Source organism: Streptomyces sp. NPDC059010, from assembly GCF_042740355.1.
Classification (GTDB): Bacteria; Actinomycetota; Actinomycetes; order Streptomycetales; family Streptomycetaceae; genus Streptomyces.
The window spans coordinates 60,943-115,621 of record NZ_JBHYJA010000029.1 but is presented as its reverse complement, the minus strand read 5'-3'; the positions used below and the strand labels follow the sequence as shown (position 1 = coordinate 115,621).

The following is a 54,679-nucleotide window of genomic DNA, read 5'->3' as shown; positions in this document are numbered from 1 at the left end:
AGCATGGCCTCGGGAGTGATCCCGAGATAGCCGTTGAACTCGACCATCAGCGACCAGTCGCCGACGGTCGTGACACCGATGAACATGCGGTCGCCCTCGTAGTACTCCCACGCGTCGAAGCACGGCTCGTTCAAGGCGTCCACGCCGGTGAGGCCGGGCTCCGGCTCGGCCTTCAACTCCTTCAGGAGTGACTCCGGAGTGAGGCCGCGCACCAGCGTGACGCAGTAAGCCTCCAGCAGGTGCTCGTAGTTCTCGTCGAGCCACCCATAGTCCGCCGCAGTCGTCGTCCCAGTCATGCCCGCAGCATCGCATCCGCCACTGACAACGGCCTCCCACCGGCGAAAACCGCTCGACGCCCACCCCGCCGCCCTGCGAATCTCGCCGCATGACCGACACCCCGCCCCTCGCCGAGGGCTACCAGATCTCCGCCGACCCCGACCGCATCGACGCCGAGCGGGTGCACCGGTGGCTGTCCACCGACGCGTACTGGGCGATCGGACGGGCGCGGGAGAAGCAGGACCGGGCGATCGAGGGCTCGCTGAACTTCGGGGTGTACGAGACGGTTTCGGGGGAGCAGGTGGCGTATGCCCGGGTCATCACGGACCGGGCGACCTTCGCGTGGCTGTGTGACGTGTATGTCGACCCGTCGGTGCGCGGCAAGGGGATCGGTACGGCGCTCGTCGGGGGAGTGCGCGAGCACCTGCGGCCGTACGGGATCAAGCGCATGCTGCTGGCCACGCACGATGCGCACACGGTCTACGAGAAGGTCGGGTTCGTGCCGCTGGAGAAGCCGGACCAATGGATGGCGCTCTACTTCTAGCGAGCACCGACTGACCTCCGGTGGGCACTCCTTGAACTTCCAACAGGTCCGTTTCCAGTGACATGTCCGCCTGATCCTTACCCCGCAGTGAGGCTTCGTCCACCCTCGGTGACCCCTCCACAATGCCTCTTGACCTGCGCACTTCGGCGACACACCATCGCCGCATGCCACTTCGGGTCACGTTCGTCGCCGCCGCGCGCAGCTCTCCGCTGCTCGCGGAGCGCTTCGAGGACGCCCGGCCGCTGGACCAGGCCGGCTGGGAAGAAGTGCAGCGCGTCGCGCGCGACCTGCTGCCGCTGGCGGCCGCCGATCTGCGCTACTGCTCGCCGACCCCGCGCAGCCGCGCCACCGGCGATGCCCTCGGCTATGCCCCGCTGGTGCAACTGGCCCTGCGCGACTGCGACATGGGCCGCTGGCGCGGGCTGACCCTCGGCGAGGCGATGGCCCGGGAGCCGGCGGCGGTGGACGCCTGGCTGGCGAACCCGCGCGGCACGCCGCACGGCGGTGAGTCGCTGCTGGCCTTCATCGCCCGGGTCGGCGGCTGGCTGGACACCCGGCCCGTGGAGGACGGCGGCCGTATCGTCGCCGTGGCCGAACCGTCCGTGATCCGGGCCGCCCTGGTCTACGCGCTGAAGGCGCCGCCCTCCACCTACTGGAACATCGACGTACGCCCCCTGTCGACGACCACCGTCACCGGCCGCGCCGGTCGCTGGAACCTCCGCTTCGACGGAGCGCAGGCTCAGCCCTCACGCGCGTAGTCGGTGGAGAGGACGAGGTCCTTGGCCGGGCCGCGCACCCGCCACCCCGTCCGCCAGTGGTCCTCGCCGAGGACGGTGAACTCGCCCCGGTAGAGGTCGGCCGAGCACGGATGGTCGGCCGTGTACCGCCCCGAGGTCAGGTCCAGATCGTGGAAGGGCCGCCCGTCCGCGAACAGTACGTCCGCCGTGCCGCACGCCTCGCCCGGCAGGAAGCGCAGCGTCCGCTCGGCGGGCCGCGGTACGCCCTGCCAGACGAACGTGCCGGACTCCTCGTGCAGAAGACCTCCGTCGTCGAGTGGGCCGAAAACCGTCGTACCGGAGAACTTCCCTTCCGCGCCGCTCGCGAGATCACGCACGGTCCGCTCGACCCGCCAGCTCCCGGCCAGATATGTCAGTACATCCGGAACCGGCCAGAACCCGCCCATCCGTTCCGCACCTCCCGACGCTTCCGACACTTTCGATACCGCGCGACCCGTTGACGCTCCCGAACCACCCTCCCTATCTTGCCGTTCGAAGTGCTGATCATTGTCTGATATTTCGAACAACGAGCCGCGGAGTATCCATGTCACGCACCAGCCGCACCCGCTGGAGACTAGGTCTGACGACCACCGCCCTCCTGACGGCGACGGCCCTCCTCCCGGCGCCGGCGCACGCCGAGGGCGTCACCGACTACGCGATCACCGTCGATCCCGCGGCCCAGGGCGCGAAGATCGACGACACGATGTACGGCGTGTTCTTCGAGGACATCAACCGGGCCGCGGACGGCGGTCTGTACGCCGAGCTCGTGCAGAACCGGTCCTTCGAGTACTCGACGGACGACAACCGGTCGTACACGCCCCTCACCTCCTGGGCGGTCGACGGCACCGCACAGGTCGTGAACGACGCAGGGCGGCTGAACGAGCGCAACCGCAACTACCTCTCGCTGGGCGCCGGTTCGGCCGTCACGAACGCCGGTTACAACACCGGGATCCGTATCGAGCAGGGCAAGCGGTACGACTTCTCGGTGTGGGCCCGGGCCGAGAGCGGCACCACGCTGAGCGTCGCGCTCAAGGACGCCGCCGGCGACCTGGCGACCGCCCGCCAGGTGGCCGTCAAGGGCGGCTGGGCCAAGTACCGGACCACCTTCACCGCGACCCGCACCAGCAACCGCGGCCGGCTCGCCGTCGCCGCCACCGACGCGGCGGCCCTCGACATGGTGTCGCTGTTCCCGCGCGACACCTACAAGAACCAGCCGAACGGCCTGCGCAAGGACCTCGCCGAGAAGATCGCCGCCCTGCACCCCGGCTTCGTCCGCTTCCCCGGCGGCTGCCTGGTCAACACCGGCTCCATGGACGACTACAGCGAGGCCTCCGGCTGGCAGCGCAAGCGCTCCTACCAGTGGAAGGACACCATAGGCCCGGTCGAGCAGCGCGCCACCAACGCCAACTTCTGGGGCTACAACCAGAGCTACGGCCTCGGCTACTACGAGTACTTCCGCTTCTCCGAGGACATCGGCGCCATGCCGCTCCCCGTCGTCCCGGCCCTGGTGACCGGCTGCGGCCAGAACAAGGCCGTGACCGACGAGGCGCTGCTCAAGCGGCACATCCAGGACACCCTCGACCTCATCGAGTTCGCCAACGGCCCGGCGACCTCCAAGTGGGGCAAGGCCCGCGCCGAGATGGGCCACCCGAGGCCCTTCCACCTCACGCACCTGGAGGTCGGTAACGAGGAGAACCTGCCCGACGAGTTCTTCGCCCGCTTCCAGCAGTTCCGCACCGCGATCGAGGCCAAGTACCCCGACATCACGGTCATCTCCAACTCCGGCCCGGACGACTCCGGCACGACCTTCGACACCGCCTGGAAGCTCAACCGCGAGGCGAAGGTCGACATGGTCGACGAGCACTACTACAACACCCCGAACTGGTTCCTGCAGAACAACGACCGCTACGACTCCTACGACCGCGGCGGCCCGAAGGTCTTCCTCGGCGAGTACGCCTCCCAGGGCAACGCCTGGAAGAACGGCCTCTCCGAAGCCGCGTTCATGACCGGCCTGGAGCGCAACGCGGACGTCGTCAAGCTGGCCTCGTACGCCCCGCTGCTCGCCAACGAGGACTACGTCCAGTGGCGGCCCGACCTGGTCTGGTTCAACAACCGCGCCTCCTGGAACTCGGCCAACTACGAGGTCCAGAAGCTGTTCATGAACAACGTCGGCGACCGGGTCGTCCCGTCGAAGGCGACCACGACCCCGAACGTCAGCGGTCCGATCACCGGTGGCGTCGGCCTGTCGACCTGGGCGACCAGCGCCGCGTACGACGATGTGAAGGTCACCGCGGCCGACGGCTCGACGCTGCTCAGCGACGACTTCTCCGGTGACGCCTCCCAGTGGAAGCACGTCGGCGGCGGCAGTTGGAGCGTCCAGGACGGCCAGTACGTCCAGACGGACGCCGCCGCCGAGAACACCATGGTCCAGGCCGGCGACCCGTCCTGGCACGACTACGACCTGCATGTGAAGGCCACCAAGAAGTCCGGCAAGGAGGGCTTCCTCGTCGCCTTCGGCGTCAAGGACACCGGCAACTACTACTGGTGGAACCTGGGCGGCTGGAACAACACCCAGTCCGCCGTCGAGCAGGCCGTGGACGGCGGCAAGGGCACCCTGATGACCAAGGCAGGGTCCATCGAGACGGGCCGCGCCTACGACATCGACGTCAAGGTGCGCGGCCGTCAGGTCACCCTGTATCTGGACGGCAAGGAGTGGGGCGGCTTCACCGACGACAAGCCGGCCGAGCCGTTCCGCCAGGTCGTCACCAAGGACGCCCGGACCGGTGATCTGATCGTCAAGGTCGTCAACGCCCAGTCCGCCCGGGCCCGTACGGCGATCGACCTCGGCAGCGCCAAGGTCGCCGCCACGGCCCGGGTGACCACGCTCGCCGCCGGCCAGGACGCGGTGAACACCGAGACAGACGCGCCGGTCGCCCCGGCCACGTCGACCTTCTCGGGGGTCGCCGCGAAGTTCACGTACACCTTCCCAGCGAACTCGGTCACCTTCCTGCGGATCAAGCAGAGGTAGGTCGCGCGGGGTCCCGCGAAGTGGTTCCAGCGGTGGGTCGTCGCCCGGACGGGCAGCGGCCCACCGTCGCACCTGGGCCAAGTGGTACCGCGGTACCAGTCGCCTCCCGAAGATTCCCCTCCGGTCCCAGTGCCCCGACCTGCGCCGCTCCTAGCGTCGAAGACAGACACCGCGCCCCGCCCGGGGCCCGGGTTCGAGGCAGGAGAGGGCACTTCCATGATCGAGGCGCGTGAGCTGACCAAGCGGTACGGCGACAAGACGGTCGTCGACCATCTGAGCTTCACCGTGCGGCCCGGTGAGGTCACCGGCTTTCTCGGCCCCAACGGCGCGGGCAAGTCCACGACCATGCGCATGATCGTCGGCCTGGACGCTCCCACCGAGGGATCGGTCGTCGTCGGCGGCAAGTCCTATGCCAGGCACGCCGCACCGTTGCAGGAGATCGGCACGCTGCTGGAGGCCAAGTCCGTCCACCCCGGACGCAGCGCGTTCAACCATCTGATGGCGCTGGCGTACACCCACGGCATTCCGCGCCGCCGGGTGGACGAGGTGATCGAGCTGGCCGGACTGACCAGCGTGGCCGGCAAGCGGGTCGGTGCCTTCTCACTCGGCATGGGGCAGCGGCTCGGCATCGCCTCGGCGCTGCTCGGCGACCCGGCGATCGTCATGCTCGACGAACCGGTCAACGGCCTCGACCCGGAGGGCGTGCTCTGGGTACGCAACCTGCTGCGCTCGCTGGCCGACGAGGGCCGGGCCGTGATGCTCTCCTCGCATCTGATGAGCGAGACCGCGCTGATCGCCGACCACCTGGTGATCATCGGACGCGGACGGCTGCTCGCCGACACCACCGTCGCCGACTTCACCCGGGAGGCGAGCGGCTCGGGCGTGAAGGTGGCCACCGCCGAGGCCGTGCGGCTGCGTTCGCTGCTGGCCGGCCCCGACGTCACGATCAGCTCCTCCTCCGCGGAGGAACTGCTGGTCACCGGCCGTGACGCCCGGGAGATCGGGGCGATCGCCGCCCAGCACGGCGTACCGCTGTACGAACTCACCCCGCAGGCCGTCTCCCTGGAGGCGGCGTTCATGGAGCTCACCCGCGATGCCGTCGAGTACCAGAGTGCTCCGGCCGACAGCGGGGCCGACACCGCGTCCGACACCGAGCGAAGGGCCGCCTGATGTCCGTCACCAGCATCACCCCCGCCCCTGCCCGCACGACGAAGTACAAGGTGACCGGCCTCGGAGTGCTGCGCTCGGAGTGGGCCAAGTTCTGGTCGCTGCGCTCCAGTTGGATCACCCTCGGCGTCGCCGTGTTCCTCCTGGTCCTGTTCGGCGCGATCGCCAGCTACACCTACAGTCCCGACGCCGTCGCGGCCGGCGGGCCACCCGGACCGGGAGCCTCCGACGGCGACAGCACCGCGGTCAGTCTGGCCCTGACCGGCGTGACCTTCGCGTCCCTGGCCATCGGCGTGCTCGGCGTACTGCTCTCCGCGGGCGAGTACAGCACCGGCATGATCCGGTCCACGCTCGCCGCGGTGCCGCGCCGGCTGCCGGTGCTGTGGTCCAAGGCGCTGGTGATCGGGCCCATCGCCCTGGTCCTCGCCACCCTCGGCGCGCTGGCCGCCTTCCAGTTGGGCACCCCGGGCCTGGACGGCGAGCGGATCGCGCTCTCGCTCGGCGACGACGGTGTCCTGCGCAGCCTGGCCGGCGCCGGGGTCTACCTCGCGCTGGTGGCCGTGTTCGGCGTGGCCCTGGGCATGCTGATCCGTTCCTCCGCCGGGGCCATCGCGGCCCTGGTCGGCGTTCTGCTGATCCTGCCCGGGCTGGCCTCGCTGCTGCCGGACTCCTGGTACGACACGCTGAGCCCCTACTTCCCCAGCAACGCGGGGTCGGCCGTCTACGCCCTGCACGAGTCCTCGGACGCCCTCTCGCCCGGGGCCGGACTCGCCGTCTTCGCCGGCTGGGTGGCGCTGACCCTCGCCGGGGCCGCCCTCCGGCTCGTCAAGACCGACGTCTGACCTGGGCACGAGGACAATGGTCGCCATGAACCCGGAGCGCCAGGCAGCCGCCGCGGACCCCTCTCGGGGGACGGTGCCCGCACCGTCCCCCGGGTTCGACGCCGCGTGGGCGCACCCGGTGCTGGGCCGGCTGCTGCGCGACCAGAGCCGCCGCCGTCGGCTGGACCGCAGGCACCCCTGGCTGCTCGACACGGCCGTGGTGCTGCTGATCGTCGCCATCAGCGTGCCCGACCTGGTCTGGGGGCACGGCAGCTCCCCCTTCGGGGACGCCGACGACCGTGACGAGCTGCCGTCGTTCGTCCCGTACGTCTTCGTCGTCGCGTTCGCCGTCCCGCTCTGGTGGCGGCGCAAGGCCCCCGTCGTCACCTTCTTCGTGATCGCTGCGGTGTCCCTCGCCCACTGGTCCCTGGGCCTCTGGCTGCCGGCGGGCCTCGCCGTGCTCGTCGCCCTGTACACCCTGGCCCGCACCGGTTCGCTGCGGGTGCTGGGCTGGGCCGCCGCGCTCACCGCGGTCCAACTGGTGCTGGCGGCCTTCGTCCTGATGCCGGTCGACCATCCGCTGCTCGCCGTCTTCTTCCTGCTGGGCACGGTGACGGCGGCCATCGCCATCGGCCTGACCCTCCGTATCCGCCGGATGTATCTGGAGGCCCTGGAGGACCGCGCCAGACGTCTGGAGGTCGAGCAGGACCAGCGCCTGAGACTCACCGCCGCCGCCGAGCGGTCCCGGGTCGCCCGCGAGATGCACGACATCGTCGGCCACAACCTCTCCGTGATGGTCAGCGTGGCCGACGGCGCCGCGACCCTCGCCACGGGCCGGGGCGAGCAGTCCGCCGATGCCCTGCGCATCCTCGGCGACACCGGCCGCCAGGCCATGAGTGAACTCCGCCGGGTCCTGGGCGTCCTGCGCGAGGACCAGGACGGCGAGCGGATGCTCAGCCCGCAGCCCGGCATCCCGGACCTGGACCCCCTGCTGGCGCGGGTGCGCGCGGCGGGACTGCCGGTGACGTTCCGGACCGTGGGCGAGTCCAACAGACTGGGCGACGGCGTTCAGCTCACCGTCTACCGCATCGTCCAGGAGTCCCTCACCAACACGCTCAAGCACGCGGGCCCCGGCGCCTCCGCCGAGGTCACCGTCGTGGTGGAGGCGGGGGAGGTGCGGATCCGGGTCACCGACACCGGTGCACCGCCGGGGGCGCCCGCACGCCCGAAGCAGGCCACCCAGGACGACGACGGCCCGGGGCATGGCCTCGTCGGCATCCGCCAGCGGGCCGCCATGTTCGGCGGCACCGTCATCACCGGACCGCGCGACACCGGCCACGGCTGGCTCGTGGACGTCGTGCTCGACGTACCGCGAGGAGAACACCTGCCATGACCACCGTGCTGATCGCCGACGACCAGCCCCTTCAGCGCATTGGTGTGCGCATGCTCCTCGAAGGCACCCCCGGCCTGGAACCGGTCGGCGAGGCCGAGCACGGCGCCGAGGCCGTCCGCATGGCCGCCGAGCTCCGCCCCGACGTCGTCCTCATGGACATCCGTATGCCCGGTATGGACGGCTTGGAGGCCACCCGCCGCATCGTCGCGTCCGGCGGCCGCACCCGCGTCCTCATCGTCACCACCTTCGACCTCGACGAGTACGCCTACGACGGGCTGCGCGCCGGAGCCAGCGGCTTCCTGCTCAAGGACGCCCGCCCCGAGGAACTCGTGGCCGGCATCCACGCGGTCGCCACCGGCGACGCCGTCGTCGCCCCCAGCCTCACCCGCCGGCTGCTGGACGCCTACGCCCACCAGGTCCTCGCCCCGACCGACGCCCCCGTCCCCGAGGACCCCCGGCTGCGGACCCTCAGCGACCGCGAACGGGAGGTGCTGGTCGCCATCGGCCAGGGCTGGACCAACACCGAGATCGCCGAACGGTTCGTCCTCACCGAGTCCACCGTGAAGAAGCACGTCGGACGGGTCCTCGCCAAGATCGGCGCCCGCGACCGCATCCAGGCCGTGATCATGGCCTACGACGCCGGTCTCGTCAGGGCGAAGTCCTAGCCGTTCGCCTACTCCGGCTTTACGGAAGCCGCGCTAATCTGATGTACGAAACCGTTTCGTTCAGCGAAGCTGGACCTCGGCAGGGAGAAGACAGGCATGGTCTCCGTACTCGTCGTCAACGACCAATCCCTCCAGCGCCTCGCCCTGCGCATGCTCCTGGCCGCCGAGCCCGACCTGGACTGCGTCGGTGAGGCGGTGGACGGGGAGGCGGCGGTGCGCGCGGTCGGCGAGCTCCGTCCCGACGTCGTCCTCATGGACGCCCATCTGTCCAGGCCGGACAGCATCGGCACCATCCGGCGCCTCGCCCGGCCCGCACGTGTCGCCGACGCTCCGCGGGCCGCCCCCGTTCCGGCCCGCCCGCCGCGCGTACTGGTGCTGACCCCGGCCGGTCAGGAGGGGTATGCCTACGCCGCGCTGCGTGCCGGGGCCCGCGGCTTCCTGCTCAATGACGCCGCCCCGGAGGAGCTGACCGCGGCCGTCCGTGTCGTCGCCGCCGGAGAGGCCGTCATCACCCCGGCGCTGACCCGCGCTCTCATCGACGCCGTCCGTCTGCAGCGCACGTCCCGCCCCCTTCGGCCGGCCGCCGGGCTCGACGTTCTCACCGGGCGTGAACGCGACGTTCTCGTCGCCGTCGCCTCGGGCTGGTCCAATGCGGAGATCGCCGAGCGGCTGTCCATCGCCCCGACCACCGTCAAGACCCACGTCAGCAACCTCCTCACCAAGATCGGCGCCCGCGCCCGCGTCCAGGCGGTGACCTTCGCCTACGAGTCCGGCCTCGTCCGGCCCGCGGCCTGACCCGGACCAGGGGTGCGGTCGGCCCGGCCCGCCTCTTCAGAGATTGCATAAACGTGCATCGAAACGTATAGTCATGCCGTCTAGGAGGAGGATTCCATGGCGGTACGTGCGGCAGTGGCCGGAGCGAGCGGATACGCGGGCGGGGAACTGCTGCGTCTGCTCCTGGCGCACCCCGAGGTCGAGATCGGAGCCCTGACCGGCAACTCGAACGCGGGACAGAGGCTCGGAGCGCTGCAGCCGCATCTGCTGCCCCTCGCCGACCGCGTGCTCCTGGAGACCACGCCCGAGGCGCTGAGCGGCCATGACGTCGTCTTCCTCGCCCTGCCGCACGGCCAGTCCGCCGCCGTCGCCGAGCAGCTCGGCCCGGATGTGCTGGTCGTCGACATGGGCGCCGACTTCCGGCTGAAGAACGCGGGTGACTGGGAGAGGTTCTACGGCTCCCCGCACGCCGGCACCTGGCCGTACGGCCTTCCCGAACTGCCGGGTGGCCGCGCTGCGCTGGAGGGGTCCAAGCGCATCGCGGTGCCCGGTTGCTACCCGACCGCCGTCTCCCTCGCCCTGTTCCCGGCCTACGCCGCCGGCCTCGCCGAGCCCGAGGCCGTGATCGTCGCCGCCTCCGGCACGTCCGGCGCGGGCAAGGCGCCCAAGCCCCATCTGCTGGGCAGCGAGGTCATGGGCTCCATGACGCCGTACGGCGTCGGCGGCGGCCACCGGCACACGCCCGAGATGATCCAGAACCTCAGCGCGGCCGCGGGGGAGACGGTGAGTGTCTCCTTCACGCCGACCCTCGCGCCCATGCCCCGCGGCATCCTCGCCACGTGCACGGCCTCCGCGAAAGACGGTGTCACCGGCGAGTCCGTCCGCACCGCCTACGAGAAGGCCTTCGCCGACGAACCCTTCGTCCATCTCCTCCCCGAGGGGCAGTGGCCCGCCACGGCGTCCGTCTACGGTTCGAACGCCGTTCAGGTGCAGGTCGCGTTCGACGCCGCCGCGAACCGCATCATCGCGATCAGCGCCATCGACAACCTCACCAAGGGCACGGCCGGCGGCGCGGTCCAGAGCATGAACATCGCCCTCGGGTTTCACGAGAACACCGGGCTTTCCACGATCGGAGTCGCACCGTGAGTGTCACGGCAGCAAGAGGGTTCCGGGCGGCGGGTATCGCCGCCGGGATCAAGGAGAACGGCAACCCGGACCTGGCCCTCGTGGTCAACGACGGGCCCCGCCGCGCCGCCGCGGGCGTCTTCACCTCCAACCGCGTCAAGGCCGCCCCGGTCCTGTGGTCCGAGCAGGTCCTGAAGAGCGGTGAGGTCTCCGCCGTGGCCCTCAACTCCGGTGGCGCCAACGCCTGTACGGGGCCGAAGGGCTTCCAGGACACCCACGCCACCGCCGAGAAGGCCGCCGAGGTGCTCGGCCGGGGCGCCATCGAGGTCGCCGTCTGCTCCACCGGCCTGATCGGCGTGCTGCTGCCCATGGACAAGCTGCTCCCGGGTGTCGAGACCGCCGCGGAACAGCTCTCCGAGCACGGCGGCGAGAAGGCCGCCATCGCCATCAAGACCACCGACACCGTCCACAAGACGTCCGTCGTGACGAAGGACGGCTGGACCGTCGGCGGGATGGCGAAGGGCGCCGGCATGCTCGCGCCCGGCCTCGCCACCATGCTCGTCGTGATCACCACCGACGCGGCCCTCGACAACGACGTACTCGACAAGGCCCTGCGCGCCGCCACCAAGGTCACCTTCGACCGGGTCGACTCCGACGGCTGCATGTCCACCAACGACACCGTGCTGCTGCTCGCCTCCGGCAGCGCCGAAGTCTCCCCGGAGTACGCGGAGTTCGCCGAGGCCGTACGGCAGGTCTGCGACGACCTCGGCCAGCAGCTGATCCGGGACGCCGAGGGCGCCAGCAAGGACATCAAGGTCGAGGTGATCAACGCCGCCACCGAGGACGACGCCGTCGAGGTGGGCCGCTCCATCGCCCGCAACAACCTCCTCAAGTGCGCCATCCACGGCGAGGACCCCAACTGGGGCCGTGTCCTCTCCGCGATCGGCACGACGCAGGCCGCCTTCGAGCCGGACCGGCTCAACGTCGCCATCAACGGCGTCTGGGTGTGCAAGAACGGCGGCGTCGGCGAGGACCGCGAGAAGGTCGACATGCGCTACCGCGAGGTGCACATCGTCGCCGACCTCGCCGCCGGCACCGAGACCGCCACCATCTGGACCAACGACCTGACCGCCGACTACGTCCACGAGAACAGCGCCTACTCCTCATGAGCAATCAGACGCGCAAGCACACCGCGCTCCCCAAGGCCCAGATCCTCATCGAGGCGCTGCCCTGGCTGGTCCGGCACAACGGCAAGACCGTCGTCATCAAGTTCGGCGGCAACGCCATGATCGACGAGGACCTCAAGGCCGCCTTCGCCCAGGACGTCGTCTTCCTGCACCACGCCGGCCTCAAGCCGGTCGTCGTGCACGGCGGCGGCCCGCAGATCAGCGCCGCCCTCGACAAGCACGGCATCGTCAGCGAGTTCAAGGCCGGCCTGCGGGTCACCACCGAGGACGCCATGGACGTCGTACGGATGGTGCTGGCCGGGCAGGTCCAGCGCGAGCTGGTCGGCCTGCTCAACCAGCACGGACCGCTCGCCGTCGGCCTGACCGGCGAGGACGCGCACACCATCACCGCCACCCGGCACCAGCCCGAGATCGACGGCGAGCTCGTCGACATCGGCCGGGTCGGCGAGATCACCGACATCGACACGGGCGCGATCGAGGCGCTGCTGGCCGACGGCCGGATCCCCGTCGTCTCGTCGATCGCCCGTAGCCAGGACGACCACCATGTCTACAACGTCAATGCTGATACGGCGGCTGCGGCACTCGCTGCTGCGCTGGGCGCCGAAACCCTCATGGTCCTCACGGACGTCGAGGGCCTTTACGAGGACTGGCCGCACAGCGATGAGGTGATCAGCCGCCTCACCGCTTCCCAACTGGAGAAGCTGCTGCCGGAGTTGAGCTCCGGCATGGTGCCGAAGATGGAGGGCTGCCTGCACGCCGTGCGGGGCGGCGTGACCACCGCCCGGGTCATCGACGGCCGAGTCCAGCACTCGATCCTGCTGGAGATCTTCACCGACGAAGGAATCGGCACGATGGTCGTGCCGGACGCGCCTGAGGGGGACGCCGAATGACCGGGACCGCGGCAAACGCAGAGTACGCCGAGCGGTGGCAGGGCTCGCTCATGAACAACTACGGCACCCCGCGGCTCCCTCTCGTACGCGGTGAAGGCCTGAAGGTCTGGGACGCCGACGGCAAGCAGTACTCCGACTGGGTCGGCGGCATCGCGACCAACGCGCTGGGCCACGCCCACCCGGCGATCGTCGAGGCGGTCGGCAAGCAGATCGCGTCCCTCGGCCACATCTCCAACTTCTTCATGGCCGAGCCGACCCTCGCCCTCGCCGAACGGCTCCTCCAGCTGTTCGGCCGGGACGGCAAGGTCTTCTTCTGCAACTCCGGGGCCGAGGCCAACGAGGCCGCGTTCAAGATCGGCCGGCTGACCGGGCGGACCCATGTCGTCGCCACCGAGGGCGCCTTCCACGGCCGTACCATGGGCGCCCTCGCGATGACCGGCCAGCCCGGCAAGCGGGAGCCGTTCCTGCCGCTGCCCGGTGAGGTCACGCATGTGCCCTTCGGCGACGCGCAGGCGCTGGCCGCCGCGGTGACGGAGGAGACGGCTCTGGTGATCATCGAGCCGATCCAGGGAGAGCTGGGCGTCGTGGTGCCGCCCGCCGGATATCTGAAGGCGGCGCGGGCGATCACGGCCGCGACGGGAGCGCTCCTCGTCCTCGACGAGGTGCAGACCGGCATCGGCCGCACCGGGCACTGGTTCGAGTACCAGGCCCACGAGGGCGTCCTGCCGGATGTCGTCACCCTCGCCAAGCAGCTCGGCGGCGGGCTGCCGCTGGGCGCGACGGTCGCGTTCGGGCGGGCGGCGGAGCTGCTGCAGCCCGGCCACCACGGGACGACCTTCGGCGGAAACCCGGTCGCGTGCGCCGCGGGGCTGGCCGTGCTGGACACGATCGCGAACGAGGGGTTGCTGGAGAACGTCAAGCGGCAGAGCGAGAAGTTGCGCGACGGTGTGGAGGCTCTCGGCCACCGGTTGATCGCCCATGTCCGGGGTGGCGGCCTCCTCCTGGGTATCGTGCTCACCGAGCCACTCGCCGCCAAGGTGCAGCAGGCGGCTCAGGACGCCGGATTCCTGGTGAACGCGCCCGCCCCCGATGTCGTACGGCTGATGCCGCCACTGAACCTCGGTGACGATGAAGTGGAGGCGCTTCTTCAGGCCCTTCCCGGCATCCTGGACGAGGCCGACGGGGACGGATGAACCTGGGAATGAGACGACGATGAGTCAGGCGCAGGACCACGGGCAGAACGACGTGAACGGGGCTGCCGGGCCTCATGTGCCGCAGACCCGGACCGCACGCCACCGCCGGATCGTGGACATTCTCAACCGGCAGCCGGTGCGGTCGCAGAGCCAGTTGGCGAAGCTGCTCGCGGACGACGGGCTGAGCGTCACGCAGGCGACGCTCTCCCGGGATCTGGACGAGCTGAACGCGGTGAAGATCCGTAACAACGACGGCGACCTGATCTACGCGGTGCCGAGCGAGGGCGGGTTTCGTACGCCGCGGGCGCCGCTGGGGGAGTCGGCGAAGGAGGAGCGGATGCGGCGGTTGTCGCAGGAGCTGCTCATCTCCGCGGAGGCTTCGGCGAATCTCGTGGTCCTGCGTACCCCTCCGGGGGCCGCGCAGTTCTTGGCCTCGGCCATCGATCAGGCCGAGCTGCATGACATTCTGGGGACCATCGCCGGGGATGACACGCTGATGTTGATCAGCCGGAATCCCACGGGTGGGCAGGCTTTGGCCGAGCACTTGTTGAGGTTGGCTCAGAACGGCCACTGAGGGGGGTGGTGGCCGTTGTATGCCGAGTGCGGGTGGGGTGTGGCTGGTCGCGCAGTTCCCCGCGCCCCTGGGGGTTGCAGCTCAGCCGAGTCGGGCCGCGAGGCCTCCTGTGCAGCGCACCTCATCCCCCGCCGTGATCAGCAGGGCCTCCACGTCCGGTAGTGACTCCAGCCACCGCAACCCCTGCCGCGAACCCATCGCGAAAGCCGCCGTCGCCCAGCAGTCCGCCCAGGTCAGTCGAGGGGCGACCACCGTCACCGCCACCAGGTCCGTCACCGCTGAGTGTCCTGTGCCGGGGTCGACTATGTGGGCGCCGCGTTCTGCCGTGCCGGAGGTGGCCACCGCCAGTTCGGTGAGGCCGGCGGCGGAGATGACCGCGGCCAGGCCGCCGGGGCGCAGGGGGTCGGAGACACCGACCCGCCAGGGGCGCTGCGGGCCGGGCACGCCCAGCAACTGCACGTCGCCGCCGCCGTTCACGCTCACGCCGGCCACGCCCGGGAGGTCCGCCAGGCCGCGGGCCGCGCGCTCCACCGACCAGCCCTTGACGATGCCGGTCGGGTCGAGGCGGCCCTCGTACGTCGTGCTGAACCAGCCGTCGCTGAGCCGTTCCGCCTCGGCGGCCAGGCCGAGGACCTCGGCGACCTCGGGGTCGCACTCTTCGACGGTCAGGTCACCGCGTGCCAGCCGGGAGACCTGGCTGTCGTCGCGGTAGGTGCTGAACACCTCGTCCACCCGGTGCAGCCCGGCGACCGCCGTTTGCAGCGCTGACTGCACGGCACCGGGATCCCCGCCGCGGACGTCGAAGGAGAAGACCGTCCCCATGACCTCCTCCGCATGACGTACCGCGGCGGGAGCTTGTGTCGGTTCCGCCACCGTGTCAGCCACCGGCCTGGTCCACGGCGGACTGCAGGGATTCCTTGTAGCCGGCGCTGGTGTAGGTGGCCCCGGAGACCGCGTCGATGTCGGCGCTGCCTGCCGCCACGGCCGCCTGGTTGAGCTTCGGTACGGCGTTGCCGGTGATGTCGGTGCTCCGGCCGCCGCTGGGCGCCTGGACCGTCTCGGCCTTGGTGATCTTTCCGCCGGCGACGGTGATCCGGACCTGGACCGGCCCGTACTGGGTCTGGGCGACGCTGCCGGTGACGGTACGGGCCTGAGCGGCGCCCGAACCCTGGCCCGACCCCTGCGAACCGGATCCCTGCGAACCCGAACCCTGCGACGAGCCCGCGCTCGCCTTCGCCTTGTCGATCGCCGACTGGAGGGATTCCTTGTAGCCCTTGCTCGTGTACGTCGCCCCGGAGACCGCGTCGATGTCGGCGCTGCCTGCCGCGACGGCCGCCTGGTTGAGCTTGGGCACGGCGTTCGCGGTGATCTGGTCGCTCTGGCCGCCCTTGGGCGCCTGGACGGCCTCCGCCTGGGTGATCTTGCCGTTGCTGACGGTCAGCCGCACCTGCACGGCCCCGTACTGGGTCTGCGCCGCGTCACCGGTGACCGTGCCGGACCCGGCCGCCTGGGCGCCGCCCTGGGCCGAGGCCGCCGGCGGTGCCCCGACGCCCGCCGCCTGCGCGGACGCCGGGTCCGTCGCCGGTTTCAGCGACAGCAGCAGCACGATCCCGGACACGGTGGCGGCGCCGGCCAGCACGACACGCCGGATGGGGTGACTCTTCCTCATGGCTTCTACAGCTCCTGAAGTCTTGAAGTCTCGAAGTCCCGTCGCTCACATCTCGAACGACTCGTGATGGATGCGGCGGGCGGGCACCCCCGCGCCGCGCAGTGCCTCGTACACGCCCTGCGCGAAGCCGGGCGGCCCGCACATGAAGACGTCGTGCTTGTCGATGTCCGGCAGCTTCTGCTGCAACCGCTCCGCCGAGATGTCGGGCCGCTCGCCGTCCGGGCTGTTGACCGCGTACATCAGCCGGGCGCCGCGCTCGTCGGCGATGGCCGCGAGCTCGTCCCACAGCGCCAGGTCCTGGGTGCTGTTGGCCCGGTAGAGCAGGGTGATGTCGCCGGCCGCGCCGGGCAGCGTCTCGAAGAGCGCCCGCATCGGCGTGATGCCGACGCCGCCCGCCACAAGAAGCACCTTGCCCCGGCTGCGGCGCTGGGCGGTCATGGCGCCGTACGGCCCCTCGGCCCACACCTTGGTGCCGGGCTTCAGATCGCGCAGCCGGGACGTGTGGTCGCCGATCGCCTTGACCGTGATCCGCAGCATGTCGGGGCGGGGCGCCGCCGACAGCGAGTACGGGTGGGAGCTGAACCGCATGCCCGGCGCCTTGAACCGCCAGCGGAAGAAGTGCCCGGCCTCGGCGCCCATGCGGTGCAGCTTGCGTCCCCCGATCAGCACCGAGACGATGCCGGGCGTCTCCTCGATGACCGCCTCGACGTACATCCGGTGCCGCAGGTTCAGGCGGATCGGGGTGATCACCCGGTACCAGAGCGCCAGGGCGGTGACCACGCCGTACAGGCCGTACCAGAAGGTCTTCGCGGCGGGCTCGACGGCGAACTCGTTGCCGGTGGTGATCTGGTGCCAGAACGTCAGGAACACGGACGCGTACGTCAGCAGATGGACGTGGTACCAGGTGTCGTACGGGATGCGGCGGCGGATGCCGCCGATCGAGATCAGCGCGATGAAGAACAGCAGACCGGTGCCGATGGCCGCCTTGCCCATGTCGGGCAGCGTGTTGACCGAGTCGACCGTCTGCTGAACGACGTCACCGAGCGTCTTGCCGGCCTGGAGCGCGTACGCCCACATGGTGAGGAAGACATGCGCGATGACCAGGCAGACCGTGTACCGGCCGCTCATCGCGTGCCAGCGCGCGACCCGGTCCGAGCCCACCCGCCGCTCCAGTGCGGGCACCCGCGCCATCTGCAGCACGACGAGCGCCATCAGATAGCCGGCGAGCAGTCCGGTGATCCGGCCCGCCGCGAGGATCTTCGCGGTGTTGTCCGCGAGGGACGGCGTGTTGTCCCACCACAGCCACAGCACCGCCGCCGCGCCCGCCCATAGGGCGATCACCAGCGGGACGGCCGGGGAGCGGCGCGGTCGGATGCGGCGCATCGTCTGGCGTCGGGCGGCACGGCCGCCCGCGAGCGTGGTGGTCACGGTTCCTCCGGGGACGGGAGCAAGGGGAGTGCGTGATTGACGTGGTCCCTTGGCCCAGAGATACGTGCGGGGAGGTCCGTGCGTTCAGTGGCGCTCGCTGAGTGTGCTCGACCAGCACCGGGGGATGGCCGTCAGTACCGGGTGACGGCCTTCAGTACCGGGTGACGGCCGTCGGTCCGTTCGCCGTTCCGATCGCCATGTGCGGTCGCCGGCGCGGATCGGCCCACTTGAGGACCCGCTGCATCGCGTCCGCCGACACCGACACACAACCGGCCGTCGCCCCACGCCCCTTCACATGGAGGAAGATCCCGGCCCCGCGCTGCTTCACCGGACGGTCGTAGTTGAACCCGATGACGAGCGCGTACGCGTACAGCGCCCCGTACGAGACGAGGTGCTCGGACTCGGCGGCCCGGCAGTCGCGGGCCAGGGGCTCGCTCCAGCGGTTGTACGCACGGGAGTTGTTGTCCTGGCACCACCAGGAGCCCTTGTGGACACGGCGGTACTTGTACGCCGTCCCGCGCGGCGCCGCCTTGATGCCGAAGGCGTACGGCAGCCCGTACAGCCCCGTCGGCGTCGTGTTCGTGCCCTGCTTGCGTCTGCCGCCCTCGACGAGCCCCTTCGCCCCGAAGCGGGCCGACGCCGAACCGGCCTTGACCCACCGCCCGTCCACCCGGTTCCACCAGGTGACCGTCCCCGACGTCGAGCCGGCCTTCGGGGCCACGGCGGTGATCAGCTGGGTGCCGCCCCCGGTGTCGGCCATGCGCGCGGGCAGCGGCTGCGGCGGCCCGCCGCCGGGCGCGGCGGCGAGCACGAGGAGGGACGCGGACGCGAGGGCTACGGCACCGGGGCGCATGGCTCAGACGCTAGACGGAGGCAGCGGCAACGGCAGCCCGGGTAGGCCATCCAGGCTGGTGGCGATGTGCTCCTTCTTGGCGAAGTACGCGCTCAGCGAGTCGTCGTCCTCACGCGCGAACCGCTTGCCGTGCAGATCGCGGTCCTCGTCGTACGTCATCAGGGGGACCGCGTACCCGCAGGAGTCCCGAATGACGTCGGCCCGCACGACGATGATCGCGCGCAGGCCGTGCAGGGAGGGGTCGATGTCGGGGAAGTGGCCGAGCAGCTCCTTGAACCGTGGGTCGTCGCGGAAGACGGCCTCACCGCGGCCGTGGACGCGGACGATGTTGGGCGGACCCTGGAAGGCGCACCACATCAGGGTGATCCGGCCGTTCTCCCGCAGATGCGCGACGGTCTCGGCGTTGGATCCCGCGAAGTCGAGGTAGGCCAGGGTGAGTTCGTCGAGGACCGCGAAGGATCCCCTGAGGCCCTTGGGGGAGAGATTGACCGTCCCTTCGGCGGACAGGGGAGCGGTCGCGGTGAAGAAGAGGGGCTGCTCCTCGATGAACGTGCGGAGCCTGCCGTCTATGCGTTCGTAAGTCTTTCCCACGTCCACCGAGTATGGACGCGGATCGTTCGCCCGTCTAAGGAATTGCGAGGTCCGCCTGGAGCCACCACGGCCGCCCCGGCCGGCGTGCCAACGGGGCGGCCGTGGCTGCCTGTCACCTCACTTGCTGAGCGTGCAGGCGGCCAGCGAGTTCAGCCCCTGCGGCTTGGCCGCGGTGCGGCCGATGGAGATGGCGATGCGGTCGATCGTCGACACCCGCTTGTCCTTCAGTGGACCGAGGATGGCGTTCTGGACGAAGTTGGGCCCGCCCTGGCCGACCGTGTTGGCGAGTCGGGTGTTGGCCTCCTGGATCTGGGTGTTGAGCAGCGCGAGGTTGCGGTCGACCTCGGCCTTCGCGGACGCGGGGACCGCCGGGAGCTTCGACTTCACGTCCGGGCAGGAGATGGAGCCGGCGGCGCTGCCCGCGTTGCCCGCATTCCCCGTGTTCCCGGCGTTGCCGGTGTTCCCCGCGTTCCCGGTGTTCCCCGTGTTGCCGCCCGCCTGCTGGGGCGGCGTCGCGTTCGGGGTCGAGGCGCCCGCGTTCCCGTTCGCGTTGAGGGTGCACGGCGCCAGCGCGTCCAGGCCCTGCGGTCTGGCGGCCGTGCGGCCGATGGCCGTCGCGATGCGGTTGATGGTCGCCACCCGCTTGTCCTTCAGGGGGCCGACGATCGCGTTCTGGGCGAAGTTGGGCCCGCCCTGGCCCACGGTGTCGACCAGCCGCTTGTCGGCCTCCTGGATCTGGGTGTTGAGCAGCGCGAGGTTGCGGTCGACCTCGGCCTTCGCGGACGCGGGGACGGCCGGGAGCTTCGACTTCACGTCCGGGCAGGAGACGGTGCCGGGTCCGGCCAGTGTCCGGACGTTCGTGCCGCCGCTCCAGGACGTCTCCCCGGCCAGGGCGAAACCGGCGATCACCGTGCCGGACAGCGCCACCGCGGCGGCGCCGCCGATGAAGGTGACGCGACGCTTGTTGTACTTCGGAAGAGCCCTGGACATGCGGATGCCTCACTCGGGTTCGGGAGTGTCGTCGGTTATGAACGCGGCGCCTGCGTTCGGCGAGAGATACGGGAAAGCGGTTTCCCGCGTTCAAGGGCAGCTCGAAATCCGCTCCGATTGACGAATCATGCAGGACTCTGCATAATCATGCAGGTCAATGTGTGGCGCGTTCGCACTAACCTGACGACCGCCTCCCCGTTCACGCCACGGGGAGGCGGTGCCACACACGCAGACCCTCCCGAGGAGCGCAGCAAGTGAGCAGCAACAGCGGTGACGTACGGCTCTGGGGCGGCCGTTTCGCCGACGGTCCCGCCGAGGCCCTGGCCAAGCTGTCCGCGTCCGTCCACTTCGACTGGCGGCTGGCGCCGTACGACATCGCCGGTTCGCGTGCCCACGCGCGCGTGCTGCACAAGGCGGGCCTGCTCACCGAGGACGAGCTTCAGCGCATGATCGCCGGGCTCGACCGGCTCGAAGCGGATGTCGCCGACGGTTCCTTCGTGGGCACCATCGCCGACGAGGACGTGCACACCGCCCTGGAGCGCGGCCTGCTGGAGCGCCTCGGCCCCGACCTCGGCGGCAAGCTGCGCGCGGGCCGGTCCCGGAACGACCAGGTCGCGACCCTCTTCCGGATGTACCTGCGGGACCACGCCCGCATCATCGGCGGCCTGATCGCCGACCTGCAGGACGCGCTGATCGGCCTCGCCGAGGCCCACCCGGACGTCGCGATGCCCGGCCGCACCCACCTCCAGCACGCCCAGCCGGTGCTCTTCGCCCACCATGTCCTGGCCCATGTGCAGTCCCTGTCCCGGGACGCGGAGCGGCTGCGCCAGTGGGACGAGCGCACGGCGGTCTCCCCGTACGGCTCGGGTGCCCTGGCGGGCTCCTCCCTCGGTCTGGACCCGGAGGCGGTGGCGAAGGACCTCGGCTTCGAGCACGGGTCGGCCGGCAACTCGATCGACGGCACGGCGTCCCGTGACTTCGTCGCCGAGTTCGCCTTCATCACCGCGATGATCGGCGTGAACCTCTCCCGGATCGCCGAGGAGATCATCATCTGGAATACGAAGGAGTTCTCCTTCGTGACCCTGCACGACGCGTTCTCCACGGGCTCGTCGATCATGCCGCAGAAGAAGAACCCGGACATCGCGGAGCTGGCCCGGGGCAAGTCCGGCCGTCTGATCGGCAACCTGACGGGCCTGATGGCCACGCTCAAGGCCCTCCCGCTGGCCTACAACCGCGACCTCCAGGAGGACAAGGAGCCCGTCTTCGACTCCTGCGACCAGCTGGAGGTCCTGCTCCCCGCCTTCACCGGCATGATGGCGACCCTCACGGTCAACCGCGAGCGCATGGAGGAACTGGCTCCGGCCGGCTTCTCCCTGGCCACCGACATCGCCGAGTGGCTGGTCAAGCAGGGCGTCCCGTTCCGTGTCGCGCACGAGGTCGCGGGCGAGTGCGTGAAGGTCGCGGAGGGGGAGGGCAAGGAGCTGGACGAGCTGACGGACGAGCAGTTCGCGAAGATCTCCGCCCACCTGACGCCGGAGGTGCGGACGGTGCTCAATGTGCCGGGCGCGCTCGCTTCCAGGAACGGCCGTGGCGGTACGGCACCGAGCGCGGTCGCGGTCCAGCTGGCCGAGGTGAAGGCGGACCTCGCCGCCCAGCGGGAGTGGGCAACTGCCAAGCAGGGCTGACCCGTTCCACTGCTCCGAAGGGCCCGGACCTCCGTCCGGGCCCTTTGTGCTGCCCCGCCCGCTGGGTAACGGAAGAAAATCGGCCATTGGCCGAAACCTTGACTTGCGCCTACTCGGAGGTAACTATTCCGGTTGCCGGTCGACAATGTCGAACACCGGTTGGGTCGCTGCCGAGCATGAAAGGGACGTCATGCACGCAAGACGTACAAGACGAACTGTCCGCCTTCTCGCCGTCGCCGTCGGTGCGGCGCTGTGCGCCCTCGGTCTCACGCCCGCCGCGGACGCCGCCGACACTCCACCGCCCGGTGCGAACAACTGGTCCTGCAAACCGGACTCGGCTCATCCGCAACCCGTGGTCCTGGTGAACGGCACCTTCAAATCCTCGTACGAGAACTGGCTGACCTTGTCGCCCGCGCTCGCGGAGGCCGGCTACTGCGTCTTCTCCTTCGAGTACGGCGACCTGGAGACCGCCCCGGTCGCGGACTCGGCGGCCGAGCTGCGCGACTTCGTGAACGCCGTGCTCGGTGCGACCGGCGCCAAGAAGGTCGACCTCGTCGGCCACAGCCAGGGCGGCATGATGCCCCGCTACTACGTGAAGTTCCTCGGTGGCGCGACCAAGGTCGACGACCTCGTCGGCATCGTGCCCTCCAACCACGGCACCACCAACCCGCTCGCCCTGGTGGCCGGCGCCACCGTCTGCCCCTCGTGTGTCGACCAGACCGCCGGCTCGGACTTCCTCCAGAAGCTCAACGCCGACCCGGAGACACCGGTGGGCCCCGACTACACGGCCATCGCCACGCGCTACGACGAGGTGGTGCTGCCCTACACCAGCTCCTTCCTCGCCGGCCGGGCCTCCTACGTGACCAACGTGCTGCTCCAGGACCGCTGCCCGTTGAACATCACCGAGCACGACCAGGCGCCCAAGTCGCCGCTGGTCGAGCAGTGGGTGCTCAACGCCCTCAAGCGCGACGGACCGGCCGACCCGGCCTTCGGCCCGAACTGCCTCGGCTCCGGCTGAACCGCCCGGGGCTGGGTAGATTGGTGGCCGGATCCCCCCTCAGTCGATCGTGCAGGGAGCGCCCCATGCCCTTCAGCCGTCTGGCCACCGCGACCACCCCCACCGCGCACATCGGTCTGGGTCTGGCCGCCGTCGGCCGTCCGGGCTACATCAATCTCGGCCGGGAGGACGACCTCCCGGCCGAGCGCACCGTCGACGCCCTGCGCCACCGCACCCACGAACTCCTCGACGCCGCCTACGCCCAGGGCGTCCGCTACTTCGACGTCGCCCGCTCCTACGGCCGCTCCGAGGAGTTCCTCGCGGACTGGCTGGGCGCCCGCCCCGCGTTCGGCGACATCGTCGTGGGCAGCAAATGGGGCTACACCTACACCGCCGACTGGACCACCGACGCCGAGAAACACGAGGTCAAGGACCACAGCCTCGCGACGTACGAGCGTCAGCGCGCCGAGTCCGACACCCTCCTCGGCGACCATCTCGACCTCTATCAGATCCACTCGGTGACCCCGGACAGCCCCGCCCTCACCGACAAGGACCTCCACGCCAAGCTCGCGGAAGCCGCCGCTCGGGGCACCACCATCGGCTTCTCCACCAGCGGCCCGGCCCAGGCGGCAGCGATCCGCGCCGCCCTCGCGGTGACCGTCGACGGCGAGCCCCTCTTCCGTACCGTCCAGTCGACGTACAACGCCCTGGAGACCTCGGCCGCCCCCGCCCTCGCCGAGGCCCATGACGCCGGGCTGACGGTGATCGTGAAGGAGGGCATGGCCAACGGACGCCTCGCGGACCCCTACGCGCCGGACGTGCTCAAGGCCGTCGCCGAGGAGACGGAGCTCGGCTGCGACGCCGTCGCCCTCGCACTGATCCTGCGTCAGCCCTGGGCCGGTGTGGTCCTCTCCGGCGCGGCGACGACCGTACAGCTCGTGTCCAACCTGCACGCCGCCGTCGTGGACCTCGACGAGGAGCAGTTGGAGCGGCTGGCCGGACTGGTCGAGGAGCCGGGCGCGTACTGGGAGCGGCGCGGGCAGCTGCCCTGGCACTGACACAGGCCCGGTAGACCCCACTCATCAGCAGCTATGAGTCACGCACGCCCATGATGAGACATCAATGTCTCACATGCGCTACTCTTGTCTCATGGCTGTCGATCGTGACCACGTACTGCGCACCGCCGCAGCCCTGCTGACCCGGAAATCCACCGCGACCATGGACGAGGTCGCCAAGGCGGCCGGGATCAGCCGGGCCACCCTGCACCGGCAGTTCGCCGGGCGGGACGCCCTCGTGCGGGCGCTGGAGTCGCTCGGTATCGCGGAGTGCGAGGCCGCGCTGGACGCGGCCCGGCTGGACGAGGGCGCGGCGCGGGACGCCGTGCACCGGCTGGTCCGGGAGATCGAGCCGGCGGCCGGACTGATCGCGTTCCTCTACACCGAGAACCAGCTGTTCGAGGGCGAGGAGCAGAACGCGGGCTGGGCCCGCATCGACGAGCGCATCGCGGCCCTCTTCCGGCGCGGCCAGCAGAGCGGCGAGTTCCGCATCGACCTCACCCCGGCCTGGCTCACCGAGGCGCTCTACGGCCTGCTGGCCTCCGGGGCCTGGGCGGTCTCCGAGGGCCGGGTCGCCCGCAACGACTTCACCCACATGATCGTCGAGCTGCTGCTCGGCGGCGCACTACGGCAGCACACCACCGAACAGAGAGAGGAATCATGACCAGCACCCTGCAGCCGGCGACGACGACCGAGGCGGTGACCAAGCGCCCCGGCCGTTGGCTCGCGCTGTCCGTCCTCGTGCTCGCCGTGCTGCTGGTGGCCGTCGACGCGACCGTCCTCGGCCTGGCGACCCCGTACATCAGCGAGGACCTGAAGCCCTCCGGCACCCAGCTCCTGTGGATAGGCGACGTCTACTCCTTCGTGATCGCCGGACTGCTCGTGTCGATGGGCAGCCTCGGCGACCGCATCGGCCGTAAGCGGATCCTGCTCGTCGGCGCCACGGCGTTCGGCGCGGTATCCGTCCTCAACGCCTATGCGACGACACCGGAGATGCTGATCGTCGCCCGGGCGCTGCTCGGTGTCGCGGGCGCGACCCTGATGCCGGCGACCCTCGCCCTGATCCGCAACCTCTTCCACGACCCGCGCGAACGCAGCCTCGCCATCGGCATCTGGGGCGCGACCGCCTCCGCCGGTACGGCCGTCGGCCCGATCGTCGGCGGCTTCCTGCTCGAACACTTCTGGTGGGGTTCGGTCTTCCTGATCAACCTGCCGGTCATGGCGGTCCTGGTTCTCGTCGGCATCAAGCTGCTGCCCGAATCGCGCAACCCGAGTCCCGGACCGTGGGACCTGATCAGCGTCGCGCTGTCGCTCGTCGGCATGGTCGCCCTCGTGTACGCCGTCAAGGAAGCCGCCTCGCACGGCTTCACCTGGACCACCGTGACCGTGGGCCTGCTGGGCGCCGCCGCGCTGTACGGCTTCGTACGCCGCCAACTCACCCTGCCGACCCCCCTGCTGGACATGCGGCTGTTCCGCAGCCGCGGCTTCAGCGGCGCCGTGCTGGCCGACCTGCTGACCATCCTCGGCCTGTCCGGCCTGGTGTTCTTCCTCTCCCAGTTCCTGCAACTCGTGCAGGGCAGGGGCCCGTTCGAGGCGGGGCTCGCCGAACTGCCCGCCGCGATCGGCGCGGTCGTGGCCGGTCTGATCGCCGGCCGTGCGGCCCGCCGCTTCTCGGTACGGGCCGTGGTCTCCGGCGGTCTCGCGGCGATCGGCGTCGCCCTGGCCGTGCTCACGGTGATCGACCGCTCGACGGGCTACCCGCTCCTCGGCGCCGCCCTGCTGGTGGTCGGCATCGGCGCGGGCTTCTCCTTCACGGTGACCTCCGACGTGATCCTCTCCTCCGTACCGAAGGAGCAGGCGGGAGCGGCGTCGGCGGTGTCGGAGACGGCGTACGAACTGGGCGCGGCTCTGGGCATCGCGGTGCTCGGCTCGATCGTGACGGGCGTCTACCGAGGCTTCACGGGTCCCACGGGCACACCGGCCGAGGCCCACGAGTCACTGGGCGGTGCGGTGGAGGCGGCGGCGGGAATGCCGACGCAGACGTCGGAGGCGATGCTGGATGCCGCCCGGAGCTCCTTCGTGGACGGGCTGGCGCTGGCGTCAGGGGTGGGCGCGGCCGTGCTGCTCATAGCGGCGGCGGCAGCGTGGTTCCTCCTCCGCGGCCAACGGCTCGACAACGCCGCCTAAGGGGCGCGGGGCTGTATCGATTTGCGGCTCCGCCGCGTGGGCGCAATCAGCCACAACGAACCCGCAGCCGACGAACAGCCCGAAGCCCCACGAACCCCTCGGCCCAACCGGCGGAGCTACGCCGCCTCTTTGGCCTTGCTGGCGTACATGTCCACGTACTCCTGCCCGGACAACTGCATGACCTCGGTCATCACGGAGTCGGTGACGGCCCGCAGGACATAACGGTCCCGGTCCATCCCCTCGTACCGGGAGAACTCCATCGCCTCACCGAACCGCACCGTCACCTTGCGCGGGCGGGGCATGCCCGCCCCGCCCGGCTGGATCTTGTCCGTGCCGATCATGGCGAACGGGACGACCGGCGCCCCGGTCATCAGGGTCAGGCGGGCGATACCGGTACGGCCCCGGTACAGCCGTCCGTCGGGCGAGCGCGTGCCCTCGGGGTAGATGCCGAAGACCTTGCCCTCCTCCAGGATCCGGCGCCCGGTCATCAGCGCCGCGACGCCGCCGCGGCCGCCGTCCCGGTCGACCGGGATCATGCCGACGCCGGTGAAGAACCAGGCCATCAGACGGCCCTTGAGGCCCTTGCCGGTGACGTACTCGTCCTTGCCGATGAAGAAGACCTGACGGTCGCAGACCAGCGGCAGGATCATCGAGTCGATGAAGGTGAGGTGGTTGCCGGCCAGGATGACCGGGCCGTCACCCGGAATGTGCTCCGCGCCCTCCACCTGTGGGCGGAACATCAGGCGCATGATCGGTCCGAGCACTGCCTTGATGAGCGCGAAGCGGGACAACGGGCCCTCCGGTGTCAAGGGATTCGGTATTGAGTCTGTGCAGGTGAGGACGATACTCGCGGTCCAGGGGGTCCCGCACATCGGGTGAGCCGACTTCACCGACGCCTTACTCACTGTTGACGTGGGTTTACCTGCGGTGGCGCCCCACGGGTGGCCCGTAACGTGCCGGCCACAGTGTGACGGACATCGCCTCCGGGGCATACCGGACGCGTTCCCCGAGCCGCCCGACCGAATCCGACGGACCGTCACCACTCCTTTCCCGTGCGACATCCAGCGTCACCCGCGTGTTCCGGTGCAGGTCTCCCCTCGGTCATGTGCACACACCTAGGATCGGCCCGCACTGATGAACGGACGGGCAGGGAGGGCGCTCATGGGAACGCAGGAGAACGAGCCGACGGGCGGAACCGGACGGCGGATGCTGCTCGGCGCGGCGGTGCTCGGTGCGAGCGGGGCGGTCCTCGGGCTGTCCGGTACGGCGAAGGCGGCCGAGGCCCGGACCGGTGGCGGCGGTGTGCGGAGCCTGCCCAGGCCGACGATCATCGGCCACCGCGGCGCCAGCGGCTACCGGCCCGAGCACACCTTCGGCTCCTATCAGCTGGCCCTCGACATGGGCGCCGACATCGTCGAGGCCGGCGACCTGGTGCCCACCAGGGACGGTCACCTCGTCTGCCGCCATGAGCCGGAGATCGGCGGCACGACCGATGTCGCGAACCATCCCGAGTTCGCCGACCGCAGGAAGACGAAGTCCCTCGACGGTGTCGCCACCACCGGCTGGTTCACCGAGGACTTCACGCTCGCCGAGCTGAAGACCCTGCGCGCCGTCGAGCGCATCCCGGCCAACCGTCCGCACAACACCCTCTACAACGGCCGCTGGGAGATCCCCACCTTCGAAGAGGTCCTGAAGTGGCAGGACGAGCAGACCCGTAAGCGCGGCAAGCAGGTCTGGATCTACCCCGAGCTCAAGCACCCCACCTACTTCCGCAAGCAGGGCCTCGCCCTGGAGGAGCGGGTCGCCAAGGTGCTGCACAAGTACGGCAGGGACCGGCGGAACTCGCCCGTCATCATCCAGTCCTTCGAGCCGACCAGCATCCAGCGCCTGAACAAGCTGGTCGACAACCCGCTGGTGGTCCTGCTGTCCGGCCCCACGACCCGCCCCTGGGACTTCGTCGAGACGGGCGACCCGCGCACCGTCGCCGACCTGGTCAAGCCGGCCGGTCTCAGGGAGATCGCCTCCTACGCGCAGGGCATCGGCCCCACCCTGGACCTGGTCATCCCGAAGGACGCGAACGGCAACCTCACCACGCCCACCACGCTGGTGGGCGACGCGCACAAGGTCGGTCTGATCCTGCACCCCTGGACCATGCGCAACGAGAACCCCTTCCTCCCCGCGAACTTCCGCAAGGGCACCGACGCGGACGCCTACGGCGATGTCTTCGGCGCCTACAAGACGTACTTCGCGACCGGCATCGACGGTGTCTTCACCGACAACCCGGACACGGGCGTGCTGGCCCGCGCGGACTTCGTCAACCGCTGAGTGTCAACAGCTCGGCGTCAGCAGCTCGGCGTCAACCGCTGAGACCCGCGCCCCGATTGGGGTGACTGTCGGCCGCCCCGGCAACCCCGCGCCCGGGCGGCCGCGTCGTGCCGCATATGACGGACGACCTGGTTGCCACCCTTCGCCCGCTGCTCATCGCCGAGGCCTCCGCCGAGGCACCCGCCTCCGGAGCGGAGCCGGGCGATCTGGAACAGGCGGTCTGGCTGCGCCTCCTGGAACACCTCGACTCGGACGGCCCGCCCGTCGACCCGCCGGGATGGCTGCGCCGGGCCGTCCGCTCCGAGGCCCGCCGCAGCCGCCGTACGACGAGCCGGGAACGGCCGTACGAGAACGAGCCCGCCGCCGACGGCGACCAGCACGACCCGGAGCACCTCGCCCTCGCGGCCGCCCGCCGCCGGGCCCTGCGCGACGCCGTACGCCGGCTTCCGGGGCGCTGTCCCCGCCTCGTGGAGGCTCTCCTGTCGCCCGAGGACCTGACATACCGGGAAATCGCGGGGGAGTTGGGTATCTCACAGGGCAGTCTCGGCCCGGAACGTTCCAGATGCCTGGGATGTCTGCGTCGTTTGCTCGCACCGGAGGTTGCGGCCGGGAGTAGCCGGGGATAGGAGTGAGGGACAACAGGCGATCAGGTGAGCGGGAGGCGTGCGCACATGGGCATGAGCGTGACCATCTCGGCAGCGACCGAGCAGGACGCGGAGCAGATCTTCAGGCTTCAGTACCTGTGCTTCCAGAGCGAAGCGGCGCTGTACGGCAATTACCGCATCGACCCGCTGGTCCAAACCCTGGACTCGGTCCGCGCGGAGGTCGCCGCGGACTGCGTCTTCGTGGCCCGGCTGGGCGAGGAGGTGGTCGGCTCCGTCCGCGGCAGCGTCACAGAGGACGGCTCGGCCGCCATCGGCAAGCTCTGCGTCCACCCCCGCCTCCAGGGCCACGGCATCGGCGCCAGGCTGCTGCGCGCGGCGGAAGCGGCCCTGGCCGAACAGCGCGGCGCCACCAGGTTCCGCCTGCAGACCGGCCACCGCAGCGAGGGCAACCTGCGCCTCTACCGCAAGGTGGGCTACGAGGCGGTCGGTACGTCGAAGGGCGCCGACGGCGTCGAGATGGTCGTCCTGGAGAAGTCGGCGGGGACGTACGCCGCTACTGCCTGACGGTTCGCGCCTTGCGGAGCCAGTACAGGGCCGACAGGGGCAGCAGTACGGGGATGAACAGATACCCCATGCCGTAGTCGGACCAGACCGTCGCGTCGGGGAACGCCGAGGGCTCCACCAGGGTCCAGGTGCCGACGACCAGAACGCCCGCGAGCTCGGCGGCGCAGCACACCAGCGCCGCCTTGCGGGCCGTCTCGCCGCCCCGCACCAGGGTGTAGGTGATGAACCCGTACACGAGCCCCGCCACCGCCGACAGCGAGTAGGCGAGCGGCGCCCGGTCGAACTCCGTCGCGATCTGGTACGCCGAGCGCGACACGGCGCCGACGACCATCACGCCGTACAGCCACACGAGCAGAATTCCGGGCCCGCTGATCAGCCGCGTCCTGGTGGGCTTCTCCTGTGTCACGGCCACCTCAGCCTCCCCAGATGTCATAGAGCCGCACCTCAAGCACGGCCAGCACCACACCGCCGGCGGCGACCGTCACCGAACCCCACTTGGAGCGCTCGGCCAGCGACATGAACCCCGCGGCGGGGATGCACGCGAACGACCCCAGCAGATACGCCACGAAGATCGTCGTGCCCTGCTCCGGCTTCTCGCCCCGCGCCAGCAGCACGATCCCGACCACCAGCTGCACCAGGGCCAGCACCGTCACCACGGCCATCCCGATGAAGTGCCAGTCCTTCGTCGGCTGGTCACGGTAGGCCGCCCAGCCGCACCAGGCGGCGAGCAGCAGCGCGGCGACGCCGGTCACGAGCGTCAGGACAGCAAGCATGGAGCGACCTTAATACGGCCCAAAAGACCCGATGCGCGCGCCCCCGGCGGTCAGGCGGACGGCACGTCGGCGACCAGCCCGGCGTTCACACACCGCTGCCACACCGTGTGCTGCCACTCGTTGGCACCGGGCCCGAAGCACTCGGCCAGGGCGCGCGCCAGGCCGCGTCCGGCGATCCTGCACGGCCCCGTAGGGTCTAGACCATGACGATCCATGCACGCGCTCTCCTGTTCGACAACGACGGCACTCTCGTCTCCTCCCTCGCCTCCGTGGACCGCTGCTGGGCGCGGTGGGCCGAGGAGTACGGCATCACGGAGGAGTTCGGCCGGGTCGAGCTGCACGGACGTCCGGCGGTCGAGATAGTCGCCGAGCTGCTGCCCGCCGACGTCGTCCCGGAGGCCCTCGCGCGGATCGAGACGCTGGAGGTGGAGGACGTACCGAACGGCGGTGTGCACCTGCTGCCCGGCACGAAGGACTTGCTCGACGCGCTGCCCGCCGACCGCTGGGCCGTCGTCACCTCCGCCACCCGCCGCCTCGCCGAGGCCCGGCTCGACGCCGTCGGCATCCTCCCCAAGACGATGGTCACCGCCGACGACATCAGCCGCGGCAAGCCCGACCCCGAGCCCTACCTCCTCGCCGCCCGCGAACTCGGCGTGGACCCGGCCCACTGCGTCGTCTTCGAGGACGCCCCCGCCGGTCTCGCGGCCGGTCGCGCCGCCGGAATGACCACCGTGGCGTTGACCACAACCCACCAGGCCCATGAGCTCGACGCCGACCTGGTGGTGCGGGACCTGTCGGCCCTGTCCGTCCAGGTCAGCGATGGTGGCGTGGAGATCTCCGACCGCGGCTGAGAGCTGTCCGCCGCTGTCCAGGATGCGGACAGCGGCGGCCGGTAAGGACCGTAGGTCTGGTTTACTGATCGCATGACCACCACGAGCTACCGCATCCCTGCGACCGAGGCGACGATGACGCCCGGTGCTCGTTGTATGTGTCACATGTGCCGAATGTGCGCCTTCTAGAGGGCCCCCGCACCACTCCCTGAGCCTCGCGCCCCGAAGCGAGCCGCCGTGGCATGTCCGTACGCCCTTTGCCGTACGTGACCACCGTGCCCGCGCACATTTTCCCTCCCGTACCAGGGCACACCCACGCCCGCGTACTCGACAGTGACGGAAACCCCAGTGATCACCACAACGGGCCTGACCAAGGTCTACCGCTCACGCGGCCGCGAGGTCACCGCCCTCGACGGCGTCGATCTGCATGTCCGCGAAGGCGAGGTGTACGGCGTCATCGGCCAGTCCGGCGCCGGCAAGTCCTCGCTCATCCGCTGCGTCAACCTGCTGGAGCGCCCCACGGCCGGGACGGTCACCGTCGCCGGACAGGACCTCACCGCCCTCGCCGGCCGCGGCACCCGGGCCGGCAAGGAACTCCGGCAGGCGCGCAGCCGTATCGGCATGGTCTTCCAGCACTTCAACCTGCTGTCCTCCCGCACCGTCCAGGACAACGTCGAGCTTCCGCTGGAGATCCTCGGCAAGTCGGGCAAGGAGCGCTCCCGCAAGGCGCTCGAACTGCTCGACCTCGTCGGGCTCGCCGACAAGGCGAAGGCCTACCCAGCCCAGCTCTCCGGCGGTCAGAAGCAGCGCGTCGGCATCGCCCGCGCGCTGGCCGGTGACCCCAAGGTGCTGCTCTCCGACGAGGCCACCAGCGCCCTCGACCCGGAGACCACCCGCTCCATCCTCCAGCTGCTGCGCGACCTGAACCGGCAGCTGGGCCTGACCGTCCTGCTCATCACCCACGAGATGGACGTCGTGAAGTCGGTCTGCGACTCGGCGGCGCTCATGGAGCGGGGCCGCATCGTCGAGTCCGGCACGGTCAGCGAACTGCTCGCGACACCCGGCTCGGAACTGGCCTCCGCGCTCTTCCCGGTGGGCGGCGAGGCCTCCGGCGACGACCGCACCGTCATCGACGTCACCTTTCACGGCGAGGCCGCCACCCAGCCGGTCATCTCCCAGCTCTCCCGCACCTACAACATCGACATATCGATCCTCGGCGCCGCCATCGACACCGTCGGCGGCCTCCAGGTCGGCCGGATGCGCATCGAGCTGCCCGGCCGCTACGAGGACAACGTCGTGCCGATCGGCTTCCTGCGCGAACAGGGCCTGCAGATCGACGTACTGGGCCAGGAGCCCGTTCTGCTCAAGGAAGGTGCCCAGCTGTGACCTGGTCCGAGATGCAGCCCCTGCTGGAGCAGGCGTGTTGGGACACCCTCTACATGGTCGGCTGGTCCACCCTCATCGCCGTGGTCGGCGGTCTCCCGCTCGGCATCCTCCTCGTCCTCACCGACCGGGGCGGCCTGCTCCAGAACGTCCTGGCCAACAAGGTCATCGGGCAGATCGTGAACGTCGCCCGGTCGATGCCGTTCATCATCCTGATGGTCGCGCTGATGAGCTTCACGCGCTGGGTCACGGGCACGACCATCGGCCGTGAGGCCGCCATCGTGCCGCTCGCCATCGGCGCCATCCCGTTCTTCGCGCGCCTGGTCGAGACGGCTGTCCGGGAAGTGGACGGCGGGCTCGTGGAGGCCGTGCAGTCGATGGGCGGCAACACCTGGACCATCGTCCGCAAGGTCCTCGTGCCCGAGTCCCTGCCGTCCGTCATCGCCAGCACCACGACCACGATCGTCGCCCTCATCGGCTACTCCGCCATGGCCGGCACGGTCGGCGCGGGCGGCCTCGGCGACATCGCCATCCGCTACGGCTACCAGCGCTTCGAGACCGAGCTGATGTGGCTCACCGTCGCCATCCTCGCCGTCGTCATCTCCCTCATCCAGTTCGCCGGCGACTACGCGGCCCGCTCCCTGCACCGCCGCGGCGGCCAGTCGGGCCCGGCACCGAGGCTGCGGCTGCTGAAGGCGTCGACGGCCACGAGCAAGACCGTCTGAGCCCCCCAGATCTCCCCGTAACACCACCACGGGGTCGCACCACCCATAAGGAAAGGCACTTTTCGTGCGTAACACCGCCAAGATCACCACTGCCGTCCTCGCCGCCGGAACCCTCACCCTCGGGCTCACCGCGTGCGGCTCGGACAAGGACTCCGGCTCCGACGCGAGCGGCCCGCTGAAGGTCGCCGCGACGCCCACCCCGCAGGGCGAGATCCTCGCCTACGTCAAGGACAACCTCGCGAAGAAGGCCGGCCTCGAACTTGAGGTCAAGGAGTTCACCGACTACGTGACGCCGAACACGGCCGTCCAGCAGGGTGAGGTCGACGCCAACTACTTCCAGCACCAGCCGTACCTGGACGACTTCAACAAGAAGAACGGCACCGACATCGTCGCCGTGCCGAACGCCACGGTGCACCTGGAGCCGCTCGGCGTGTACTCCCAGGGCGTCAAGAAGCTGACGGACCTGGAGAAGGGCGCCACCGTCGCCCTGCCGAACGACACCACCAACGAGGCCCGCGCGCTGAAGCTGCTCGAAGCCAATGGTGTGATCAAGCTCAAGGCGGGCGCCGGTTACTCGGCGACCCCCAAGGACATCGCCGCCAACCCCAAGGACCTCCAGTTCAAGGAGCTTGAGGCGGCCCAGCTGCCGCGCTCCCTCGGCGACGTCGACGCCGCCGTCATCAACGGCAACTACGCCCTGGAGGCCGACCTCAGCCCGGCCAAGAACGCCATCGCCGCCGAGTCGCCCAAGGACAACCCCTACGGCAACTTCCTCGCCGTGAAGAAGGGCGACGAGGACGACCCGCGGGTGAAGAAGCTGGCGAAGCTGCTCACCTCGCCCGAGGTGAAGAAGTTCATCGAGGACAAGTACGACGGCGCGGTCGTCGCGGCGTTCTAAGAGGTCAAGCGTTATCTGACGGTGCGTTTACCGCGTATCGCCACGCACGGGGTCCACTCCTTCACTTGGTGTGGACCCCGTGGTGCAGTTCAGTGCTTTCATGCTGCATGCTGGGCAGTTCAGCAGGCCCTGACGGTTTTTCCGAAGGTTACGGAGCGGCGCATGACTAGCACCTTCCCCAACATCTCCATCAGCACGGAGCGGTTGGTGCTGCGCCCCCTCGACGAGGACGACGTGCCCGCGCTGGCGGAGATGATGAACGACGAGCAGGTCACCGCCTGGACGACCGCTCCGCAGCCCTACCGCGAGGCCGACTCCCACGAGTGGATCACCCGGCTCGCCCCGGCCGAACGCAGCGAGGGTCGCGGCATCGTCTTCGCCGTCAGCGAGTTCCTCACCCAGCGTCTCGTCGGCATCGTGCACCTGCAGAACACCAACTGGCGCGTTCGCTCCAGCGAGATCGCCTATGTCATCGCCCCCTGGGCCCGCGGCGAGGGCTATGCCTCCGAGGCCGCCCTCGCCACCGCCCAGTGGCTCTTCCACGACCAGAAGTTCGAACGGCTGGAGCTGCGTACGGCCGCCGACAACACCGCCTCCCAGCAGGTGGCGCAGAAGATCGGCTGTATCAGCGAGGGCGTGCTGCGCAATGCCTGGATAGCCCGCACCAGGACCGGGAGCGGCGAGTGGACCGACGTCCGCACCGACCTCATCGTCTGGAGCCTGCTGCCCGAGGACCTGGAAGGCGTCGGCGACCAGTCGTCCGGCGGATTCACCTCGTTCGGCGAGTGGAACTGAGGGGAATCGAACTGTTGGGGACCGGTGGTACCGACCCGGAGACCAGGTACCCTCACGAAGCCCGCCCCTGGGGCTGACCCCACGACGACCTGCGCAGACCCTGGAGACTGACGACGATGGCCGACCGCGTCACGGTGATCGGCTGGGACGGCTCGCCACTGACCGCCGCGGCACGCTCCGCCCTCGGTGCCGCCACGCTGGTGGCCGGTGCCGCCCACCACCTCGCGCTCCCCGAGCTGCCGCCCGCCGCCGAGCGCATCCGCCTCGGCAGCGTCGCCCTCGCCGCCCGCCGTATCGCCGGCCACCGCGGGACCGCGGTGGTGCTGGCCGACGGCGACCCGGGCTTCTTCGGGGTCGTACGCACCCTGCGCGCGCCCGAGTTCGGCCTGGAGGTCGAGGTCGTCCCCGCCGTCTCCTCGGTCGCCGCCGCCTTCGCCCGGGCCGGTATGCCCTGGGACGACGCCCAGGTGGTCGTCGCACACCGCCGCACCCTGCGACGCGCGGTGAACGTGTGCCGCGCCCACACCAAGGTCGCCGTCCTCACCTCACCGGGCGCCGGACCCGCCGAACTAGGCCTGCTCCTGGAGGGCGTCCACCGCACCTTCGTGATCTGCGAGGAACTGGGCACCGAGCGCGAGCAGGTCACCGTCGTCACCTCCGACAAGGCCGCCGACCACATCTGGCGCGACCCGAACGTCGTCATCGTCATCGGCGGCAAGGTGGCCGCGGCGGAGGGCGGCGGATGGATCGCCGGCCGCGACCCGTCCACGGCGCCGCGCGGCTGGACCCTGCCCGCGAAGTCCTACGGCGGACTCATGGGCGAGGGCGAACTGGAACCCCTGCGTGCCGCCCAACTCACCCGGCTCGGCCCGCGTGTCGGCGACCTCGTGTGGGACATCGGCTGCGGCAGCGGCGCCTTCGCCACCGAGGCCGCCCGGGCCGGCGCCGCCGTCATCGCCGTCGACAGCGACCCCCGGGCCTGCGAGCGCACCGAGGCCAACGCGCGCGCCTTCGGGGTCCAGCTGCAGATCGTCCCGGGCACCGCCCCGCACATCCTGGAGAACCTCCCCGAACCGGACGTCGTACGGGTCGGCGGCGGGGGAGCGGCCGTCGTCTCCGCCGTCGCCGACCGGCGCCCGCAGCGCATCGTCACCCACGCCGCGACCCGTGACGCCGCCGAACTCATCGGCCGCGACCTCACCTCGCACGGATACGACGTCGAGTGCGCCCTCCTGCAGTCCGTCGAACTCGACACGCGGGCCTGGACGGAGCGCGAACGCACCGTCTCCTTCCTGCTCAGCGGCGTGCTGCCCGACCGCACGGTATGACCGCGCGTCCGTCCCCGTGATCCTGTTGTCGTACCGCGCGCGGTAGGCTGGCCGATCGTTGTACCGCACTCGGTCACCCGGCTTTTCGTCGGTCAATGTCCGGAAAAACACGCCCCGTTTGGGGTGCGTGTGGTACGGCGAAACCGGAGGACGCGCAACGTGGCGCAGTCCACAGCGGCCTGTCGCGGATCAACCTGTCGCGACGGCCGAATGGCCACGACAATGCCACTCAATGGCTTTGTCGCCTTTTTGGGACGGGTCGTTCGTGCCGCTGGGCACGCACGCTCGTTCTTCACTACGGGGCGGTCGGTGCGCCGTCCCCGGGTGAGCTGGTCGTAGAAGCACTAACCGATGGGCGAGGGGTACGCATGACCGACACCGGCCAGGTCCCGGGCGAGGGACTGCCGGAGAGCGCAGGCATGGTGGAGCAGCCCGGCGTCCCCGCGGCGCCCGGTGCGTACACCTACCTCTCCGAGACCACCGCCGAGGACGAAGACCTGCTGATGCCCGGCTCCCAGGGCGCCTGGGGCAACGAGGTCGCCCCGCCCGCGCCCGAGCCGGTCGTCGAGACCCTGCACGAGCCGGACGCCCATGAGATCTCCGGCCGCGACAGCGGCTCGGTCGACCTCAGCGCCGTCCGCGTGCCGGGACCGACGGCCCCTACGACGCCGATCCCGCCGATCACTCCGCGCCGTCCGCTGCATCTCGGCCCGCCCATCCCGGACGCCTCCGCCAGTCCGGTCCGCTCCCTCGCCGACCGCGGCGCCGTCGGCGCCCCCGCACGCCATCCCGGTGCTTCCGGCCCCGAGTACCTCGACGTCCCGCAGCACCGCGAGGCCGTGGCCCCGCAGGCGGCCACGCCTTGGGGTGCGCCCGCGCAGGCCGCCCCGGCTGCCCCGGCTCCGGCACCGGCGCCGGTGGGCGCTGGGGTGCAGACTGCGGAAACGGTTGTCCCGGCCGGGCAGCCGGTGGGCGTGGCACAGGCCGCTCAAGCCGTGGTGGCGGACGCGCAGGCCGTTGATTCCGACGCACCGCAGGCTGCCGCAGCCGAAGTGCCCGTGCCGCACGAAGGTGTGCCCGGCGGCCACGTGCCGCAGGCCGCCGACGCCGCGCCGGCCGTCGGCGTGGACCCCGCCGTGGCGGCGGCCGCTCACGCTCCGGGCGCCGGGCAGCTGCCGGACGCGGTGCAGGCACCGGCGGCGGTTCCGTCCGGCGCCGAGGGAGGGGAGGTCCCGGTGAGCGGGGCCGAACCGGAGGCCGGCCAGAGCATCGAGCCCGGGCAGGCTGCAGGAGACGTTCCGGCCATGGAGGGCGCGACGGCCGCTGAGGGCACTGCGCCCGAGGCCGAGCAGGCTGCCGAGGCCGCTCCCGTCGCGGGCGACCAGGCCACGGCGGTTCCCGTGACGTCGGCGGAGCCCGGTGAGGTCCCCGGCGAGGCCGCGCCTGCGCCCGAGGCCGGGCAGAATGCCGAGGTCGCTGCGGCTGAGGCAGCGCAGGTCGCCGAAGCGCCCGCTCCTGAGGTCGTCGAGGTCGAGGCCGTTGCCGTGCCCGCCGCTGAGGGTGTTGAGCCTGTCGCGGTGCCGGTTCCGGAGGCTGTTGAGGCCGTTGCCGTGCCCGCGCCTGAGGCCGGTGAGGCCGTTGCCGTGCCCGCCGCAGAGGCTGTTGAGGCTGCGGCGCTCCCCCTTCCGGAGGCCGTTGAGGCCGTAGCAGCGCCCGCTCCCGAGCCCGCGCCGCGGCCCGAGGCGCCCGCCGCCGACGCGGAGCAGACCCCCGAGGCCGCCCCGGTTGTCGACGCGGCCGCGCCCGAGGCCCCCGCCCAGGTCACCGTAGAGCCCGCGCCCGAGGTCGCCCAGGCACCTGAGGTGCTCCCTGCCGCCGAGGTCCCCCAGACACCCGAGGCTCTCCCCGTAGCCGAGGTCCCCCAGGCCGCGGCCGAGAATCTCGTCGCCGCCCCGGCTCAGGCCCAGCCGCTCCCGGAAGCCGCCCCCGACCCGACGGCACCCGAAGCAGCGCAGGCCCCTCAGCCCGCGGACGCCCAGCCCGCAGATGTCGAGCCCGTCGGCCAGGCCCCGCAGCCCACCCAGGACGCCTCCGTCGCCGTAGCCCCCGAACCGGCCCCGCAGGCCGCGGACGTCGAGCAGGCCGAGGCCGCCCAGCAGCCCGAGCCCTCCGCCCCCGTGGAGGCGCCCGCGCAGGACCCGCAGCCGGCCCCCGACGCCGTAGCGGACCCGGACCTCGCGCCACCCCAGCAGCCGGCGCAGGACGACGCTCCCGCCGTCGCGGCACAGGCGGTGGCCGCGAACGCGACCGTCCCCGAAGCGGAGGCCCACATGGCGGAACCCGCGGCTCAGATGCCGGATGCCGAGCAGCCCCAGGAGGTGACCGCCGAGTCGGCCGAGGCCCCCCAGCCGCTCGCCGCGGCCGCCGTCCCGGACACCGCGGCCCCCGACGCCGCCGGCCCCGCCCCGCAGCCGGTCCCGGCGGACGCCGTACCGGCCGAGGCCCCCGAGCCGTTCGTCGCCGAGCCCGCCGGACCGCAGCTCCAGCCCGCGGCCCAGTCCGGGCCGGCCCCTGATGGCCGGGCCGAACCGGACGGCCTCCCGCCCGGCGCCCCCCTGGAGCCCACGCCCCTGGGCCAGTTCGTGCCGGTCGAGGGCTCGGTGCCGACCACGCCGCACCTCGCGCCGACCCCGCCGCAGCCGATCGTCCTCCCCGTGGAGGAGGCACTGGCCGCCGTCGTCACGGTGCCCGCACCCCGCGAGGGCGACCCCGACGTCGTACAGCACGCGGAGGACCTGGACACCCGGGCCGCCGACCAGGAAGACCCCCAGGAAGAGAGCACGGCCGCAGTGGAAGAAGTACGTCAGTCCACCGGCCCCGCCGCGCCCGCCTACGACGACGCCGAGCGCGAGGCCGTCCTCAAGGTCATGCGCGAGCGCCGCGACATCCGCAACGGCTTCCGCAGCGACCCCATCCCGCACGAGGTGCTGCTGCGCGTCCTGGAGGCCGCCCACACCGCGCCCTCCGTGGGCCACTCGCAGCCCTGGGACTTCGTCGTCATCCGCTCCGGCGAGACCCGGCGCACGATGCACGAACTGGCCCAGCGCCAGCGCGAGGCGTACGCGAAGTCGCTGCCCAAGGGCCGGGCCAAGCAGTTCAAGGAACTGAAGATCGAGGCCATCCTCGACACCCCGGTGAACATCGTCGTCACCGCCGACCCCACCCGCGGCGGCCGCCACACCCTCGGCCGGCACACCCAGCCGCAGATGGCCCCGTACTCCGCCGCGCTCGCCGTCGAGAACCTCTGGCTCGCCGCCCGCGCCGAGGGCCTCGGCGTGGGCTGGGTCAGCTTCTTCGACGAGCGCGAGATGGTGCGTGCGCTGGGGCTGCCCGAGCACCTGGAGGTCATCGCCTACCTGTGCGTCGGGTACGTCGACGAGTTCCCGGACGAGCCCGAGCTGATGCAGGCCGGCTGGTCCAAGCGCCGCCCGCTGTCGTGGGTCGTCCACGAGGAGACGTACGGCCGTCGCGCCCTGCCCGGCGAGGAGCCGCACGACCTGCTCGCCGAGACCGTCGCCCAGATCCGCCCGTTGGACGCCAAGGCGCTCGGCGAGGCCTGGGAGCGGCAGAAGCGGATGACCAAGCCGGCCGGTGCGCTCGGCATGCTGGAGATCATCTCCGCGCAGCTGTCCGGGCTGTCCCGGCAGTGCCCGCCGCCGATCCCGGAGCCCGCGGCCGTCGCTATCTTCGCGGGTGACCACGGCGTGCACGCCCAGGGCGTCACCCCCTGGCCCCAGGAGGTGACGGCCCAGATGGTCGCCAACTTCCTCGGCGGCGGCGCGGTCTGCAACGCCTTCGCGGGCCAGGTGGGCGCCGAGGTGTGCGTGGTGGACGTCGGTGTGGCCGCCGACCTCCCGGCGACGCCCGGCCTGCTGCCCCGCAAGGTCCGCGCGGGCACCTCGGACATGACGACCGGCCCCGCGATGACCCGCGAGGAGGCCAAGCAGGCCATCGAGGTCGGCATCGAGACCGCCCGCGACCTGGTGGCGGCCGGCAACAAGGCGCTGCTGACCGGTGAGATGGGCATCGCCAACACGACCGCGTCGGCCGCGCTCATCTCCGTCTTCACGGACACCGACCCGGCCGAGGTCACCGGCCGCGGCACCGGCATCAACGACGAGACCCTCGCCCGCAAGACCGAGGTCGTCCGCCGCGCCATCGAGGTCCACCAGCCCGACCCCGCCGACCCCATCGGCGTCCTCGCGGCGATCGGCGGCTTCGAACACGCCGCACTGGTCGGCCTCCTGCTGGGCGGCGCGTCCCTGCGTACGCCGGTGATCCTGGACGGCGTCAGCGCCGGCGCCGCCGCCCTGGTCGCCCGCGCCATCGCCCCCGAGGTCCTGGCCGCCTGCATCGCGGGCCATCGCAGCGCCGAGCCCGGCCATGTGGCCGCCCTGAACAAGCTCGGCCTGCGCCCCCTGGTCGACCTGGACCTCCGCCTCGGCGAGGGCACGGGCGCGCTGCTGGCCCTGCCGCTGGTGCAGAGCACGGCGCGGGCGATGCACGAGGTGGCGACGTTCGACTCCGCGGGCGTCACGGAGAAGTAGACCCGGACCGGATGGGGTGGATACGCGTCCGTCGCGCCCACCCCACCCCCGCCTTACGCTGAACCCAATCTAAAATCCGCACGTCAGGGCCGCTCCAGAGCCGTAGCGCCCACCGCACGCCTGTCCGAGGAGCCGCACCTCATGGCCGAACACCCCGCCTACCCCGTGGGCCTCCGTCTCACCGGTCGCCGTGTCGTCGTACTCGGTGGTGGCCAGGTGGCCCAGCGCCGTCTCCCGGTCCTGATCGCGGCGGGCGCCGACGTCCTCCTCGTGTCCCCCGAGGTCACCCCCTCCGTCGAGGCCATGGCGGACGCGGGTGAGATCACCTGGCAGAAGCGGACGTACCAGGAAGGCGACCTCTCGGACGCCTGGTACGCCCTGATCGCCACCGGCGACAAGGAAGCGAACACCCGGGCCTCGGCCGAGGCGGAGCAGCACCGCGTCTGGTGCGTCCGCTCCGACGACGCCGACGCCGCGACCGCCTGGACCCCGGCCACCGGCCACAGCGAGGGCGTCACCGTGGCCGTCCTCACCACGGACGCCCGGGGCCGCGACCCCCGCCACACCGCCGCCATCCGCGACGCGGTCGTCGAGGGCCTGCGCGACGGCACCCTCGTGGCCCCGCACCACCGCACCCGTACGCCCGGAGTGGCCCTGGTCGGCGGCGGCCCCGGCGACCCCGACCTGATCACCGTGCGCGGCCGGCGTCTCCTCGCCGAGGCCGACGTCGTCATCACCGACCACCTCGGCCCGCGCGACCTGCTCGCCGAGCTGCCCTCCAGCGTCGAGGTGATCGACGCGGCCAAGCTGCCCTACGGCCGCTTCATGGCCCAGGAGGCCATCAACAACGCGCTGATCGAGTACGCCCGGCAGGGCAGGTCGGTCGTCCGGCTCAAGGGCGGCGACCCCTTCGTCTACGGACGCGGCATGGAGGAGGTGCAGGCGCTGGCCGAGGCCGGTATCCCGTGCACGGTCGTGCCCGGCATCTCCAGCTCGATCTCGGTCCCGGGCGCCGCGGGCATCCCGGTCACCCACCGCGGCGTCGCCCATGAGTTCACCGTGGTCAGCGGCCACATCGCCCCCGACGACGAGCGCTCCCTGGTCGACTGGCAGTCCCTCGCCAAGCTGACCGGCACGCTGGTGATCCTCATGGGCGTCGGCACGATCGGGAAGGTCGCCGAGACCCTCATCGCGCACGGCAAGTCCCCGGACACGCCGGTCGCCCTGGTCCAGGAGGGCACGACGGCCGCCCAGCGCCGAGTCGACGCGACCCTCGCCACGGCCGCCGAAACGGTGCTCGCCCACGAGGTGAAGCCCCCGGCGGTCATCGTCATCGGTGAGGTCGTGAACGTAGGCCCCAATCCCTCCGCGTGAACCCGTCCGCGTGAGCCCCTCGCGTAACCGCGGGTAACCCAACCGTGCCAAGCCGTTGGCACCGCACCCAGGACAAGGCAGTATCACCCTGTGGCCGATCTCATCACCGTCGATGACCCCGCCGACCCACGCCTGCGCGACTACACGGGCCTGACCGACGTCGACCTGCGCCGCAAGCGCGAACCGGCCGAGGGCCTGTTCATCGCCGAGGGCGAGAAGGTCATCAGACGGGCCAAGGAAGCCGGCTACGAGATGCGGTCGATGCTGCTCTCCGCCAAGTGGGTCGACGTCATGCGCGACGTCATCGACGAGCTCCCGGCCCCGGTGTACGCGGTCAGCCCGGACCTCGCCGAGCAGGTCACCGGCTACCACGTGCACCGCGGCGCCCTCGCGTCGATGCAGCGCAAGCCGCTCCCGACCGCCACCGAGCTGCTCCGCTCCGCCCGCCGGGTGGTGGTCATGGAGTCGGTCAACGACCACACCAACATCGGCGCCATCTTCCGCTCGGCGGCGGCCCTCGGCATGGACGCGGTCCTGCTCTCCCCGGACTGCGCCGACCCGCTGTACCGCCGTAGCGTCAAGGTCTCCATGGGCGCGGTCTTCTCCGTGCCGTACGCCCGCCTGGACACCTGGCCCAAGGGCCTCGACTCGGTCCGCGAGGCGGGCTTCAACCTCCTCGCCCTCACCCCGGACGAGAAGGCCAAGACCCTCGACGAGGCCGCCCCGCACCGCATGGACCGGGTCGCCCTCATGCTCGGCGCCGAGGGCGACGGCCTCTCCACCCAGGCCCTGGTCGCCGCCGACGAATGGGTGCGCATCCCGATGTCCCACGGCGTCGACTCCCTCAACGTCGGGGCCGCGGCCGCGGTCGCCTTCTACGCGGTGGCCACGGGCCGCCCGCAGATCTAGGGCCCATGGCGGTGGCGCAGCGCGAGGCGATCGTCGCGGTCCTGCTGCGTGCCGACCGCGTCCTCGCCATCCGCCGCGGCCCCGCCGTCGCACGCCCCGGCTACTGGCAGCCGCTCAGCGGCAAGGTCGAGCCGGGGGAGACCCAGCGGGAGGCAGTCGTCCGCGAGGTCCACGAGGAGGTCGGCCTCACGGTCGTACCCCTGGCCAAGGTCTGGGAGTCCGAGACGGACGACGGCCGCTTCCGCCTCCACTGGTGGACGGCCCGTGCCGACACCGGAGAGCTGGTCCCCGACCCGCACGAGGTCGCCGAGGCCCGCTGGGTCACACCGGAGGAGTTCCTGTCCCTGGACCCGGTCTTCGACGGCGACCGGGAGTTCTTCGAACGGATCCTGCCCGCTCTGTGACGCCGGGGCGGCGGTGAGGCCGGGCGGCGGCCGCTCGGAGGCGTGGCCGGACCGCTACTCGGAGATGTCGAACGTCGTCTCGTACCGATCGGACGTCAGATCCCCGTCCACCGGCGAGTAGCCCTGCTCCACCTTCTCCTGCTGCCGTACGACATCGCTGTCGTCGCCGAGCCCACGGTCCGGGCCCTGACAGCCCTGAGCAGCCGCGATGCCGAGCGCCACGAGCAGGGTCACCACGACGAACACGAACAGCCGCTGCCGCAGCAGCTGCGGGTTGGCGGGCCGTCGGCCGGTCCCGGTGTTCCGGGGCGCCGGACGGGCGGTGCCGCCGCGCGGGGCGGGCCGGTTGCCGTTGCCCGAGCGCGGGCTGGTCCGTGCGGGGGGCACCGGCCGGGTTCCGGACCGGGACGACGCCGTCCCGCTCTGCGGAGGGCCACCGCCCCTGGACGGGGCCGCGTCGCGCGCGGGACCGGGCCCACGTGAGGCACCGCCGTTGCGGGGCATGCCGATGCCGCGCTGCGGGGGAGCGCCCTGACCGCGACGCTGGACGCGCTGCTGGTCCGTGTATGTGTCGGCGAGCCGCCCGGTCGGGCGGTCCGTCTCGGCGGAGCGCGGCGCGGGCGGGCGTACGTCGGACAGGCCCTGCGCCTCCCGGGCCGCGATCTCCTTCAGACGCAGCGACAGCTGCAGCGTGCTGGGCCGCTCCTCCGGGTCCTTTGCCAGACACGCCCGCACCAGCGGAGCCAGGGCGTCCGGTACGCCGTTCAGCTGAGGCTCCTCGTGTACGACGCGGTACAGCATGACCTCTGAACTGCCGTGTCCGAAGGGCGAGTCGGCCATCGAGGCGTAGGCGAGGGTGGCGCCGAGGGAGAAGACGTCCGTGGCCGGGGTGACGGCGGCGCCGCGCACCTGCTCCGGGGCGAGAAAGCCGGGGGAGCCGACCGCCGTGCCGACGTGGGTGAGGGTCGAGGCCCCCGTCGCCCAGGCGATGCCGAAGTCGATGATCCGCGGGCCCTTGGGGGACAGCAGGATGTTGGAGGGCTTCAGATCACGGTGCACCACACCGGCCTCGTGCACCGCGACCAGCCCCTCGGACAGGGCGGCACCGATGGCGGCGACCTCCGCCGCACCGAGCCCGCCCGCGTCGGCGACCTTGTCGTGCAGCGAGGGGCCGGGCACGTACTGCGTGGCGAACCAGGGGCGCTCCGCCTCCAGGTCGGCGGCCACCAGCCGGGCCGTGCAGCCACCGCGAATCCGCCGTGCCGCCGAGACCTCACGCGCGAACCGGGAGCGGAACTCCTGATCCTCCGACAGGTCGGGCCGGATCACCTTGAGCGCGACCCGCTGCCCCTTCTTGTCGGAGCCCAGGTAGACGACGCCCATGCCGCCCGCGCCCAGCCGTCTGTGAAGCCTGAACGAGCCGACGACGCGCGGGTCCTCGCGCCTCAGGCGCATCATCGCCATGTTCATCCCCGCTGCCCGGTCCGTCTGACGAGCCACAGCTTACGTTTCCACGGGCCGCCGTGCGCAGAGGCCGCGCCCTCTCGGGCCGATGGATTGTCAGTGGTGGGTGGGAGACTTGAAGGGTGGTCAGAGGGTGGGTGAGCAGGGCGACTTATGCCTGTTCGGGCTCCCAACCAGCCGTCACAGAAGGGGGATTGGGCCCGTGAAGGGTGATCGCGTGGAGATAGTCGTGGACGCCGGGGACACGACGCGCACCTATGAGGTGGTGGCGAGCAGAGCAGGCCGCCGGGTGGAGACGGCGGTACGGCGTGGTGTCGTGGAAGTGAGCGAAGTCACCAGGAACGGGTCGGTCGTGCGTACGGCCCGGTTCATGGCGACCAGGGTTCTGGCGCTGGTCGAGCAGCCGGTGCCGCGGGAGGACAGCTCGGAGAAAGCAGGGCACACCGGGCGTCCCCTCCGGGAAGACCCCGAGACCTAGGACCTCGTCTCCACCCAGGGGAGTACTTCGCAGGTGGCGGCTCATCCTCCGGGAGGCCCGGCAATCGGTACGAGGGCATGACGTGCCGGGGTCGTCGCGCGCCTAGATTTGAAGTCAAGCGGCGGGTGCAGCACTCGTCCCCCGAGGTCAGACACCCGCCGCTGCCAACGACAACTGACACAGGTCAGGAGAGGGACCATGGCTCAGACGGCACCGCGGGCACTGATCCGCATGCAGGAGCGCACTCTGCTGCGCCCCCGCCGTCAGGGACGCCGCCACCCCCTGGTGGCGACGCTCATGGCCCTTCCCCTGGCGGCCCTTCTCCTCCTCGTCTTCGACGGCTGGGAGACAGTGGCCACACAGGCGTCGTCCGTGGGCGTGATGCTGGGGCGCTGAGCGGCGACCCCAGGCCCGGAAGAGCGGTCCGGGCGGGGACATCCACCCATGAAACCCCGTGGGGACGGGGGTGCGGCGGACGGCACAGATGCCGGCGCAGCTGGGGAGCTGCGCCGGCATTCTTTTTGTCCGGGGGCGTGTGTGCCTCCGGCGGCTGGGCCGGGGATGCCTGCGGAGGCTCGTTCCTCTTCGCGGGGGCCGCTCATGCTACGAGCAGGTCCTGGCGCCGGCCCGCATCCTTCAGCCCGTCCGGCTTTTGAGGACGAGGCCCCTTCAGGGCCGAAGCGCGGGTCCGAGGGCCGCAGGCCCCCAGCCGACGGAGTCATCCCGTCGGCCCTGCGCCCCGCGTACCCTCGCCCCAAAGCATCCGCATCCAAGGGACCCGATGACCCCCAACCCCCTCCTGCCCGCCCTCACCGCACGAGCCGAGGTCGCGGCCCACTCCCGTACGCCCGCCTGTCCCTGCGGAGCAACCGTCACGCTCGCCGACCGGCCCGACGCCACCGTCGTCCGGCACGCCGACACGGTCGCCAAGGCGCACGCCCCGGATGTCACCGCCGCCGACCTCACCCCCCGCCTCACCGCCGCCGCACACCTCCCCGGCCTCCTCCTGCCCCCGCTCAGCCCCGAGCCCGTCGACCTGCACGGCCGCCTGGTGACCTGCTGGCCGTACGGCACCCCGGTGGACCCGGAAGATCCCGACGCGGCCCCTTGGGAAGCGGCCGCGACCCTGCTCGCCCGCCTCCACCGAACCCCCGCCCCCGCTTCGCTGCCCCCGATGCGCGGCCCCGTCAAAGCCGCCCTCGCCATATCCCGACTCCGCGCCGTCGCCGACGGAGCGGCGGGCGCCGCCCCCGCCGCCGTGCTCCGCGCCTGGGACACCCTCCCCGCCTGGGCCCGCGCCGAGGCCCCCCAGCCCGACGCCGCCACCCTCTGCCACGGCGACCTGCACCTCGGGCAACTCGTCCGTCACCCGGTCCCGGGCGGACCCTGGCTGCTCATAGACGTGGACGATCTCGGCGTGGGCGTACCGGCCTGGGATCTGGGGCGGCCGGCCGCCTGGTACGCCTGTGGGCTGCTGTCGCCCGAGGAGTGGGACCGCTTCCTGGCCGCCTACCGCGCCGCCGACGGCCCGGCCGTTCCCGCCGACGGTGACCCCTGGCCCGCGCTGGACGTCCCGGCTCGTGCGCTGACCGTACAGACCGCCGCCCGGGCGATCACCAAGGCGGCGGCGGAGGGCAGGCTCCTCGACGAGGTCGAGCAGTCTCTGGTCGACGCCTGTGACCGAATGGCGTCCGTCCCCCCTGAGTTGACTCACGGATACGCAAAGTAGGGTGCAACCGACTGCCGCCGGACAGAGTCTGTCCTGGCGATACGCGAAGCAGGACCGACCGGCGAGGAGTTGAGCCGACCATGCAGTGTCCGAAGTGCCATGCACCGATGCACACGTACAACCGCAACGGCGTTCAGATCGAGCAGTGCAGTGGCTGCCGCGGGATCTTTCTCGACTACGGCGAGCTGGAGGCGCTGGCCCGCGTGGAGTCCCAGTGGTCCCAGCCCGCCCCGCCGCCCCCACCCGCCCCGCAGGCGTACCCGGCCGCTCCGCAGGCGCCGGCCTGGGGTGCCCAGCACGGCGGTCACCACGGCGGTCACTACGGCCACAAGCGTCACAAGAGCTTCGGCCACATGCTGTTCTCCAGCTGAGCCGCACCGAGCAACGACGAAGCCCCCGGTCAGTGACCGGGGGCTTCGGTGTGTGGACGATACTGGGATTGAACCAGTGACCTCTTCCGTGTCAGGGAAGCGCTCTCCCGCTGAGCTAATCGTCCTCGGGACTGTGATCGACCGTCGAGCGGACGATCACGAGATGCTGCGTGCGCGATACTGGGATTGAACCAGTGACCTCTTCCGTGTCAGGGAAGCGCTCTCCCGCTGAGCTAATCGCGCGGGTCAGACCTTCGATGATCTGTCGAAGATCCAGTGGACGATACTGGGATTGAACCAGTGACCTCTTCCGTGTCAGGGAAGCGCTCTCCCGCTGAGCTAATCGTCCTTGGAGGTGGAGACGGGATTTGAACCCGTGTAGACGGCTTTGCAGGCCGTTGCCTCGCCTCTCGGCCACTCCACCAGGAGTGCAGGGGTTCGGGAAGATCCCCTTGATCCTTCGAGCGGACGACGAGGCTCGAACTCGCGACCTCAACCTTGGCAAGGTTGCGCTCTACCAACTGAGCTACGTCCGCTTGTCGTTTCGTTCCGCTCCCGCGGCCCGGCGACGAGTTGAACTCTAGCGGATTCCGGGGCCAGCACAAAAACGCGTTTGTGCAGCGTGCTGCGCTGCGCCTGCTCAGGGACCCGATGAAGCTCCTCGAAGGGACATGGCCAGGTCACCCGCGGGACACCCGCCATAGACTCGACTGCGTGCTCGACCTCCCTCCCCTCGCCCGCTTCGGCGCCCGAGTCGCCAGCGGCCTCCTCGATGTCACCAGCGACCCCGCGGCTCTGGACTCCAGCGGCTTCTGGGCCGTCTGCGCCGACTTCGAGGGTGGTCTGACCTGCGCCCGCTTCCGGGACGTACGCGAGGAAGCCGTGCCCGCACCGGTGCTGGGGGAGTGGGCCGGCCCGGCAGCCGGTGACTGGACGTCCTCGCTCGACCGCGCCGCGTACACGGCGGGCGTACGGCGCATCCGTGAGCACATCGCGGCCGGCGAGGTCTATCAGGCGAATCTGTGCCGGGTGCTGAGCGCGCCGATCGGGCCCGGCGCCGACGTGGACGCCCTGACCGCCCTGTTGGCCCGCGGCAACCCGGCGCCGTACGCAGGAACGATCCGGCTGCCGGAGCACGGCGTCGAGATCGCCACCGCTTCTCCCGAGCTCTTCCTGCGGCGTGACGGACGTGTCGTCGAGTCCGGGCCGATCAAGGGCACCGGGCGCACCGAGGCGGACCTGCTGGAGAAGGACTACGCCGAGAACGTGATGATCGTGGACCTGGTGCGCAACGACATCGGGCGGGTGTGCGCCACCGGGACGGTGACCGTGCCCGATCTGTGTGCGGTGGAGAAGCATCCGGGGCTGGTTCATCTGGTGTCGACCGTGCACGGTGAGCTGCGTTCCGGCGCCGGGTGGCCCGAGCTGCTCGATGCCGCCTTCCCGCCGGGGTCCGTGACCGGTGCGCCGAAGTCCAGTGCTCTGCGGATCATCGACGCGCTGGAGACGGCGCCCCGTGGGCCGTACTGCGGTGGCATCGGGTGGGTCGACGCCGACCGGGGTGTCGGCGAGCTGGCCGTCGGGATACGTACCTTCTGGATCGACCGGGGCGAGGGCGTGCTGCGGTTCGGTACCGGCGCGGGGATCACCTGGGGGTCGGACCCCGAGGGGGAGTGGCGGGAGACCGAGCTGAAGGCGTCCCGGCTGCTCGCGGTAGCGTCGGGGACGTACCAGGTGAGTGGAGAGGGACTGCGATCGTGAGGATCTGGCTCGACGGCGGACTGCAGGACATCGAGTCCGCCCGTGTCTCCGTCTTCGACCACGGGCTGACCGTGGGGGACGGCATTTTCGAGACGGTGAAGGCGGTGGACGGCCGTCCGTTCGCGCTGACCCGGCACCTCGACCGGCTGACGCGCTCGGCGCACGGCCTCGGGCTGCCCGAGCCCGACCACGACGAGGTGCGCCGCGCCTGTGCCGCCGTCCTGGAGGCCAACCCGATGCCGCTCGGCCGGCTGCGCATCACCTACACCGGCGGCCACGGCCCCCTCGGCTCCGACCGCGGCGAGCACGGTCCGACCCTTGTCGTCGCCCTCGGCGAGACCACCCGCCGACCCGACTCCACGGCCGTGGTCACGGTCCCCTGGACGCGCAACGAGCGGGGCGCGCTCACCGGCCTGAAGACCACCTCGTACGCCGAGAACGTCGTCGCCCTCGCCCGCGCCCGCCAACACGGCGCCACCGAGGCCCTGTTCGGCAACACGGTCGGGCAGCTCTGCGAGGGCACCGGCTCGAACGTCTTCGTCGTCCTGGACGGCGAGGTCCACACCCCGCCGCTCCCCTCGGGCTGCCTCGCGGGCATCACGCGCGCGTTGGCGGTCGAGTGGACCGGCGCCAGGGAGACCGACCTGCCGCTGGATGTCCTGGAGCGGGCCGACGAGGTCTTCCTCACCTCCACCCTGCGGGACGTCCAGGCCGTGCACCGGGTCGACGAGCGCGAACTGCCGGGCGCGCCGGGTCCGGTGACCGCCAAGGCGATGCGGATCTTCGACGAGCGGTCCGGGGAGGACCTGGATCCGTAGGAGCGGGGGAAAATCAGCTGCCGTAGGCCGGGCACGGTGGGTAGAACACCCCTGATGACCACGACCCTGCGGCCGACCGAGCCGCTTCAGCACAATGACGACGGGACACGTTCGCGCCGCTATCAGGTATGCGTGAACGGCCGTCCCGTGGGCGATCTTCACCTCGGTACGCATCCCGTCTTCGGTGCCAGGGTGGCCCTGATATCGGAGCTGCGGATCGAGGAACCGGACCGGCGTCGCGGCCGGGGCACCGTGGCCGCCCTCGCCGCGGAGGAGGTGGCGCGCGGCTGGGGCTGCCGGCGCATCGAGGTGGCCGTCCCCGGTGACGCCGTACCCGCGCTGCGTCTCGTCACGGCGCTCGGCTACGTCGTACGCAACCGCGGCATGGCGAAGGACCTCGGCGACACCCCGCCCGATCTTCCGCCGGGCAGCCGGGCGCGGCCGATGACCGAGGCGGAGTTCGGGGCCTGGCTGGACAAGCGCTATGAGGACTACAGCCGCAGCTGGGTCGAGCGCGGGGTTCCGCAGGCCGAGGCCCGGGCCAAGTCCGAGCGGGACCACGCGGCGCTGCTGCCGGAAGGCCTGCGCACGCCGGACGTGTTCCTGACCGTCCTCGAACACGAGGGAACGCCGGTGGGCACCCTGTGGGTCGCCACACGCGACGGCCGTGCCTATGTCTACGACGTCGAGACCCTCCCGACCCATCGCGGCGAGGGGCACGGCCGCACCCTGATGCTGCTGGCCGAGGTGCAGGCGATCCTCGCGGGACACCGGGGCATAGGCCTGAACGTCTTCGCGGGCAACACCCCGGCCGAGCGGCTCTACGAGTCGCTCGGCTACGAGACGACGCTGCACGCCTTCTACAAGACGTTGCTGTAGCGGTCGGTCAGGAGCTCGGTCAGGAGCCCGTCTGCTCGGCCAGCAGCCGGTCCGCGATCTCCTCGACGCGCTCGCGCAGCCCTTCCTGGCTCTTGCCGCCGTCGAGGCGCTCGCCACCGATCACATAGGTCGGCGTGCCGGTCACGCCGATCGCCTTGCCCTCGGCCTGGTCGGCGTCGACGATCAGGATGTGCCGGCCGTCGATCAGCGCGGTGTCGAACTCCTCGGCGTCCAGGCCGAGTTCCCGGGCCGCCTCGACCAGGAAGGGTTCCCCCTTACGGTCCAGCTCCTCGACCCGGCCAAGCACGGCCTCGACGTACGCCCAGCCCTGCCCCTGCTCCAGCGCCTCCTCCGCGGCCTGCGCGGCGGCGAAGGAGTGCTTGTGCTTCTCCAGCGGGAAGTGCCGCAGCCGCAGCTCCAGCCGGTCGCCGTAGCGGGCGCGCAGGGCGCGGAGATCGTCCAGGGCGGCGCGGCAGTCGGGGCACTGCAGCTCGCACCAGACGTCGAGGACGACGGCGGGACGGTCGGGGGAGGAGTCGCTCATGGCCCCAGTCTCCCAGCCCCGGCGCGCACGCCCCAATCCGACCTGGCACTTCGCCGCCGCCGTCGCCGTCGCCTTCGGCTTCAGGTCCGGCATCGGGTGCGGGTTCGTGGCGGGAGGGGCCCGGCTTCGGTGCGCGTCGCCCGGGGCGTACGACTTCCACCGGCACCTTCGGAGGAGACGACCCGGAGATGTCCCTGATGTCCCGGCCAGGCATGGCCGCGCGGGGTTGCCACGGTGCAGGATGGAAGGGACGAAGTGCCCTGACCCGACCCAGCCTGCCTGGAGGACCGGATGATTGCCGAGACCGTCTGTTCCGCCGCCGCCGTGGCCGGCCTGGGCATCGCGGCGGTCACGGCCTACCGCAAGCGTTTCCTCGCGGCCACCCGCATCGCGGCGTACTCGCTGGTGCCCCTGGGGCTGGTGATGACCGGTGTGGTCGACTGGCTGGCGGACACCGCCTTCAGCCCGACCGCCTGGGCGGGCTTCGGAGTCCTCGGCCTGTCCTGGCTGCTGTTCTCGACCACCCGCGCGGTGGAGCGCCGCCGGGGCGGCACCGGCAAGGAGCGCAAGGAAGCCCGCTCCGCCGCGCAGCGTGACGCGGTGGCCCCGCAGGCCTCGGCGCCCTCGCTGGGCCCGGGCTCCCGGCAGTCGACCCGGCCCGCGACCGCACCCCGAGCCGAGGCCGGCGACGACTTCAGCGACATCGAGGCCATCCTGAAGAAGCACGGCATATGACCTGCGTATGCCGGACTGAAACGACACAGTGGGTCGCCGCCCGTCCGTAAGCGATCACCACTCGAACCGGACATCGCGGAATCCGACGAACTCCCGCTCATCCCGGGCGTGTTGATCGCGCGGCAAGGAGTATTTGCGCCATCATCGGCGCGAGATGCTGGACACGACTCAAAGCGAGGCCGCTCCACCTCAGGACGAGCCTCGTGGGTGCCTCTTCGCCCTTTCCCAGCCACCGCTGATGATCTTCCTTGCGGTGATCGGGTGTCTGCTGCTCATGGCTGCGCTGCACGACCTGCTGCTGTTGTGAGCCGTACCCGCGGTCCCCGGCGTCACCCGCCGGGGTCCGCGTTGACAGACCTGTCGTGCCGGCCCGTCGGCGAGCCTCGCTCAGCCGGCCGCTTCCTTGCGGCGCGCCCGGTAGGCGGCCACATGCAGCCGGTTTCCGCAGGTGCGGCTGTCGCAGTAGCGCCGTGACCGGTTGCGCGAAAGATCCACGAAGGCGTGCCGGCAGTCCGGCGCCTCACAGCGCCGCAGCCGCTCCTGCTCCCCGGCCACCACGAAGAACGCGAGGGCCATGCCGCAGTCGGCCGCCAGATGGTCGGCCACGGAGGCACCGGGGGCGAAGTAGTGCACATGCCAGTCGTAGCCGTCGTGATCCGTGAGGCGGGGGGTGGTGCCGGCGGCGGCGACCAGCTCGTTGATCAGCCCGGCCGTGCGCCGGGCGTCCGGCTCCGCGAAGATCGCCGAGAACCGGCCGCGCACCTTGCGCACCGCCGACAGATCGAACTCCGAGAGCACCCCGACATCGCTGATTTCGTGCTTTTGTACGAAACCTTCGAGAGCCGTGACATCGGGCAGCCCGTCCGGAGTCTCGTCTCCCTCCGGTGCGGTGTTCACCAGATCCACCACGGCATCGAGCGCACACCGGGCGTCATGGGTGATCAGCACGTTTCGCTCCCTGGCCTGGGGGTCGGGCGGGCGCCCGCCGATGCTGGCCGATGGTAATGCCATCCGCCGCGGCCGAGCGGTCCCGGCCCCCGCTGGTGACGTCGATTACAACGCCGGGGGAGCGCCGACGGTTCCCGCAGGGCGCACATCAGCGCCGCCTCCGGCGGTGCGGAGACGGCGCTGATGCGTGCCGTATGCGGTTGTCCTGGCCCGCGCCGTCTCCCCGAGTCGACGGCGCCGGGCGGCTTGCGGGAGTCTCGCCCTAGCTCTCCGCCAGGATGTGCGAGAGCTCCTGATCGAGATCGAAATGGCGATGCTCCGTGCCGGGAGGCACAGCGGCATCCGTCCGCTTCAGGAACGACTCCAGAGCCCGTGCGGGGGCCTCAAGCAGCGCCTCGCCCTCCGGAGAGCTCAGGGCGATGCAGACGACGCCCTGGCCATGACTGCGCGACGGCCAGACGCGGACGTCGCCGGTTCCGGTGGGCCGGTGCAGGCCCTCCGCGAGAAGGTCGCGGGCGAACACCCACTCGACGGTCTCCTCGGCTCCGGTGTGGAAGGTGGCGTGCACGGCGTAGGGGTCGGCCGTGTCGTACCGCAGGCCTGCGGGGACAGGCAGGGAGGACTCGCTCGACACAACGAGGCGCAGGTGCAGCTCGCAGCTGACCGTGGTGTTCATAAGCGCCAGGGCCTTTCGCTCAGTGTGCGCTCGGGGATTCGCACGTCGGCGAAATCGACATGCCACCTACGGTGCCGTTGTAAACCCCTCTGAGTGTTTTGCGTGCCTTTACGTAACTCTTCCGGCCGAGAACCTGTTCGCGAGGTACGCCCATTCCGGTGACTCGTTTCGGTCCGGTAGGGTTTGGCCGTATGAACACGGGGAGTAACGAGCCGGGCGAGGTTGCCGTGGCGACTGACGAGACCGAAGTGGACGGTGTGAAGGACGACGGCGAGCAGGGGCTCGGCTCACGAGCGCCGGAGTTCATCAAGGCGCGCAGGGCCCTGCATCTGAGCTGGCAGGTGGGTGTCTTCATCATCGGCCTGGCGATCGTGGTGGCCGGCATCATCATGTTGCCGCTGCCCGGTCCCGGCTGGGTCGTGATCTTCGGTGGCATGGCGGTCTGGGCGACCGAGTTCGTCTGGGCCCAGCTGGTGCTTCGCTGGACCAAGCGCAAGGTCACCGAGGCCGCCCAGAAGGCGCTCGATCCGAGGGTGCGCCGCCGCAACATCATCCTGACGTCGATCGGCCTGGTGATCGTGGCCGGGCTCGTCGGTTTCTATGTGTGGAAGTTCGGCATCGTCATGCCCTGGAAGATCAAGGACCAGTGATCCGCGACGGGGGTGCGGGCGGCGGCCGGTGCGGGTTCGCGCTGGTCACGCGCACCCCCTGACATGGGGTAATGTTCTCCCTGCGTCCGGGCGATTAGCTCAGTGGGAGAGCGCTTCGTTCACACCGAAGAGGTCACTGGTTCGAACCCAGTATCGCCCACCCGGACCGGGGGGGGGGGGGGGGGCGCGCCCGCCCCCCCCCCCCCCCCCCGCCCCCGCGGGCCCCGCCCGGCCCGGC

Annotated in this window: 57 protein-coding genes and 6 tRNA genes (1 of these 63 cut by a window edge); 42 read left to right on the top strand and 21 right to left on the bottom strand. The window is 71.0% G+C overall.

Annotated elements, in window-relative coordinates; genetic code table 11:
* On the bottom strand, positions 1–296 hold the 5' end (the start) of the coding sequence (locus ACFWYS_RS28955) for a DUF6461 domain-containing protein (protein ID WP_384775051.1). Its footprint begins 325 nt before the window's first position; only the first 296 of its 621 coding nucleotides appear in the window; its start codon is at positions 294–296; its stop codon lies beyond the left edge, outside the window.
* 89 nt (positions 297–385) lie between these two features.
* Between ACFWYS_RS28955 and ACFWYS_RS28950 the strand changes: the two genes are divergently transcribed.
* Both ACFWYS_RS28950 and ACFWYS_RS28945 read left to right on the top strand, forming a co-directional pair.
* Positions 386–820, top strand: a complete 435-nt coding sequence (locus tag ACFWYS_RS28950) for a GNAT family N-acetyltransferase (protein ID WP_384775048.1) — start codon at positions 386–388, stop codon at positions 818–820.
* Positions 821–984: 164 nt separating this feature from the next.
* Positions 985–1,578 (top strand): histidine phosphatase family protein, encoded by a 594-nt coding sequence (locus ACFWYS_RS28945; protein WP_384775045.1) that lies wholly within the window; start codon positions 985–987, stop codon positions 1,576–1,578.
* Here the strand turns inward: ACFWYS_RS28945 and ACFWYS_RS28940 are convergent.
* On the bottom strand, positions 1,560–2,003 hold the full coding sequence (locus tag ACFWYS_RS28940; protein ID WP_384775042.1) for a DUF6314 family protein: 444 nt from the start codon (positions 2,001–2,003) through the stop codon (positions 1,560–1,562). The two genes, ACFWYS_RS28945 and ACFWYS_RS28940, sit on opposite strands and share 19 nt — an antisense overlap.
* A 137-nt stretch (positions 2,004–2,140) precedes the next feature.
* Between ACFWYS_RS28940 and ACFWYS_RS28935 the strand changes: the two genes are divergently transcribed.
* The 11 genes from ACFWYS_RS28935 (at position 2,141) to ACFWYS_RS28885 (ending at position 14,413) form a co-directional block, all read left to right on the top strand.
* On the top strand, positions 2,141–4,624 hold the full coding sequence (locus ACFWYS_RS28935) for an alpha-L-arabinofuranosidase C-terminal domain-containing protein (protein WP_384775039.1): 2,484 nt from the start codon (positions 2,141–2,143) through the stop codon (positions 4,622–4,624).
* A 216-nt stretch (positions 4,625–4,840) separates the two neighbouring features.
* A complete protein-coding gene (locus ACFWYS_RS28930) occupies positions 4,841–5,794 on the top strand; it encodes an ABC transporter ATP-binding protein (RefSeq protein ID WP_384775036.1) in 954 nt (317 codons plus the stop codon).
* The gene (locus tag ACFWYS_RS28925; RefSeq protein WP_384775033.1) at positions 5,794–6,633 is read left to right on the top strand and encodes an ABC transporter permease; all 840 of its coding nucleotides are present in this window, start codon (positions 5,794–5,796) and stop codon (positions 6,631–6,633) included. The genes ACFWYS_RS28930 and ACFWYS_RS28925 overlap by 1 nt, the downstream gene beginning before the upstream one ends.
* Before the next feature lie 25 nt (positions 6,634–6,658).
* Positions 6,659–8,005 carry a sensor histidine kinase gene (locus ACFWYS_RS28920; protein WP_384775030.1) on the top strand — a complete coding sequence of 449 codons (1,347 nt, stop codon included), beginning with the start codon at positions 6,659–6,661 and terminating at the stop codon, positions 8,003–8,005.
* Positions 8,002–8,670 (top strand): response regulator, encoded by a 669-nt coding sequence (locus ACFWYS_RS28915; RefSeq protein ID WP_384775027.1) that lies wholly within the window; start codon positions 8,002–8,004, stop codon positions 8,668–8,670. The genes ACFWYS_RS28920 and ACFWYS_RS28915 overlap by 4 nt, the downstream gene beginning before the upstream one ends.
* A gap of 96 nt (positions 8,671–8,766) precedes the next feature.
* A complete protein-coding gene (locus ACFWYS_RS28910) occupies positions 8,767–9,465 on the top strand; it encodes a LuxR C-terminal-related transcriptional regulator (protein WP_384775025.1) in 699 nt (232 codons plus the stop codon).
* Between the two features lie 96 nt (positions 9,466–9,561).
* Positions 9,562–10,590, top strand: coding sequence for an N-acetyl-gamma-glutamyl-phosphate reductase (gene argC / locus ACFWYS_RS28905; RefSeq protein WP_384775022.1), 1,029 nt, complete (start codon positions 9,562–9,564; stop codon positions 10,588–10,590).
* A complete protein-coding gene (argJ, locus tag ACFWYS_RS28900; protein ID WP_384775019.1) occupies positions 10,587–11,738 on the top strand; it encodes a bifunctional glutamate N-acetyltransferase/amino-acid acetyltransferase ArgJ in 1,152 nt (383 codons plus the stop codon). The genes argC and argJ overlap by 4 nt, the downstream gene beginning before the upstream one ends.
* Positions 11,735–12,646 (top strand): acetylglutamate kinase, encoded by a 912-nt coding sequence (gene argB, locus ACFWYS_RS28895; RefSeq protein WP_384775017.1) that lies wholly within the window; start codon positions 11,735–11,737, stop codon positions 12,644–12,646. The genes argJ and argB overlap by 4 nt, the downstream gene beginning before the upstream one ends.
* On the top strand, positions 12,643–13,839 hold the full coding sequence (locus ACFWYS_RS28890; RefSeq protein ID WP_384775014.1) for an acetylornithine transaminase: 1,197 nt from the start codon (positions 12,643–12,645) through the stop codon (positions 13,837–13,839). The genes argB and ACFWYS_RS28890 overlap by 4 nt, the downstream gene beginning before the upstream one ends.
* 19 nt (positions 13,840–13,858) lie before the next feature.
* Entirely contained in the window at positions 13,859–14,413 is a 555-nt protein-coding gene (locus ACFWYS_RS28885) for an arginine repressor (RefSeq protein ID WP_272114716.1), read from the top strand.
* Positions 14,414–14,494: 81 nt separating this feature from the next.
* Here the strand turns inward: ACFWYS_RS28885 and ACFWYS_RS28880 are convergent, their stop codons facing one another.
* The 6 genes from ACFWYS_RS28880 to ACFWYS_RS28855 form a co-directional block, all read right to left on the bottom strand.
* Positions 14,495–15,235 (bottom strand): FAD:protein FMN transferase, encoded by a 741-nt coding sequence (locus ACFWYS_RS28880; RefSeq protein WP_384775010.1) that lies wholly within the window; start codon positions 15,233–15,235, stop codon positions 14,495–14,497.
* 55 nt (positions 15,236–15,290) lie between these two features.
* The gene (locus ACFWYS_RS28875) at positions 15,291–16,082 is read right to left on the bottom strand and encodes an FMN-binding protein (protein ID WP_384775007.1); all 792 of its coding nucleotides are present in this window, start codon (positions 16,080–16,082) and stop codon (positions 15,291–15,293) included.
* A 45-nt stretch (positions 16,083–16,127) separates the two neighbouring features.
* Positions 16,128–17,510, bottom strand: a complete 1,383-nt coding sequence (locus ACFWYS_RS28870; RefSeq protein ID WP_384775004.1) for a ferric reductase-like transmembrane domain-containing protein — start codon at positions 17,508–17,510, stop codon at positions 16,128–16,130.
* A 151-nt stretch (positions 17,511–17,661) separates the two neighbouring features.
* On the bottom strand, positions 17,662–18,363 hold the full coding sequence (locus tag ACFWYS_RS28865) for a L,D-transpeptidase (protein ID WP_384775001.1): 702 nt from the start codon (positions 18,361–18,363) through the stop codon (positions 17,662–17,664).
* 3 nt (positions 18,364–18,366) lie between these two features.
* Positions 18,367–18,954 carry a pyridoxamine 5'-phosphate oxidase family protein gene (locus ACFWYS_RS28860; RefSeq protein ID WP_384774998.1) on the bottom strand — a complete coding sequence of 196 codons (588 nt, stop codon included), beginning with the start codon at positions 18,952–18,954 and terminating at the stop codon, positions 18,367–18,369.
* 117 nt (positions 18,955–19,071) lie between these two features.
* Positions 19,072–19,944: a hypothetical protein gene (locus tag ACFWYS_RS28855; protein WP_384774995.1), complete on the bottom strand. Its 873-nt coding sequence runs from the start codon at positions 19,942–19,944 to the stop codon at positions 19,072–19,074.
* Positions 19,945–20,198: 254 nt separating this feature from the next.
* Here ACFWYS_RS28855 and argH point away from each other — a divergent pair, with 254 nt between their 5' ends.
* The 5 genes from argH to ACFWYS_RS28830 all read left to right on the top strand — a co-directional run bounded on the left by argH (position 20,199) and on the right by ACFWYS_RS28830 (position 25,868).
* Complete coding sequence (argH, locus tag ACFWYS_RS28850) at positions 20,199–21,629, top strand: argininosuccinate lyase (RefSeq protein ID WP_384774993.1); 1,431 nt, start codon at positions 20,199–20,201, stop codon at positions 21,627–21,629.
* 190 nt (positions 21,630–21,819) lie between these two features.
* On the top strand, positions 21,820–22,647 hold the full coding sequence (locus tag ACFWYS_RS28845) for an alpha/beta fold hydrolase (RefSeq protein WP_384774990.1): 828 nt from the start codon (positions 21,820–21,822) through the stop codon (positions 22,645–22,647).
* Between the two features lie 65 nt (positions 22,648–22,712).
* Positions 22,713–23,684: an aldo/keto reductase gene (locus tag ACFWYS_RS28840; protein WP_384774988.1), complete on the top strand. Its 972-nt coding sequence runs from the start codon at positions 22,713–22,715 to the stop codon at positions 23,682–23,684.
* A gap of 91 nt (positions 23,685–23,775) precedes the next feature.
* On the top strand, positions 23,776–24,345 hold the full coding sequence (locus ACFWYS_RS28835) for a TetR/AcrR family transcriptional regulator (protein WP_384774985.1): 570 nt from the start codon (positions 23,776–23,778) through the stop codon (positions 24,343–24,345).
* A complete protein-coding gene (locus ACFWYS_RS28830; protein ID WP_384774982.1) occupies positions 24,342–25,868 on the top strand; it encodes an MFS transporter in 1,527 nt (508 codons plus the stop codon). Before ACFWYS_RS28835 ends, ACFWYS_RS28830 begins: the two co-directional genes overlap by 4 nt.
* Before the next feature lie 116 nt (positions 25,869–25,984).
* Here the strand turns inward: ACFWYS_RS28830 and ACFWYS_RS28825 are convergent, their stop codons facing one another.
* Positions 25,985–26,659, bottom strand: a complete 675-nt coding sequence (locus tag ACFWYS_RS28825; protein ID WP_334313595.1) for a lysophospholipid acyltransferase family protein — start codon at positions 26,657–26,659, stop codon at positions 25,985–25,987.
* 370 nt (positions 26,660–27,029) lie between these two features.
* On the opposite strand from ACFWYS_RS28825, the gene ACFWYS_RS28820 reads away from it, so the two are divergent.
* From ACFWYS_RS28820 to ACFWYS_RS28810, 3 genes are all read left to right on the top strand, one after another.
* Positions 27,030–28,193: a glycerophosphodiester phosphodiesterase gene (locus ACFWYS_RS28820; protein WP_384774979.1), complete on the top strand. Its 1,164-nt coding sequence runs from the start codon at positions 27,030–27,032 to the stop codon at positions 28,191–28,193.
* 116 nt (positions 28,194–28,309) lie between these two features.
* Positions 28,310–28,819: an RNA polymerase sigma factor gene (locus ACFWYS_RS28815; RefSeq protein WP_384774976.1), complete on the top strand. Its 510-nt coding sequence runs from the start codon at positions 28,310–28,312 to the stop codon at positions 28,817–28,819.
* A gap of 45 nt (positions 28,820–28,864) precedes the next feature.
* Positions 28,865–29,362, top strand: a complete 498-nt coding sequence (locus tag ACFWYS_RS28810; RefSeq protein ID WP_384774973.1) for a GNAT family N-acetyltransferase — start codon at positions 28,865–28,867, stop codon at positions 29,360–29,362.
* Here the strand turns inward: ACFWYS_RS28810 and ACFWYS_RS28805 are convergent.
* From ACFWYS_RS28805 to ACFWYS_RS28795, 3 genes are read right to left on the bottom strand one after another with little or no spacing between them, the layout of a single operon-like run.
* On the bottom strand, positions 29,352–29,774 hold the full coding sequence (locus tag ACFWYS_RS28805) for a hypothetical protein (RefSeq protein WP_384774970.1): 423 nt from the start codon (positions 29,772–29,774) through the stop codon (positions 29,352–29,354). The two genes, ACFWYS_RS28810 and ACFWYS_RS28805, sit on opposite strands and share 11 nt — an antisense overlap.
* Position 29,775: 1 nt before the next feature.
* Positions 29,776–30,135: a hypothetical protein gene (locus ACFWYS_RS28800; RefSeq protein WP_384774967.1), complete on the bottom strand. Its 360-nt coding sequence runs from the start codon at positions 30,133–30,135 to the stop codon at positions 29,776–29,778.
* Between the two features lie 50 nt (positions 30,136–30,185).
* Positions 30,186–30,350, bottom strand: a complete 165-nt coding sequence (locus tag ACFWYS_RS28795; protein WP_384774964.1) for a hypothetical protein — start codon at positions 30,348–30,350, stop codon at positions 30,186–30,188.
* Here ACFWYS_RS28795 and ACFWYS_RS28790 point away from each other — a divergent pair.
* From ACFWYS_RS28790 to ACFWYS_RS28745, 10 genes are all read left to right on the top strand, one after another.
* On the top strand, positions 30,339–30,986 hold the full coding sequence (locus ACFWYS_RS28790; protein ID WP_384774961.1) for an HAD family hydrolase: 648 nt from the start codon (positions 30,339–30,341) through the stop codon (positions 30,984–30,986). The two genes, ACFWYS_RS28795 and ACFWYS_RS28790, sit on opposite strands and share 12 nt — an antisense overlap.
* Positions 30,987–31,313: 327 nt before the next feature.
* Complete coding sequence (locus tag ACFWYS_RS28785) at positions 31,314–32,351, top strand: methionine ABC transporter ATP-binding protein (RefSeq protein ID WP_384774958.1); 1,038 nt, start codon at positions 31,314–31,316, stop codon at positions 32,349–32,351.
* Entirely contained in the window at positions 32,348–33,073 is a 726-nt protein-coding gene (locus ACFWYS_RS28780; RefSeq protein WP_384774956.1) for a methionine ABC transporter permease, read from the top strand. The genes ACFWYS_RS28785 and ACFWYS_RS28780 overlap by 4 nt, the downstream gene beginning before the upstream one ends.
* Before the next feature lie 64 nt (positions 33,074–33,137).
* Positions 33,138–33,971 (top strand): MetQ/NlpA family ABC transporter substrate-binding protein, encoded by an 834-nt coding sequence (locus tag ACFWYS_RS28775; RefSeq protein WP_384774953.1) that lies wholly within the window; start codon positions 33,138–33,140, stop codon positions 33,969–33,971.
* A gap of 162 nt (positions 33,972–34,133) precedes the next feature.
* The gene (locus tag ACFWYS_RS28770) at positions 34,134–34,766 is read left to right on the top strand and encodes a GNAT family N-acetyltransferase (protein WP_384774950.1); all 633 of its coding nucleotides are present in this window, start codon (positions 34,134–34,136) and stop codon (positions 34,764–34,766) included.
* Positions 34,767–34,882: 116 nt separating this feature from the next.
* Positions 34,883–36,094 carry a precorrin-6y C5,15-methyltransferase (decarboxylating) subunit CbiE gene (gene cbiE / locus ACFWYS_RS28765; protein ID WP_384774948.1) on the top strand — a complete coding sequence of 404 codons (1,212 nt, stop codon included), beginning with the start codon at positions 34,883–34,885 and terminating at the stop codon, positions 36,092–36,094.
* A gap of 368 nt (positions 36,095–36,462) precedes the next feature.
* Positions 36,463–40,701: a nicotinate-nucleotide--dimethylbenzimidazole phosphoribosyltransferase gene (cobT, locus tag ACFWYS_RS28760; protein WP_384774945.1), complete on the top strand. Its 4,239-nt coding sequence runs from the start codon at positions 36,463–36,465 to the stop codon at positions 40,699–40,701.
* A 141-nt stretch (positions 40,702–40,842) separates the two neighbouring features.
* On the top strand, positions 40,843–42,075 hold the full coding sequence (cobA, locus tag ACFWYS_RS28755; RefSeq protein WP_384774942.1) for a uroporphyrinogen-III C-methyltransferase: 1,233 nt from the start codon (positions 40,843–40,845) through the stop codon (positions 42,073–42,075).
* A 90-nt stretch (positions 42,076–42,165) separates the two neighbouring features.
* Entirely contained in the window at positions 42,166–42,984 is an 819-nt protein-coding gene (locus tag ACFWYS_RS28750; protein ID WP_384774939.1) for a TrmH family RNA methyltransferase, read from the top strand.
* Between the two features lie 11 nt (positions 42,985–42,995).
* A complete protein-coding gene (locus tag ACFWYS_RS28745; RefSeq protein WP_384775080.1) occupies positions 42,996–43,388 on the top strand; it encodes an NUDIX domain-containing protein in 393 nt (130 codons plus the stop codon).
* A 54-nt stretch (positions 43,389–43,442) separates the two neighbouring features.
* Here ACFWYS_RS28745 and ACFWYS_RS28740 read toward each other — a convergent pair whose 3' ends face one another.
* Positions 43,443–44,858: a protein kinase gene (locus tag ACFWYS_RS28740; RefSeq protein ID WP_384775078.1), complete on the bottom strand. Its 1,416-nt coding sequence runs from the start codon at positions 44,856–44,858 to the stop codon at positions 43,443–43,445.
* A 196-nt stretch (positions 44,859–45,054) separates the two neighbouring features.
* Here ACFWYS_RS28740 and ACFWYS_RS28735 point away from each other — a divergent pair, with 196 nt between their 5' ends.
* The 4 genes from ACFWYS_RS28735 to ACFWYS_RS28720 all read left to right on the top strand — a co-directional run bounded on the left by ACFWYS_RS28735 (position 45,055) and on the right by ACFWYS_RS28720 (position 47,430).
* A complete protein-coding gene (locus tag ACFWYS_RS28735) occupies positions 45,055–45,330 on the top strand; it encodes a hypothetical protein (RefSeq protein WP_019066326.1) in 276 nt (91 codons plus the stop codon).
* Between the two features lie 198 nt (positions 45,331–45,528).
* On the top strand, positions 45,529–45,726 hold the full coding sequence (locus tag ACFWYS_RS28730; RefSeq protein ID WP_384774936.1) for a hypothetical protein: 198 nt from the start codon (positions 45,529–45,531) through the stop codon (positions 45,724–45,726).
* Positions 45,727–46,111: 385 nt separating this feature from the next.
* Positions 46,112–47,059 (top strand): phosphotransferase family protein, encoded by a 948-nt coding sequence (locus tag ACFWYS_RS28725; protein ID WP_384774933.1) that lies wholly within the window; start codon positions 46,112–46,114, stop codon positions 47,057–47,059.
* An 80-nt stretch (positions 47,060–47,139) separates the two neighbouring features.
* The gene (locus ACFWYS_RS28720) at positions 47,140–47,430 is read left to right on the top strand and encodes a zf-TFIIB domain-containing protein (protein WP_384774931.1); all 291 of its coding nucleotides are present in this window, start codon (positions 47,140–47,142) and stop codon (positions 47,428–47,430) included.
* A 53-nt stretch (positions 47,431–47,483) separates the two neighbouring features.
* Here ACFWYS_RS28720 and ACFWYS_RS28715 read toward each other — a convergent pair.
* From ACFWYS_RS28715 to ACFWYS_RS28695, 5 genes are all read right to left on the bottom strand, one after another.
* Positions 47,484–47,555, bottom strand: a tRNA-Val gene (locus ACFWYS_RS28715).
* Positions 47,556–47,601: 46 nt separating this feature from the next.
* A tRNA-Val gene (locus tag ACFWYS_RS28710) sits at positions 47,602–47,673 on the bottom strand.
* Between the two features lie 34 nt (positions 47,674–47,707).
* Positions 47,708–47,779 (bottom strand) — tRNA-Val (locus ACFWYS_RS28705).
* Position 47,780: 1 nt separating this feature from the next.
* Positions 47,781–47,854: transfer RNA gene (locus tag ACFWYS_RS28700), tRNA-Cys, on the bottom strand.
* Between the two features lie 39 nt (positions 47,855–47,893).
* Positions 47,894–47,966 (bottom strand) — tRNA-Gly (locus ACFWYS_RS28695).
* Between the two features lie 178 nt (positions 47,967–48,144).
* Here ACFWYS_RS28695 and ACFWYS_RS28690 point away from each other — a divergent pair.
* Genes ACFWYS_RS28690 through ACFWYS_RS28680 form a run of 3 tightly spaced genes read left to right on the top strand, consistent with a single transcriptional unit; the run spans position 48,145 to position 50,888 of the window.
* Positions 48,145–49,191 carry a chorismate-binding protein gene (locus ACFWYS_RS28690; protein ID WP_384774929.1) on the top strand — a complete coding sequence of 349 codons (1,047 nt, stop codon included), beginning with the start codon at positions 48,145–48,147 and terminating at the stop codon, positions 49,189–49,191.
* Entirely contained in the window at positions 49,188–50,009 is an 822-nt protein-coding gene (locus ACFWYS_RS28685; RefSeq protein ID WP_384774926.1) for an aminotransferase class IV, read from the top strand. The genes ACFWYS_RS28690 and ACFWYS_RS28685 overlap by 4 nt, the downstream gene beginning before the upstream one ends.
* Positions 50,010–50,063: 54 nt before the next feature.
* Entirely contained in the window at positions 50,064–50,888 is an 825-nt protein-coding gene (locus tag ACFWYS_RS28680) for a GNAT family N-acetyltransferase (RefSeq protein WP_384774922.1), read from the top strand.
* 19 nt (positions 50,889–50,907) lie between these two features.
* Here ACFWYS_RS28680 and ACFWYS_RS28675 read toward each other — a convergent pair whose 3' ends face one another.
* Complete coding sequence (locus ACFWYS_RS28675) at positions 50,908–51,432, bottom strand: DsbA family protein (RefSeq protein ID WP_384774920.1); 525 nt, start codon at positions 51,430–51,432, stop codon at positions 50,908–50,910.
* A 291-nt stretch (positions 51,433–51,723) separates the two neighbouring features.
* Between ACFWYS_RS28675 and ACFWYS_RS28670 the strand changes: the two genes are divergently transcribed.
* Together ACFWYS_RS28670 and ACFWYS_RS28665 are read left to right on the top strand one after the other, a co-directional pair.
* Positions 51,724–52,167 carry a hypothetical protein gene (locus ACFWYS_RS28670; RefSeq protein WP_384774917.1) on the top strand — a complete coding sequence of 148 codons (444 nt, stop codon included), beginning with the start codon at positions 51,724–51,726 and terminating at the stop codon, positions 52,165–52,167.
* Between the two features lie 154 nt (positions 52,168–52,321).
* The gene (locus ACFWYS_RS28665; protein ID WP_004002639.1) at positions 52,322–52,474 is read left to right on the top strand and encodes a hypothetical protein; all 153 of its coding nucleotides are present in this window, start codon (positions 52,322–52,324) and stop codon (positions 52,472–52,474) included.
* An 80-nt stretch (positions 52,475–52,554) separates the two neighbouring features.
* Here ACFWYS_RS28665 and ACFWYS_RS28660 read toward each other — a convergent pair whose 3' ends face one another.
* Positions 52,555–53,115, bottom strand: a complete 561-nt coding sequence (locus tag ACFWYS_RS28660) for a CGNR zinc finger domain-containing protein (RefSeq protein ID WP_384774914.1) — start codon at positions 53,113–53,115, stop codon at positions 52,555–52,557.
* A gap of 262 nt (positions 53,116–53,377) precedes the next feature.
* The gene (locus ACFWYS_RS28655) at positions 53,378–53,791 is read right to left on the bottom strand and encodes an SsgA family sporulation/cell division regulator (protein ID WP_004002642.1); all 414 of its coding nucleotides are present in this window, start codon (positions 53,789–53,791) and stop codon (positions 53,378–53,380) included.
* A 191-nt stretch (positions 53,792–53,982) separates the two neighbouring features.
* Between ACFWYS_RS28655 and ACFWYS_RS28650 the strand changes: the two genes are divergently transcribed.
* Both ACFWYS_RS28650 and ACFWYS_RS28645 read left to right on the top strand, forming a co-directional pair.
* Positions 53,983–54,441, top strand: coding sequence for a TIGR02611 family protein (locus tag ACFWYS_RS28650; RefSeq protein WP_384774911.1), 459 nt, complete (start codon positions 53,983–53,985; stop codon positions 54,439–54,441).
* Between the two features lie 88 nt (positions 54,442–54,529).
* Positions 54,530–54,601: transfer RNA gene (locus ACFWYS_RS28645), tRNA-Val, on the top strand.
* The last annotated feature ends 78 nt before the right edge of the window (positions 54,602–54,679 follow it).

Coding starts and splice junctions, on each gene's coding strand:
- ACFWYS_RS28950 (WP_384775048.1), top strand. CDS start 386: ATGACCGACACCCCGCCCCTCGCCGAGGGCTACCAGATCTCCGCCGAC.
- ACFWYS_RS28945 (WP_384775045.1), top strand. CDS start 985: ATGCCACTTCGGGTCACGTTCGTCGCCGCCGCGCGCAGCTCTCCGCTG.
- ACFWYS_RS28940 (WP_384775042.1), bottom strand. CDS start 2,003: ATGGGCGGGTTCTGGCCGGTTCCGGATGTACTGACATATCTGGCCGGG.
- ACFWYS_RS28935 (WP_384775039.1), top strand. CDS start 2,141: ATGTCACGCACCAGCCGCACCCGCTGGAGACTAGGTCTGACGACCACC.
- ACFWYS_RS28930 (WP_384775036.1), top strand. CDS start 4,841: ATGATCGAGGCGCGTGAGCTGACCAAGCGGTACGGCGACAAGACGGTC.
- ACFWYS_RS28925 (WP_384775033.1), top strand. CDS start 5,794: ATGTCCGTCACCAGCATCACCCCCGCCCCTGCCCGCACGACGAAGTAC.
- ACFWYS_RS28920 (WP_384775030.1), top strand. CDS start 6,659: ATGAACCCGGAGCGCCAGGCAGCCGCCGCGGACCCCTCTCGGGGGACG.
- ACFWYS_RS28915 (WP_384775027.1), top strand. CDS start 8,002: ATGACCACCGTGCTGATCGCCGACGACCAGCCCCTTCAGCGCATTGGT.
- ACFWYS_RS28910 (WP_384775025.1), top strand. CDS start 8,767: ATGGTCTCCGTACTCGTCGTCAACGACCAATCCCTCCAGCGCCTCGCC.
- argC (WP_384775022.1), top strand. CDS start 9,562: ATGGCGGTACGTGCGGCAGTGGCCGGAGCGAGCGGATACGCGGGCGGG.
- argB (WP_384775017.1), top strand. CDS start 11,735: ATGAGCAATCAGACGCGCAAGCACACCGCGCTCCCCAAGGCCCAGATC.
- ACFWYS_RS28890 (WP_384775014.1), top strand. CDS start 12,643: ATGACCGGGACCGCGGCAAACGCAGAGTACGCCGAGCGGTGGCAGGGC.
- ACFWYS_RS28885 (WP_272114716.1), top strand. CDS start 13,859: ATGAGTCAGGCGCAGGACCACGGGCAGAACGACGTGAACGGGGCTGCC.
- ACFWYS_RS28880 (WP_384775010.1), bottom strand. CDS start 15,235: ATGGGGACGGTCTTCTCCTTCGACGTCCGCGGCGGGGATCCCGGTGCC.
- ACFWYS_RS28875 (WP_384775007.1), bottom strand. CDS start 16,082: ATGAGGAAGAGTCACCCCATCCGGCGTGTCGTGCTGGCCGGCGCCGCC.
- ACFWYS_RS28865 (WP_384775001.1), bottom strand. CDS start 18,363: ATGCGCCCCGGTGCCGTAGCCCTCGCGTCCGCGTCCCTCCTCGTGCTC.
- ACFWYS_RS28855 (WP_384774995.1), bottom strand. CDS start 19,944: ATGTCCAGGGCTCTTCCGAAGTACAACAAGCGTCGCGTCACCTTCATC.
- ACFWYS_RS28845 (WP_384774990.1), top strand. CDS start 21,820: ATGCACGCAAGACGTACAAGACGAACTGTCCGCCTTCTCGCCGTCGCC.
- ACFWYS_RS28840 (WP_384774988.1), top strand. CDS start 22,713: ATGCCCTTCAGCCGTCTGGCCACCGCGACCACCCCCACCGCGCACATC.
- ACFWYS_RS28835 (WP_384774985.1), top strand. CDS start 23,776: ATGGCTGTCGATCGTGACCACGTACTGCGCACCGCCGCAGCCCTGCTG.
- ACFWYS_RS28830 (WP_384774982.1), top strand. CDS start 24,342: ATGACCAGCACCCTGCAGCCGGCGACGACGACCGAGGCGGTGACCAAG.
- ACFWYS_RS28820 (WP_384774979.1), top strand. CDS start 27,030: ATGGGAACGCAGGAGAACGAGCCGACGGGCGGAACCGGACGGCGGATG.
- ACFWYS_RS28815 (WP_384774976.1), top strand. CDS start 28,310: ATGACGGACGACCTGGTTGCCACCCTTCGCCCGCTGCTCATCGCCGAG.
- ACFWYS_RS28810 (WP_384774973.1), top strand. CDS start 28,865: ATGGGCATGAGCGTGACCATCTCGGCAGCGACCGAGCAGGACGCGGAG.
- ACFWYS_RS28800 (WP_384774967.1), bottom strand. CDS start 30,135: ATGCTTGCTGTCCTGACGCTCGTGACCGGCGTCGCCGCGCTGCTGCTC.
- ACFWYS_RS28790 (WP_384774961.1), top strand. CDS start 30,339: ATGACGATCCATGCACGCGCTCTCCTGTTCGACAACGACGGCACTCTC.
- ACFWYS_RS28795 (WP_384774964.1), bottom strand. CDS start 30,350: ATGGATCGTCATGGTCTAGACCCTACGGGGCCGTGCAGGATCGCCGGA.
- ACFWYS_RS28770 (WP_384774950.1), top strand. CDS start 34,134: ATGACTAGCACCTTCCCCAACATCTCCATCAGCACGGAGCGGTTGGTG.
- cbiE (WP_384774948.1), top strand. CDS start 34,883: ATGGCCGACCGCGTCACGGTGATCGGCTGGGACGGCTCGCCACTGACC.
- cobT (WP_384774945.1), top strand. CDS start 36,463: ATGACCGACACCGGCCAGGTCCCGGGCGAGGGACTGCCGGAGAGCGCA.
- cobA (WP_384774942.1), top strand. CDS start 40,843: ATGGCCGAACACCCCGCCTACCCCGTGGGCCTCCGTCTCACCGGTCGC.
- ACFWYS_RS28740 (WP_384775078.1), bottom strand. CDS start 44,858: ATGAACATGGCGATGATGCGCCTGAGGCGCGAGGACCCGCGCGTCGTC.
- ACFWYS_RS28730 (WP_384774936.1), top strand. CDS start 45,529: ATGGCTCAGACGGCACCGCGGGCACTGATCCGCATGCAGGAGCGCACT.
- ACFWYS_RS28725 (WP_384774933.1), top strand. CDS start 46,112: ATGACCCCCAACCCCCTCCTGCCCGCCCTCACCGCACGAGCCGAGGTC.
- ACFWYS_RS28720 (WP_384774931.1), top strand. CDS start 47,140: ATGCAGTGTCCGAAGTGCCATGCACCGATGCACACGTACAACCGCAAC.
- ACFWYS_RS28680 (WP_384774922.1), top strand. CDS start 50,064: ATGACCACGACCCTGCGGCCGACCGAGCCGCTTCAGCACAATGACGAC.
- ACFWYS_RS28675 (WP_384774920.1), bottom strand. CDS start 51,432: ATGAGCGACTCCTCCCCCGACCGTCCCGCCGTCGTCCTCGACGTCTGG.
- ACFWYS_RS28670 (WP_384774917.1), top strand. CDS start 51,724: ATGATTGCCGAGACCGTCTGTTCCGCCGCCGCCGTGGCCGGCCTGGGC.
- ACFWYS_RS28665 (WP_004002639.1), top strand. CDS start 52,322: ATGCTGGACACGACTCAAAGCGAGGCCGCTCCACCTCAGGACGAGCCT.
- ACFWYS_RS28655 (WP_004002642.1), bottom strand. CDS start 53,791: ATGAACACCACGGTCAGCTGCGAGCTGCACCTGCGCCTCGTTGTGTCG.
- ACFWYS_RS28650 (WP_384774911.1), top strand. CDS start 53,983: ATGAACACGGGGAGTAACGAGCCGGGCGAGGTTGCCGTGGCGACTGAC.